51 protein-coding genes and 1 pseudogene (2 of these 52 only partly in view) are annotated in these 55,607 nt (G+C 67.0%); 21 read left to right on the plus strand and 31 right to left on the minus strand.

Going from position 1 to position 55,607, the window contains the following annotated elements; all coding sequences use genetic code 11:
* Positions 1-499: the 5' portion of a substrate-binding domain-containing protein gene (locus ACNFIA_RS18700; RefSeq protein WP_416787542.1), read on the minus strand. It extends 278 nt beyond the left edge of the window; only the first 499 of its 777 coding nucleotides appear in the window; its start codon is at positions 497-499; its stop codon lies off the left edge, out of view.
* Between the two features lie 19 nt (positions 500-518).
* Complete coding sequence (locus ACNFIA_RS18705) at positions 519-1,820, minus strand: MFS transporter (protein WP_416787544.1); 1,302 nt, start codon at positions 1,818-1,820, stop codon at positions 519-521.
* A 493-nt stretch (positions 1,821-2,313) separates the two neighbouring features.
* Here ACNFIA_RS18705 and ACNFIA_RS18710 point away from each other — a divergent pair, with 493 nt between their 5' ends.
* Both ACNFIA_RS18710 and ACNFIA_RS18715 read left to right on the plus strand, forming a co-directional pair.
* A complete protein-coding gene (locus tag ACNFIA_RS18710; protein WP_416787547.1) occupies positions 2,314-3,813 on the plus strand; it encodes a diguanylate cyclase in 1,500 nt (499 codons plus the stop codon).
* Positions 3,814-4,034: 221 nt separating this feature from the next.
* On the plus strand, positions 4,035-4,250 hold the full coding sequence (locus ACNFIA_RS18715) for a hypothetical protein (protein ID WP_259754954.1): 216 nt from the start codon (positions 4,035-4,037) through the stop codon (positions 4,248-4,250).
* A 45-nt stretch (positions 4,251-4,295) separates the two neighbouring features.
* Here the strand turns inward: ACNFIA_RS18715 and ACNFIA_RS18720 are convergent, their stop codons facing one another.
* Together ACNFIA_RS18720 and ACNFIA_RS18725 are read right to left on the minus strand one after the other, a co-directional pair.
* Positions 4,296-4,862: a cytochrome b gene (locus ACNFIA_RS18720; RefSeq protein WP_416787550.1), complete on the minus strand. Its 567-nt coding sequence runs from the start codon at positions 4,860-4,862 to the stop codon at positions 4,296-4,298.
* Positions 4,859-5,923, minus strand: coding sequence for a catalase family peroxidase (locus ACNFIA_RS18725; protein ID WP_416787553.1), 1,065 nt, complete (start codon positions 5,921-5,923; stop codon positions 4,859-4,861). Before ACNFIA_RS18725 ends, ACNFIA_RS18720 begins: the two co-directional genes overlap by 4 nt.
* Positions 5,924-6,211: 288 nt before the next feature.
* On the opposite strand from ACNFIA_RS18725, the gene ACNFIA_RS18730 reads away from it, so the two are divergent.
* The 5 genes from ACNFIA_RS18730 to ACNFIA_RS18750 are packed head-to-tail and all read left to right on the plus strand — an operon-like array spanning position 6,212 to position 9,342.
* Entirely contained in the window at positions 6,212-6,748 is a 537-nt protein-coding gene (locus ACNFIA_RS18730; RefSeq protein ID WP_416787555.1) for a chalcone isomerase family protein, read from the plus strand.
* On the plus strand, positions 6,745-7,299 hold the full coding sequence (locus ACNFIA_RS18735) for a DUF3833 domain-containing protein (protein ID WP_416787558.1): 555 nt from the start codon (positions 6,745-6,747) through the stop codon (positions 7,297-7,299). The genes ACNFIA_RS18730 and ACNFIA_RS18735 overlap by 4 nt, the downstream gene beginning before the upstream one ends.
* Before the next feature lie 47 nt (positions 7,300-7,346).
* The gene (locus ACNFIA_RS18740; RefSeq protein ID WP_416787560.1) at positions 7,347-7,652 is read left to right on the plus strand and encodes a DUF6482 family protein; all 306 of its coding nucleotides are present in this window, start codon (positions 7,347-7,349) and stop codon (positions 7,650-7,652) included.
* Positions 7,649-9,190: a cryptochrome/photolyase family protein gene (locus ACNFIA_RS18745; RefSeq protein WP_416787563.1), complete on the plus strand. Its 1,542-nt coding sequence runs from the start codon at positions 7,649-7,651 to the stop codon at positions 9,188-9,190. Before ACNFIA_RS18740 ends, ACNFIA_RS18745 begins: the two co-directional genes overlap by 4 nt.
* Complete coding sequence (locus tag ACNFIA_RS18750) at positions 9,187-9,342, plus strand: DUF2256 domain-containing protein (protein ID WP_416787566.1); 156 nt, start codon at positions 9,187-9,189, stop codon at positions 9,340-9,342. The genes ACNFIA_RS18745 and ACNFIA_RS18750 overlap by 4 nt, the downstream gene beginning before the upstream one ends.
* Here ACNFIA_RS18750 and ACNFIA_RS18755 read toward each other — a convergent pair.
* From ACNFIA_RS18755 to ACNFIA_RS18785, 7 genes are all read right to left on the minus strand, one after another.
* On the minus strand, positions 9,307-9,798 hold the full coding sequence (locus ACNFIA_RS18755) for a DUF2878 domain-containing protein (protein WP_416787569.1): 492 nt from the start codon (positions 9,796-9,798) through the stop codon (positions 9,307-9,309). The two genes, ACNFIA_RS18750 and ACNFIA_RS18755, sit on opposite strands and share 36 nt — an antisense overlap.
* A complete protein-coding gene (locus ACNFIA_RS18760; RefSeq protein ID WP_416787572.1) occupies positions 9,798-11,066 on the minus strand; it encodes a class I SAM-dependent methyltransferase in 1,269 nt (422 codons plus the stop codon). Before ACNFIA_RS18760 ends, ACNFIA_RS18755 begins: the two co-directional genes overlap by 1 nt.
* Positions 11,038-11,853, minus strand: a complete 816-nt coding sequence (locus ACNFIA_RS18765; RefSeq protein ID WP_416787574.1) for a DUF1365 domain-containing protein — start codon at positions 11,851-11,853, stop codon at positions 11,038-11,040. The genes ACNFIA_RS18760 and ACNFIA_RS18765 overlap by 29 nt, the downstream gene beginning before the upstream one ends.
* A complete protein-coding gene (locus ACNFIA_RS18770) occupies positions 11,850-13,097 on the minus strand; it encodes an NAD(P)/FAD-dependent oxidoreductase (RefSeq protein WP_416787576.1) in 1,248 nt (415 codons plus the stop codon). Before ACNFIA_RS18770 ends, ACNFIA_RS18765 begins: the two co-directional genes overlap by 4 nt.
* A 3-nt stretch (positions 13,098-13,100) precedes the next feature.
* On the minus strand, positions 13,101-13,856 hold the full coding sequence (locus ACNFIA_RS18775; RefSeq protein WP_416787579.1) for an SDR family NAD(P)-dependent oxidoreductase: 756 nt from the start codon (positions 13,854-13,856) through the stop codon (positions 13,101-13,103).
* Positions 13,853-14,275, minus strand: a complete 423-nt coding sequence (locus ACNFIA_RS18780; protein WP_416787582.1) for a nuclear transport factor 2 family protein — start codon at positions 14,273-14,275, stop codon at positions 13,853-13,855. The genes ACNFIA_RS18775 and ACNFIA_RS18780 overlap by 4 nt, the downstream gene beginning before the upstream one ends.
* A gap of 100 nt (positions 14,276-14,375) precedes the next feature.
* Complete coding sequence (locus ACNFIA_RS18785) at positions 14,376-14,840, minus strand: PAS domain-containing protein (protein WP_416787584.1); 465 nt, start codon at positions 14,838-14,840, stop codon at positions 14,376-14,378.
* Between the two features lie 120 nt (positions 14,841-14,960).
* On the opposite strand from ACNFIA_RS18785, the gene ACNFIA_RS18790 reads away from it, so the two are divergent.
* The 3 genes from ACNFIA_RS18790 (at position 14,961) to ACNFIA_RS18800 (ending at position 17,529) form a co-directional block, all read left to right on the plus strand.
* Positions 14,961-15,863: a MerR family transcriptional regulator gene (locus ACNFIA_RS18790; protein ID WP_416787587.1), complete on the plus strand. Its 903-nt coding sequence runs from the start codon at positions 14,961-14,963 to the stop codon at positions 15,861-15,863.
* A 123-nt stretch (positions 15,864-15,986) separates the two neighbouring features.
* Positions 15,987-16,352 (plus strand): response regulator, encoded by a 366-nt coding sequence (locus tag ACNFIA_RS18795; protein WP_259754936.1) that lies wholly within the window; start codon positions 15,987-15,989, stop codon positions 16,350-16,352.
* Positions 16,353-17,124: 772 nt separating this feature from the next.
* Positions 17,125-17,529: a hypothetical protein gene (locus ACNFIA_RS18800; RefSeq protein ID WP_416787591.1), complete on the plus strand. Its 405-nt coding sequence runs from the start codon at positions 17,125-17,127 to the stop codon at positions 17,527-17,529.
* Positions 17,530-17,901: 372 nt separating this feature from the next.
* Here ACNFIA_RS18800 and ACNFIA_RS18805 read toward each other — a convergent pair whose 3' ends face one another.
* The 10 genes from ACNFIA_RS18805 to epsC form a co-directional block, all read right to left on the minus strand.
* Positions 17,902-18,765, minus strand: a complete 864-nt coding sequence (locus ACNFIA_RS18805; RefSeq protein WP_416787594.1) for a hypothetical protein — start codon at positions 18,763-18,765, stop codon at positions 17,902-17,904.
* 3 nt (positions 18,766-18,768) lie between these two features.
* Positions 18,769-19,590 carry an OmpA family protein gene (locus ACNFIA_RS18810; RefSeq protein WP_416787597.1) on the minus strand — a complete coding sequence of 274 codons (822 nt, stop codon included), beginning with the start codon at positions 19,588-19,590 and terminating at the stop codon, positions 18,769-18,771.
* Between the two features lie 50 nt (positions 19,591-19,640).
* A complete protein-coding gene (locus ACNFIA_RS18815) occupies positions 19,641-23,126 on the minus strand; it encodes a YadA-like family protein (protein ID WP_416787600.1) in 3,486 nt (1,161 codons plus the stop codon).
* Between the two features lie 46 nt (positions 23,127-23,172).
* The gene (locus ACNFIA_RS18820; RefSeq protein WP_416787603.1) at positions 23,173-24,003 is read right to left on the minus strand and encodes a hypothetical protein; all 831 of its coding nucleotides are present in this window, start codon (positions 24,001-24,003) and stop codon (positions 23,173-23,175) included.
* A gap of 105 nt (positions 24,004-24,108) precedes the next feature.
* Complete coding sequence (locus tag ACNFIA_RS18825; protein ID WP_416787606.1) at positions 24,109-25,707, minus strand: response regulator; 1,599 nt, start codon at positions 25,705-25,707, stop codon at positions 24,109-24,111.
* 328 nt (positions 25,708-26,035) lie between these two features.
* Complete coding sequence (locus tag ACNFIA_RS18830) at positions 26,036-26,890, minus strand: AraC family transcriptional regulator (protein ID WP_416788004.1); 855 nt, start codon at positions 26,888-26,890, stop codon at positions 26,036-26,038.
* Positions 26,891-27,064: 174 nt separating this feature from the next.
* Complete coding sequence (locus ACNFIA_RS18835; RefSeq protein WP_416787608.1) at positions 27,065-31,462, minus strand: response regulator; 4,398 nt, start codon at positions 31,460-31,462, stop codon at positions 27,065-27,067.
* 41 nt (positions 31,463-31,503) lie between these two features.
* Entirely contained in the window at positions 31,504-32,661 is a 1,158-nt protein-coding gene (locus ACNFIA_RS18840; protein ID WP_416787611.1) for an HD domain-containing phosphohydrolase, read from the minus strand.
* A 335-nt stretch (positions 32,662-32,996) separates the two neighbouring features.
* Positions 32,997-33,863 (minus strand): 4-hydroxy-tetrahydrodipicolinate synthase, encoded by an 867-nt coding sequence (dapA, locus tag ACNFIA_RS18845; protein WP_416787614.1) that lies wholly within the window; start codon positions 33,861-33,863, stop codon positions 32,997-32,999.
* A 327-nt stretch (positions 33,864-34,190) separates the two neighbouring features.
* Positions 34,191-35,144: a serine O-acetyltransferase EpsC gene (gene epsC / locus ACNFIA_RS18850; RefSeq protein WP_259754908.1), complete on the minus strand. Its 954-nt coding sequence runs from the start codon at positions 35,142-35,144 to the stop codon at positions 34,191-34,193.
* Between the two features lie 374 nt (positions 35,145-35,518).
* Between epsC and ssuD the strand changes: the two genes are divergently transcribed.
* The gene (ssuD, locus tag ACNFIA_RS18855; RefSeq protein WP_416787616.1) at positions 35,519-36,655 is read left to right on the plus strand and encodes an FMNH2-dependent alkanesulfonate monooxygenase; all 1,137 of its coding nucleotides are present in this window, start codon (positions 35,519-35,521) and stop codon (positions 36,653-36,655) included.
* Positions 36,656-36,698: 43 nt separating this feature from the next.
* On the opposite strand, the gene ACNFIA_RS18860 is transcribed toward ssuD, so the two are convergent.
* Both ACNFIA_RS18860 and ACNFIA_RS18865 read right to left on the minus strand, forming a co-directional pair.
* Entirely contained in the window at positions 36,699-40,814 is a 4,116-nt protein-coding gene (locus tag ACNFIA_RS18860; protein WP_416787619.1) for a CheR family methyltransferase, read from the minus strand.
* An 18-nt stretch (positions 40,815-40,832) separates the two neighbouring features.
* On the minus strand, positions 40,833-41,213 hold the full coding sequence (locus tag ACNFIA_RS18865; RefSeq protein ID WP_416787622.1) for a hypothetical protein: 381 nt from the start codon (positions 41,211-41,213) through the stop codon (positions 40,833-40,835).
* On the opposite strand from ACNFIA_RS18865, the gene ACNFIA_RS18870 reads away from it, so the two are divergent.
* Positions 41,200-42,120, plus strand: coding sequence for a hypothetical protein (locus ACNFIA_RS18870; protein WP_416787624.1), 921 nt, complete (start codon positions 41,200-41,202; stop codon positions 42,118-42,120). The two genes, ACNFIA_RS18865 and ACNFIA_RS18870, sit on opposite strands and share 14 nt — an antisense overlap.
* A gap of 237 nt (positions 42,121-42,357) precedes the next feature.
* On the plus strand, positions 42,358-43,470 hold the full coding sequence (locus ACNFIA_RS18875; protein WP_416787627.1) for a mechanosensitive ion channel family protein: 1,113 nt from the start codon (positions 42,358-42,360) through the stop codon (positions 43,468-43,470).
* A 6-nt stretch (positions 43,471-43,476) separates the two neighbouring features.
* Here the strand turns inward: ACNFIA_RS18875 and ACNFIA_RS18880 are convergent, their stop codons facing one another.
* The gene (locus tag ACNFIA_RS18880) at positions 43,477-44,547 is read right to left on the minus strand and encodes a DUF748 domain-containing protein (protein ID WP_416787629.1); all 1,071 of its coding nucleotides are present in this window, start codon (positions 44,545-44,547) and stop codon (positions 43,477-43,479) included.
* Positions 44,548-44,710: 163 nt separating this feature from the next.
* Between ACNFIA_RS18880 and ACNFIA_RS18885 the strand changes: the two genes are divergently transcribed.
* The 4 genes from ACNFIA_RS18885 (at position 44,711) to ACNFIA_RS18900 (ending at position 50,939) form a co-directional block, all read left to right on the plus strand.
* Positions 44,711-44,965, plus strand: coding sequence for a hypothetical protein (locus ACNFIA_RS18885; RefSeq protein ID WP_416787631.1), 255 nt, complete (start codon positions 44,711-44,713; stop codon positions 44,963-44,965).
* A gap of 708 nt (positions 44,966-45,673) precedes the next feature.
* Entirely contained in the window at positions 45,674-46,816 is a 1,143-nt protein-coding gene (locus tag ACNFIA_RS18890; RefSeq protein ID WP_416787633.1) for an efflux RND transporter periplasmic adaptor subunit, read from the plus strand.
* Complete coding sequence (locus ACNFIA_RS18895) at positions 46,813-47,886, plus strand: efflux RND transporter periplasmic adaptor subunit (protein ID WP_416787635.1); 1,074 nt, start codon at positions 46,813-46,815, stop codon at positions 47,884-47,886. Before ACNFIA_RS18890 ends, ACNFIA_RS18895 begins: the two co-directional genes overlap by 4 nt.
* Entirely contained in the window at positions 47,883-50,939 is a 3,057-nt protein-coding gene (locus tag ACNFIA_RS18900; RefSeq protein ID WP_416787637.1) for an efflux RND transporter permease subunit, read from the plus strand. The genes ACNFIA_RS18895 and ACNFIA_RS18900 overlap by 4 nt, the downstream gene beginning before the upstream one ends.
* Before the next feature lie 28 nt (positions 50,940-50,967).
* On the opposite strand, the gene ACNFIA_RS18905 is transcribed toward ACNFIA_RS18900, so the two are convergent.
* From ACNFIA_RS18905 to ACNFIA_RS18920, 4 genes and pseudogenes are all read right to left on the minus strand, one after another.
* A complete protein-coding gene (locus ACNFIA_RS18905) occupies positions 50,968-51,198 on the minus strand; it encodes a hypothetical protein (protein ID WP_416787640.1) in 231 nt (76 codons plus the stop codon).
* 32 nt (positions 51,199-51,230) lie between these two features.
* Positions 51,231-51,482, minus strand: coding sequence for a hypothetical protein (locus tag ACNFIA_RS18910; RefSeq protein ID WP_259754895.1), 252 nt, complete (start codon positions 51,480-51,482; stop codon positions 51,231-51,233).
* Between the two features lie 57 nt (positions 51,483-51,539).
* Entirely contained in the window at positions 51,540-51,911 is a 372-nt protein-coding gene (locus ACNFIA_RS18915; protein WP_416787643.1) for a hypothetical protein, read from the minus strand.
* Between the two features lie 118 nt (positions 51,912-52,029).
* Positions 52,030-52,179 (minus strand): annotated as a pseudogene (locus tag ACNFIA_RS18920) (general stress protein); the annotation flags it as partial.
* 323 nt (positions 52,180-52,502) lie between these two features.
* On the opposite strand from ACNFIA_RS18920, the gene ACNFIA_RS18925 reads away from it, so the two are divergent.
* A complete protein-coding gene (locus tag ACNFIA_RS18925) occupies positions 52,503-52,880 on the plus strand; it encodes a DUF3509 domain-containing protein (RefSeq protein ID WP_259754892.1) in 378 nt (125 codons plus the stop codon).
* A gap of 103 nt (positions 52,881-52,983) precedes the next feature.
* Positions 52,984-53,157: a general stress protein gene (locus ACNFIA_RS18930; RefSeq protein WP_259754891.1), complete on the plus strand. Its 174-nt coding sequence runs from the start codon at positions 52,984-52,986 to the stop codon at positions 53,155-53,157.
* Between the two features lie 63 nt (positions 53,158-53,220).
* Here the strand turns inward: ACNFIA_RS18930 and ACNFIA_RS18935 are convergent, their stop codons facing one another.
* From ACNFIA_RS18935 to ACNFIA_RS18945, 3 genes are all read right to left on the minus strand, one after another.
* Positions 53,221-53,691, minus strand: coding sequence for a hemerythrin domain-containing protein (locus tag ACNFIA_RS18935; RefSeq protein WP_259754890.1), 471 nt, complete (start codon positions 53,689-53,691; stop codon positions 53,221-53,223).
* A gap of 103 nt (positions 53,692-53,794) precedes the next feature.
* On the minus strand, positions 53,795-54,313 hold the full coding sequence (locus ACNFIA_RS18940; protein WP_259754889.1) for a CinA family protein: 519 nt from the start codon (positions 54,311-54,313) through the stop codon (positions 53,795-53,797).
* A 2-nt stretch (positions 54,314-54,315) separates the two neighbouring features.
* Positions 54,316-54,708, minus strand: a complete 393-nt coding sequence (locus ACNFIA_RS18945; protein ID WP_259754887.1) for a response regulator — start codon at positions 54,706-54,708, stop codon at positions 54,316-54,318.
* Positions 54,709-54,944: 236 nt separating this feature from the next.
* On the opposite strand from ACNFIA_RS18945, the gene ACNFIA_RS18950 reads away from it, so the two are divergent.
* Complete coding sequence (locus tag ACNFIA_RS18950) at positions 54,945-55,466, plus strand: hypothetical protein (protein ID WP_259754886.1); 522 nt, start codon at positions 54,945-54,947, stop codon at positions 55,464-55,466.
* Positions 55,467-55,477: 11 nt separating this feature from the next.
* Positions 55,478-55,607: the start of a DUF421 domain-containing protein gene (locus ACNFIA_RS18955; protein WP_416787650.1), read on the plus strand. 317 nt of this gene lie beyond the right edge of the window; only the first 130 of its 447 coding nucleotides appear in the window; the start codon lies at positions 55,478-55,480; its stop codon lies beyond the right edge, outside the window.

The following is a 55,607-nucleotide window of genomic DNA, read 5'->3' on the forward strand; positions in this document are numbered from 1 at the left end:
GGGCCACCGCTTGCTCCACGCCCAGTTTGCGGAACAGCTGGTTCTGGATGTACACCCCGCTGGCGCTGTCGGAGTAGGCCAGCGACGTGGCGTTGAGCAGGGTCTTGCGGAATGCTTCTTCGGTAGCGATGTCCGGCTTGGCGGCGCCCTGCTTCACCACCATGCCGATGCGCGAGTCCACCAGTTCCACCTTGGACGCCGGGTCGACCTTGCCCTGGCGGATCAGCTCGTCCAGCGCGTAGCCGACCATGATCACCAGATCGGCGTTCTCGCCCCGCTCCAGCCGCTGGGGAATCGCTTCGCGGGCCTGCCCCATGGACGGGCCGAGCACGGTGTGGATGGTATCGCCGCTACGCTGGGCGAACGCCGGGTTCAACTGCTTGAACGCCGCGGTGAAGCCGCCGGAAGTCATGACGTCCAGCTCTTCGGCAGAGGCCCCGGCGCTCAGCGCGCAGAGGCCGATGGAGAGTGCGGCAAGGTGTTTCGCCAGTGTTTTCATCGGGGAGTCTCTCAGTCAGTCAGGCCGGCACGGCGGCGCGGGAGGAACTGTCGCGGTAGAGCAGCAGGGTCGAACAGAGCGCGCACAGCGCGGCGAACGTCATCCAGTAGCCCGGCGCGCCCTTGTCGCCGCTCAGGTGGATGAGCCAGGTGCAGATGGCCGGCGTGAAGCCGCCGAACACCGCCGTGGCCAGGCTGTAGGCCAGGGAGAAGCCCGCGACGCGCACCTCGACCGGCATGATTTCGGTCAGGGCGGGGATCATGGCGCCGTTATAGAGGCCATAGAGGAAGGACAGCCAGAGCAGCACTTCGAGCATGTGCGCGAAACTGGGCGAAGCGGCCAGGAAGGACAGCGCCGGATACGCCGTGAACACCGCCAGCAGGGTCATGGCGATGAGCATCGGCTTGCGCCCGAAGCGGTCGCTCAGGTGCCCGCCGATGGGCAGCCAGATGAAGTTCGATACGCCCACCAGCAGCGTGACGAGCAAGGCGTCGGTGGTGCTCAGGTTGAGGACGGTCTTGCCGAAGGTCGGGGCGTAGACGGTGATCAGGTAGAACGCGGTGGTGGTCATGGCCACCATCAGCATGCCTGCCACGACGACGCTCCAGTTGCGCCCCAGCGTGGCGAACACCTGCTTCATGGTCGGGCGTTGCGCGCGTTTGGCGAACTCCTCGGTTTCCTCCAGGCTGCGGCGCAGCACGAAGATGAACGGCACGATGATGCAGCCCACCGCGAAGGGAATCCGCCAGCCCCAGTCGGCCACCATGGCCGGCGACAGCTGCTGGTTCAGCACGTAGCCCAACCCCGCGGCCACCACGATCGCCGCCTGCTGGCTCGCCGATTGCCAACTGGTGTAGAAGCCCTTGCGCCCCGGGGTGGCCATTTCCGCCAGGTAGACCGAGACGCCGCCCAGTTCGGCTCCGGCGGAGAACCCCTGGAGCAGCCGCCCCACCAGCACCAGCAACGGCGCCCAGAGCCCGATGCTGGCGTAGCCCGGCACCAGGACGATCAGCTGGGTGCCGCTGGCCATGATCGACAGGGTGACGATCAGGCCTTTCTTGCGCCCCACGTCGTCGATGTACGCGCCCAGGATCACCGCGCCGAGCGGGCGCATCAGGAAGCCCGCGCCGAACACCGCGAAGGTCATCATGAGCGAGGCGAATTCGCTGGAGGACGGGAAGAAGACGGCGGCTATCTGCGTGGCGTAGAAGCCGAAGAGGAAGAAATCGAACTGTTCGAGGAAGTTACCCGAGGTCACGCGGAAGACGGCGCCCGCCTTTGAGCGTGCGGAGGGCGAGCCCTGGGTGTGGGAGGCATGCATAGGTCATTTCTCCAGCGATCTTATTTAGGCTTGTTGACGCTTGCGAAGGCCGGATTCTGCTCGACACAATTTGAAACGATAAGTGCTATGTTTGCATGCATTGATGCAGAAACCTTATCAATACCCGAAAAGTTCGCTGAACCCGGCCCGATATTTCCCGCTTCGCCACGCGGGATGCGTGCCCTTCCCGCCCCTTCCCCGAATGGCTCGTCGCTCACCGGTGAGCACTCTGGGCTAACGTAACCCCATCGCCACGTGCGCTGCTTCGGCCGCTTTTGCGAGATAATTGCCGCTCCGCTCGCCCCCTCACCGGAGGTTCGCTGGAGGGCGCTCGAGGCCGACGCTGGTTGAATCGCATGACGCGCAAGGCGCTCCGGTTAATGCCCAGCGACCTGGGCATCACCCGGGACAGCCCTCCCCGGACCGCTGTTGATAAGGAAATATCTTGCGATTGCCTGCCCTACGGAAAAGCGGGACCCCTGCGGTCACCGCCGTGAAGCGTGACATCCACCTTGTGTTTCTGCTCCTTTTCATCATCGGTCTGTCGCTGGCATCGCTGACGCTGTGGAAGGTGATGGCCTCTCGAAAGCAGATGCTCGATGACATCAATACCCACAGCCTCAACCTCACCCAGGCACTGTCGACCTATTCCGAAGGAATCGTCCGGCAAAGCTCGATGATCCTGCTCGGCCTGGTGGAACGGCTGGAAACCGAGGGCAGCGGGCCGGCGCAGATCGAGCGGCTGCGGCAACTGGTCAGCCGCCAGCAGTCGCTGATGCCGCAGATGAGCGGCGTGACGGTGTACGACAAGGACGGCCGCTGGCTGATGTCGTCGAACCGGCCGATCCCCGCTGGCGCCAACAGCAGCGACCGGGCCTACTTCATCCACCACCGCGACGATCCCTCGCGCGAGCCGTTCATTGGGCTGCCGATCCGCAGCCGCTCGACGCAGGAATGGGTGATCACCGTCAGCCGTCGATTCGACGGCCCGCACGGGGAGTTCGCCGGCGTCGTCGCGGTGACCCTGGGCATCGAGAACTTCCTGCGCCTGTTCGGCCAGCTGGACATCGGCCGCGAAGGCGCCATCGGCCTGTCCTACACCGACGGCGCGTTGCTGGTGCGCTACCCCTTCCGCGAGCAGGACATGGGCCGCAACTTTTCCAAGTCGCCCATCTACGCCAAGTACCTGGTCGACCGGTCCGTCGGCACCGCGTCCTTCACCTCCAGCCTGGACGGCGTGGAGCGTCTCTACGCCTTCCGCAAGAGCGACAAGCTGCCCCTGGTGACGACGGTCGCGCTGGGCAGGAACGAGGCGCTGGCCGCCTGGCGTTTCGAGGCGCTGCTGTCGCTGCTGGTGGTGTCCGGCCTGCTGATGCTCACCGGCTTCGTCGGCTGGATGCTGATTCGCGATATCCGCCGGCGCGTTGCCGTGGAGAGCGAGCTGCGCGTCGCACAGCAACAGCTGCTCGACAGCAACCAGAAGCTCGCGCACCTGGCGCTGAACGACCCGCTGACCGGCCTCGCCAACCGCCGTTGTTTCAACGAGACGCTGGACGTCGAAGTCCGCCGGGCCCAGCGGGAAAAGACCTCGCTGGCCCTGCTGATGATCGATATCGACCACTTCAAGCTGTTCAACGACACCTATGGCCACCCCGCTGGCGACGCCTGCCTGCAGGAGGTCGGCGCGCTGCTGGCGGCCTGCGTGCGCCGCCCGACCGACCTGGTGGCGCGCTACGGCGGCGAGGAAATCGCCGTGGTGCTGCCCCTGACCGACAGTGCCGGGGCGGCCGTCGTGGCGCAGATGATGCTCGACCGGCTGGAGGAGAACGCCATCGACCATCGCGCTAGCCCGTTCGGGCGGGTGACCGTCAGCATTGGCATCGCCTGTGCGGCGGGCGCGGAGCTGGACGGCTGGCAAGCGCTGCTCGACCGCGCCGACGGTGCGCTGTATGCCGCCAAGCGGCTGGGCCGCAACCGGCTCCACGGCGGTTGAGCCCGGCTGCCAGCCGCGCCACTGCACGGCAGCGGCCGGTGCGGTCCGGGGCTGCTTTCGGGCTGCCCTGGGCACGGGGATGGGGGCTTGAAACCGCAACGCTTTTTGGTAAATTTTTCTGCCGTGCGGCGTGGAGAGCAGCCGCCGCACGCCCCAAGGCCGCGTCGACAGATGCGGCCTTTCTTGCTTTTGCGTGCTCAGCTGTCGCTGCGGAGGTCATCATGAATACCCATCCCCTCCCCTCGCTGGTCTGCCGCATCAACCAGAACATCAACGCCACCCGCGCCGCCATCCAGGAACTCGCCGCCTGGGCAGAGGCCAGCGGCGCGCCGGACACCTGCGAAGCCGTGCAGCGCCATCTGCGGGTGCTGGAAGCGAACACCCAACCCATCAGCGAAGCCCTGGCGGAATTGATCGCCCGGCAAGCCGGCGACTAGCGCCGCCGGGCGCTCGGCAGCCGCCGTTGCGCCGACGGGCGCCGCTCAGCGGCGCGGCTGGCCGGGGTGCTCCCGCGCGGGGCGAAGACGCCACATGCTCGACCACACACCGTCGCGGCGGAGCAGGCCATGCACCAGCGCCGCCGCGGCATGCAGGAGGATCAGCGCGAACAGCGCATAGGCGATCCAGGCGTGCGCGCCACGCAGCAGGCCATAGAGGTCAGGATTGGCGCCGACCAGCGCCGGGACGTGCCATCCGCCTAGCCGCAGCGGATAGTCCGCGGCGCCCTGCGTGGCCCAGCCGACCAGGATCTGCCCGAGCAGCAGGCCGTAGAGCGCGACATGCACCGCACCCGCCAGGCGGCGCTGCCAGGGCGTCACCGAGGCCGGCAGCGCCGGGCGCGCCGTGACCGCGCGAACCAGCAGGCGCAGCAGCAGAAGCACGAGCAACACCAATCCCAGCGGCTTGTGCCAGGCGACCAGCTGCGGCTGGAGGCCGTCAACGCTGGCGACCATGGTGACGCCGATGAACAGCATGGCGACCACCAGCACCGCCATCAGGCCGTGCAGCAGGCGCAGCAGCGGATGGAACGAATCGACACGCGCGCTCACGGTTGTACTCCCGGTTGTTGGCTGGAGGGCTGCCCTTCGAGGGTTCGCCGCCGGTAGGACTGCGCATAGGCCGAAGAGCGGGCACGGAGGATGGCGTCGCCGCTGGGCTCGACCCCGTCGGGCAGGATCAACGGGTCGAAGTTGAAGCCGTAGCAGTCGCCGCCCAGTTGCGCGTCGGCCTGCTCCACCACCAGAGTGCCGGCGTCCACCTGCGGGCGCTCGGCCGGCCAGGCGCGGGTCGGGTCTTCCACCGTGTCGCCGGCGCCGGCCAGGGTGAAACGCCAGGTCCAGCGCAGCGGCGCCGCTTGCAGGCGCTGCAGCAGGTCCTGTTGCAGCACATCGTCGGGCACGTTCGCCGAGGCCAGCGGTGTGGCGGGCAGTTGCGGCACCATCGACCAGCGTACTGCCTGGCGCTGGCCCTTGCCGTCAACCAGGACGAAGGCATTGATGCTGTTGTAGGCCGTGCTGGCGAAGCTGTCGCTGGGCCGGTAGGCCGCCGCCCAGGCGCGGAACTCGGCACTTTCCGGGTGTGCGTCGAAGAACGCCTTGGCCCGCGCCGGGTCGCTCTTGCCGGTCGCCGGGTCCGGGCGCATCGCCCCCAACTGCTCGTAGAAGTCCTGCGGGGTGCGCACCGCGAGCACAGGCGGATTGTTCATCGCCATGCGCCACTGCTGCCCGTCCGCCTGACGCAGCAGCAACGCCATGCTGCGCACTGGCACGCTGGTGTCGGCGGCGTGGGGGTTGCCGGCGCCCACCGACAACCGCCCGAGCACCGGCACACGGCCCGCTCCCAGCAGCGCCGCGCGGGAGAGCGGCGCCAGGGTGCCGTTCACCTCCAGGTAGCCGCTGAAGCAGATGCCCCGCGGATGCGCACGGCGATAGCCCGGATGTACGCCGGCATTGGCCTCCATGCGTTCGATGAGTTGAGCGCTGGTGAGCGGATGAGCTCCCAGCCAGCCGGCGCTCCAGGCGAACAGGCCGAGGGCGCCGCACAGCGCGCCGGCAATGGCGGCGCTGCGGAGCGCGCGTTGGGGGCGGGTCAGGGGTGGCGCTGGCGGCATGGTCGGTCCTACCGGTGGGTCAGGGGCAGCAATGCGCTCGGGGCGAACTGCACGAATGCGCCATTATCTATACAAATCATTTTCAATGCACACAATTTAGCCTCAACGTTGTACGCAAGCTCAGTGCCGGAATAGCCGCAAGGCTCCCCACACGGCACGTTCCCAGCTCCCAGGTGCCGCGACCGCCCGTGGTCCAGTCGATGGATTGCGTGGGCCACCATTCGCCCAATACCTATACATAAAGTATTTTTTGTACAACTATTAGGTGACGTACCCGGAGTCGAACTCATGCCAACCACCCTGCGCCCGTTCTCTTTGAGCCTTGCCCTGCTGTGCGGCCTGTGGGGCCAGGTTGCCTGCGCGGACTGGCGAAGCGAGGTCCCCGGCGCGGCGCAGGTTGGCCAGGGGCAGTTCACCTGGTTCGGCTTCGTGGTGTACGAGGCGCATCTGTGGAGCGCCACCGCCGCCCCGGACTGGACGCATGCCTTTGCCCTGGAGCTGGTCTATCGACGCGAACTGTCCCGGGACACCCTGGTACAGGCCAGCCTCGACGAGATGCGCCGCCTGGGCAACGAGGACGACACGCAGCTGGGGCGCTGGGCTGGCGAGATGCGCCAGTCCTTCGTCGATGTGCAGCCGCGGCAGCGCATCACCGGCGTCTATCTGCCCGGCGAGGGCTGCCGCTTCTACGTCGACGGCAAGCTGCACCATAACGTAGCCGACGCGCGCTTTGCCCGGGCGTTCTTTTCCATCTGGCTGGACCCGCGCACGCGCAGCCCCGACCTGCGCCGCGACCTGCTGGGCCTGAACGGAGATGAGCCATGAAGTTGACCTTGCGCCTGTGCCAACTCGCCCTCTGCCTGCTGCTGGGCAGCTGCGGCAACGTCGGCGTCGAGCACTACGCCCACGAGCGCCCGGCCCTGGACCTGCCGGCCTTCTTCGCCGGCCCGGTGAAAGCCTGGGGCATCTTCCAGAAGTCGTCCGGGGAGGTGGTCAAGCGCTTCGAGGTGGACATCACCAGCCGCCGCGACGGGCAACGCCTGATCCTCAACGAGCGCTTCCGCTACAGCGACGGCACCCGCCAGCAACGCATCTGGACCCTCACCCCGGACGGCCCCGGCCGCTGGCGCGGGCGCGCCGCCGATGTGGTTGGCGAGGCCGTGGGTGAAATCGCCGGCAATGCCCTGCGCTGGCGCTACGACCTGAACCTGGAGGTGGACGGCAGCACCTGGCAGGTGAGCTTCGACGACTGGATGTACCTCATGGACGACGACACCCTGATCAACCGCTCCAGCATGCGCAAGTTCGGCGTCGAGCTGGGCGAGGTGACCTTGTTCTTCCGCCGCGAGGCCGCCGCCCACCCCGGCAACAGCTGAGGCCGGCGCTCGCCCCTTTCGCCGGCCGCGCCGGCCAGGAGCCATCGATGACAATGCAGGAACTTGCGCAGGCCGTGGCGGCCGGGCGCGTACGGGGTTTCGAGGCGATTTCGCTGGAGGGCGGCTTCTATGTCGTGCAGGCGCGCCTGGCGGAGGGCTCGCAACCGCTGCGCGATGCCCACGGGGAGATGTTGCACCTGCGCTCCATCGCCCAGGTGCGCGACGTGCTGCGCGAATGGGCGTCGCTGCCCTGCGAGCTGGTGCAGCACTGCGTGCATGACGAGATCGGCGCGACGCATCCGACGGCCGTGCCGCCGCTGCGCGTCGCGCTGTCGCTGGAACCCCGCGAATGACCGACAGACCACGCCGCCTGGGCCTGCTGCTGGGTGACCAGCTGAGTTTCGAGCTGTCGCTGTTCGACGCGCTGGACCCGGCCCGGGATACGATCCTGATGGCCGAGGTGAACGAGGAAGCACGCTACGTGCCCCACCACCCGCAGAAGATCGTGCTCATCTTCAGCGCCATGCGCCACTTCGCCCAGGCACTGCGTGAGCGCGGCTGGCAGGTGATCTACGTGACGCTGGAGGATGCCGACAACAGCGGCAGCCTCCCCGGCGAAGTCGAGCGCTGGCATGCCGCGCTGGGCCAACCCGAGGTGCACGTTACCGAGTGCGGCGATTGGCGGCTCGAACAGGCGCTGCGCGGCGGCGCGGTGCCGCTGGTCTGGCATGACGACCAGCGCTTCCTCTGCAGCCGGGAGGCGTTTGCGCGCTGGGCCGGAGCGCGCCGGCAATTGCGCATGGAGCACTTCTACCGCGAGATGCGTCGGCGCACGGGCTGGCTGATGGAACCCGATGGCCACCCGGTCGGCGGCGCCTGGAACCTCGACGCGGACAACCGCAAGCCCCTGCCGAAGGGGCTGCGCGGCCCCTTCCCGGCGCGCTTAGGGCAGGACCGCATCACCCGCGAGGTCATGCACCTGGTGGGCGCGCGGTTCAGCGATCACTATGGCCGCCTGGACGGCTTCGATTACCCCGTGACTCACGACCAGGCGCAGCAGCTCTGGCAGCACTTCCTGGAGTTCTCCCTGGCGGCGTTCGGCGATTACCAGGACGCCATGGCCGAAGGCGAGCCGTTCCTGTTCCACGCGCGCATCAGCGCCGCACTGAACATCGGCCTGCTGGACGTGCGCCAGCTGGGCAACGACGTGGAGCAGGCCTACCGCCAGGGCCGCGTGCCGTTGAACGCCGCCGAAGGCTTCATCCGCCAGCTGATCGGCTGGCGCGAGTACGTGCGCGGCATCTACTGGCTGCGCATGCCCGAGTACGCGCACCTCAACGCGCTGGGCAATCGCCGGCCGCTGCCTGCGTTCTACTGGACCGGGCAGACCGACATGCGCTGCATGGCCCAGGCGATCGGCCAGACGCTGGAGCTTGGCTACGCCCACCACATCCAGCGGCTGATGGTCACGGGCAACTTCGCCCTGCTGGCAGGCATCGCGCCGCCGGCCATCTGCGACTGGTACCTGGCCGTGTACCTGGATGCCTTCGACTGGGTCGAACTGCCCAATACGCTGGGCATGGTGATGCATGCCGACGGCGGCTATCTGGGCTCCAAGCCCTACTGCGCGAGCGGTCGCTATATCCAGCGCATGTCCGACCACTGCGGCGCGTGCCGCTACCGGGTCGACCAGGCGACCGGCGAGGACGCCTGCCCGTTCAACGCGCTGTACTGGCATTTCCTCATGCGCCACCGCGAACGGCTCGGCGCCAATCCGCGGATGGCCATGGCCTATCGCAACCTGCAACGCATGGACGAGGCGCGCAGCCTCGCCCTGTGGGAGCGGGGCGAGGCGCTGCTGGCACGCCTGGATGCGGGGCTGGCGTTATGAAGAAAGCCCACCTGCCCGAGAAGATCTGCGCGGTCTGCGGTCGCCCGTTCACCTGGCGGCGACGCTGGGCGCGTTGCTGGGAAGAGGTCCGCTATTGTTCGGAACGCTGTCGGCGTTCACCGCCCCAGGGCCAGGCGCAGCATCAGCGGTAGCCAGGCGGCCCACAGCACGGCCAGCAGCAGCGCCGATACCGCCACGCCCAGCGGCAACCCGACGCCCGCCAGCGGCGCGCCGGCGCAGTAGGCCAACGGGCCTCCCACCGCCCCCGCGAGGACGCCGCCCCAGGCCGGTCGCGCGGCCCAGGCCAGGCTATGGCGCAGTCCGCTGGCAAACACCAGCCAGAGCAAGGCCAGCCAGCCCGGCAGCAGCACGCCGTGGAAGTCGAACAGTCCGATCCATCCCAGCACCACGTCCAACAAACAACCGGCGAGGCCGACGCGCAGCAGCGCCCTGCCCTCCTCACCCCGTTGGCGGCACGCGCCCAGGTGCACCAGCAACCCCACCGCCACCGCGCCCAGCAATACCGGGCGCTGCGCCCCGAGTACACAACCCCACCAGCCCACTTGCAGCCAGAGTGCATTGGCCAAGAGTGGCAGGCGCCGGTCCATCAGGCTTCCAGCTGATCCACCAGGCTTGCCTGGCGCGCCGCCGGCCCCGCCCACAGCAGGTGCGCCACGCCAATGGCGCGCTCTTCGAAACCGCCCTGGCAATAGCACAGGTAGAACTCCCACAGTCGCTGGAAGCTCTCGTCGTAGCCCAGCTCCAGCAACTCGGTGCGCGATTGCCGCAGGTTGTCGCGCCAATACCTGAGGGTGCGCGCGTAATCCCCGGCGAAATCCTCCAGGTGGACGAGATTGAGCGCCGTGTGCGCCGTGGCGGTCTGCAGCAGCGTGGTGATCGAGGGCAGCGCGCCGCCGGGGAAGATGTAGCGCTGGATGAAGTCCACCGACCGCCGCGCCTGCTCGTAGCGCTGGTCGCGGATGGTGATGGCCTGCAGCAGCATCAGCCCGTCGTCCTTGAGCAACGCGGCGCAGCGGCGGAAGTACTCGGGCAGGTAACGGTGCCCGACCGCTTCGATCATCTCGATGGACACCAGTTTGTCGTAGTGCCCGCGCAATTCGCGGTAATCCTCCAGCAGCAGGGTCACCCGGTCCTCCAGGCCCTGCTCGCGAATGCGGTACTGGGCGCAGGCGTACTGCTCCTTCGACAGGGTCGTGGTGGTCACCCGGCAGCCGTAATGCGTGGCGGCGTACAACGCCAGGCTGCCCCAGCCAGTGCCGATTTCCAGCAGGTGATCCTCGGGCTGCAGGTCCAGCTTGCGGCAGATGATCTCCAGCTTGTTCAACTGGGCCTGCTCCAGGCTCTGCGAGGGGCTGGCGAACATCGCCGAGGAGTACATCAGCGTGGGGTCGAGCAGGCGTTCGAAGAGGTCGTTGCCCAGGTCATAGTGCGCGCGGATGTTGCGTTGCGAGCCGCTGCGGCTATTGCGGTTGAGCCAGTGCAGCAGGCGCAGCGCGGGCCTTGCCAGCAGTGCCAGGCCCCCCTCCATGGCATCGAGCACCGCCAGGTTGGCGACGAACAGGCGCGTCACCGCTGCCGGATCGGGGCTGCTCCAGTAGCCGTGTATGTAGGCTTCGCCGGCGCCGATCGAGCCGTTGCACGCCACCATGCCCCAGACCGCGTCGTCATGGACCTCGATCACCGCGCGCAGTGGGCTGAGCGGGTCGCCGAAGTCCAGCAGGCTTTCGCCACGGCGCACCTGCAGCCAGCCGTGGCGCAACTGGCGCAGGCGGGCGATCACCGCGTGGCGGAACAGGTTGCCGATCCGCGGCGCGGCGCTGCCGGCCTTATGGGCGCTCAGGGTGGGTTCTGACATGGTCGGGCTCCTCGAGGGCGCTATGACCGACCGCCAGGTGCTGCTCGCTGGCCTGGTGGTCGTGAACGGGAATGCGCTTGAACAGCAGGCGCAGCGCCTGCCAGTAGATGGCCGCCACGGTGCGCAGGCTCAGCCAGGGAAACGCCAGCAGATGCCGGCGCAGGGATGCGCCGTCCAGCTCCTCGCGACGCAGATCGAGGTGGGCGAGGAACACCAGGCGCTCGTCGCGCCAGTTCTCCATGTGCACATGCACGCGTGCCGGGTCGATGAGGAACCGCATGCGGTATTCCATCTCCCGTGGCAGGAACGGCGACACGTGGAAGGCCTTGGCGACCGCCAGTTCCTGGGGCGCCCCGGGCTTCACCGGCAGCACGTAATGGAAGCGCTCCTGCCAGGGCGTATTGCGTACCTCGCAGAGGATGGCGGCCAGCCGGCCGTCGCGGTCGTGGCAGAAATAGAAGCTGACCGGGTTGAACCACAGGCCCCAGTTGCGCAGTTGCGTGAGCAGCAGAATCTGGCCGGCGGGCGCCTCGCCCAGCGCTTCGCGCAGCAGGCAGCGCACCGCGGCGTCCAGCGGCATGCCCCGCTCCGTCCAGGCCGGCAGGTAATCGTTCTGCCGCCAGCTCAGCGGCGCAAAGCGCGAGGACCGCAGGAGGGGCGAAAGGCGCATCAACGCCTGCTGTTCCGCAAGGTCCAGCAGCACCATGCCCACCGGGTAACGGAAGGCGTGCACGCGCGGCAGCAGCCGTCGGTGCATCACCCAACCGCTGCACAGGCTGCTCTTCATAGCCGCTCCCCGAAGTAACCGGCGACTTCCAGCGCGCTGACCACGCCGTCCTCGTGGAAGCCGTTGCCCCAGTAGGCACCGCAGAAGTAACTGTGCTGCCGCCCCTGCAACCGGGCGCGCCGGGCCTGGGCCGCAATGCCCGCCAGGCTGAATTGCGGATGGGCGTACTCGAAGCGCGCCAGGATCTTGGCCGGGTCGATCTGCTCGCCCTGGTTGAGGCTGACGCAGAAGGTGACCGGCGCCTGGATGCCCTGCAGCAGGTTCATGTCGTAGGTGAGCGCGGCGGGTGCCTGTTCCGGGCCACCGAGCCGATAGTTCCAGCTCGCCCAGGCGCGCCGGCGGCTGGGCAGCAGGCGGGTGTCGGTGTGCAGCACGACCTCGTTGGCGGCATACTGCAGCGCGCCGAGCACGGCGTGTTCATCCACGCTGGGCGCGTCCAGCAGGGCCAGGGCCTGGTCGCTGTGGCAGGCGAACACCACCTTGTCGAAACGTTCGCTGCCGGCCGCGCTGAACACCGCCACGCCCTGGGCATCGCGGCGCACACGATGCACCGGGCAGTTCAGGCGGATGCGCTCGCGGTACCGCGCCGTCAGCGGTGCCACGTAGCTGCGCGAGCCGCCCTCCACCACCCGCCACTGCGGCCGCCTGTTCACCGACAGCAGGCCGTGGTTGGCGAAGAAGCGGATGAAGAACTGCACCGGGAAATCCAGCATGCGGGCGCGGGACATCGACCAGATGGCCGACCCCATCGGCACGATGTAATGCTCGATGAAACGCTCGCCATAGCCACCGGCGCGCAGGTAGTCGCCCAGGCTCAGCGCGTGCGGAATGCGCTCCTCGGCGTGGTCGTCGAGGGCTTCGCGATTGAAGCGCAGGATGTCGCGCAGCATGCCCCAGAAGCCGGGCGACAGCAGGTTGCGCCGCTGGGCGAACAGGGTGTTGAGGTCATGGCCGTTGTACTCCAGCCCGCTCGCCGGGTCGTGCACCGAAAAGCTCATCTGGGTGGGTCGGGAGGCGACGCCCAGGCGCGTCAGCAACTGGATAAAACGCGGATAGGTCCAGTCGTTGAAGACGATGAACCCGGTATCCACGGCGTAGCGCTGGCCTTGCCAATCGACGTCCATTGTGTGGGTGTGGCCGCCAATCCAGTCGGAGGCCTCGAACACGGTCACTTCGTGCTGGCGGGCCAGCAGATGCGCGCAGGTAAGGCCGGAGATGCCGCTGCCGATGATCGCGATGCGCATGGCTCAGGCCTCCGCCGGACGACGCGCCAGGCGCCGGCCGAGACCGAGGCGCCAACGGGCCGGCAACAGCCCCATCAGCCGCAGCACCAGCACGAAGCGACGCGGGAAAGCCAGCTCCAGCGGACGGGCCTCCAGGCGCTGGACGATATGCTCGGCGGCGCGCTCAACCGGCCACAGCATCGGCATGGGGAAGTCGTTGCGCCGGGTCAGGGGGGTGTCGACGAAGCCGGGGCTGACCAGGGTCGTGTCGATGGCCTCGGCCGCCAGATCGATACGCAGCGATTCCAGCAGATAGCGCAGGGCCGCCTTGGACGCGCCGTAGGCCCCGGCACGGGGCAATGCCAGCCAGGTCACCGCGCTGCCGATCACCACCAGGTGCGGGCGCAGACCTTGGCGAAGCAGCGGCAGGCACGCCTGGATGCACAGCGCAGCGCCGAACAGATTGGTCTTCATCACCCGCTGCACCAGGGCGGCATCGAACTGCCCTGGCTCCAGGTACTCGCAGGTCCCGGCGTTGAGCACCACGCGATCCAGCGCGCCCCAGGTCTGCTGGATGCGCCGCGCGATGTCGGCGACCTGCCCGGCATCCGTGATGTCGCCGGGCACCACCAGTACACGCTCGCCAAAGCGCTCCGCCAGCGACTGCAGTGGGGCCGCCTGGCGAGCCGTCACTGCCAGGCTGTGGCCGTCGCCGAGCAGCCGCTCGGCCAGCGCGGCGCCGATTCCGCTGCTGGCGCCGGTCAGCCAGATGCGGCTCATGCGAGCCTCCGCTTGAGCCAGCGGATCACGCTGTCCATGAGCGGCAAGTGCTCGTAGAGCAGCGCGCCGGCGTCGAAGTAATCCCGGTGAAACTCCACCCGCTCGCCCCAGCGCAGATGGCTGCAGCCTTCCACCGCAACGAGCGCGCCCCCGGCCAGGCGCGGATGGCGGTAGTGTAGGGTCCAGCGCAGGTAGCCTTGGCCGGGCGCGACTTCATCGAAGCCGTGAAAGTCGTAGCGCAGCTCCTGCACGTTGGCATAGAGCCCGGCGAAGTACCGGCGCAGGTCGGCAAGCCCGTCTACCCGGTGCAACGGGTCCTGGAACCGGATGTTCTGGCTGTACAGCTCATCCAGGCGGTGGAGACTGGTCGCGTCGAGGGCGGCAAAGCGCCTGGCGAAGGATTGCAGAAACGAGGACATGGCAGGCTCCGGCAAATCCTGTACAACTTTTATTTTCTGTACAGGTATAAGCGAAGCCTACGGCATTAATTGTACAAATCAAGTCGCCTTGTACAATTTTTCACGACTTTTCGGCCGCGCCCGGGCTCAGCGCGGCGAGCTGTTCCTTGAGCGCCTCCACTTCGGCCTGCAACGTCTGCACGCGCTCCAGCGCCTCCACTTCGCGGCTGACGTCGCGCTGGATGCCGATGAAATAGGTGAGCTGGTCCGCTTCGTTGCGCACCGGCGTGATCGACAGCTCGTTCCAGAATGGCGTGCCGTCCTTGCGGAAGTTGCGCAATACCTGGCGGCACGGCTGCCCGGCGCGGATCGCCTCGCGCACGGCCGCAAGCCCCGCCTGGTGCCGCTCGGCACCCTGGAGGAAGCGGCAATCCTGATAAAGGATGTCGTCCACGGCATAGCCGGTCAGGCGCTCGAAGGCCGCGTTGGCATAGATCAGGATGCTGTCCTCCCCCTCCTGCTCGGCCACCACGATGCCGTCGTTGGAGGCTTCGACCATCAATTGCAGGAGCTTGGCGTTGATCATGGTTTTCCTTCCGGTTCGCTACGATCTGCGTAGGTTAGTCGCGCGGCCCGGTACTGCCTAGCTCGGCCACAGGCCCGTTGCTGGTTTACAATCCATGCTTCTTTGCCGCCTGGCTGCGCCATGAACGACCTCTCGGATATCGACCCCAGCGAACTGTTGCCCATGCGCGAGGTGGTGCGCCTCACCGGCGTCAACCCGGTGACCCTGCGTGCCTGGGAGCGCCGCTACGGGCTGGTCAGCCCGCTGCGCACCGATGGCGGCCATCGCCTGTACTCCCCCCGCGACCTGCAGACCATCCAGGACATCCTGCTGTGGTCCAGCCGAGGCATGGCGGTGGGCAAGATCGGCGAACTGCTGGCGCAGCGCCAACGCCAGGAACCGGAGAAGTCCAGTGATGAGCGCGACCACTGGCGCGAGGCATTTTCCCGCGCCGCGGCGGAGTTCGACCAGGCCGAGCTCGACCGGCTCTACGGCCAGGCCTACAGCATCTTCCCGACGGCCACGCTGCTGGAAGACATCCTGCTGCCGCTGTGGCGCTCCCTGCTGACGCTCAACGCCTACGGCGCCCGCAGCCAATGGCTGTTTCTCGACGCCTTCCTGCGCGCCCGGGTGCTCCTGCGCCTGCAGATGAGCCGCGAGGAATGCACCCGTGTGCTGCTGGCGGACGCCGCCGGCACCACGCAGGAATTCGAACTCCTCGCCGCCGGCCTGCTGCTGGGTGGCGAGGACGTACGCGTCCAGCCCATCGGCCCGGCCGCGCCGCTGGAGGAACTGCCGCTGATCTGCGCGGCGACCCGGCCGGCCGCGCTGGTGCTGCTGCAGCACGTGGCCCCGCCCGCCGACATCCTCAAGCGCCTGGAGCGCTTGCAGATGGCCATCGAATGCCCCCTGGCGCTGGTCGGCGAAGCCGCCGAGCAGATCGCCGCCGCCGTGCCCGGCGTCCCGCTCGTCGCGCTGGGCAGCAGCCCGGCCAATAGCGCCCAGCGCCTGCGCCTTTTGCTGCGGGGAACGCTGCAGCTCTGATGCGGGAAGCACAGCGCCGACGGGTCAATCTGTACAAAAATGTAAAATCGTACAGAATATTACCCGCGCGCTGCAGCGACCTCGCGGCGCCTTCACTGTCCAACCCGCCAAACGGATCCGAGAATGGCCCGACCCCGCCATGTCGTTCTCGTCGAAGATGACGCCATCATGCAAATGCTGCTGGTCGACCTCCTGCAGGAATTGACCGACGGCTCCGTCCACCCCTTCGCCAAGGGCGAGGACGCCATCGCGTTCCTGCGCCAGCATCCCGAGATCGACCTGCTCATCACGGACGTCAACCTCGCTGGCGAGACCTCCGGCATCGAGGTTGCCCGGTTCGCCACCGAATCGATCCCCGCCCTGCCGGTGGTCGTGACATCCGCCATCCACTGGCACCGCCGCGGCATCCCGCCAAGCGCCACTTTCCTGACCAAGCCCTTCACGGTCGAAGCGTTCGACCGAATGATCCGGGGGCTTATGCAGGGGTAAGTTCTTGCGCAGGGGCTTTGGCCTGAGCTACATAATCTCGGGGCTAGGCCAACGATTTTCTGAAAAATTTCTGGCTGCCGCCCTCAGTGGGCACCGTTGACTGGCCAAGCTGCCCAACGCCCGCTATGGATGACAGCTGCCGCCCCTAAAACCTCAAAGGCAAGACGAATTCAAGATCTTTTCACGTAGAAGGCCACAGTGAAATCATGCAGTCATGAAGAAAAGTGCGCGTCCTGCGGGAGCATTCCAGAACTATTAAGAAGTGGGAGCTCCCAAGGATTGATATGCAAGAAATGCGGCTGGTCCGTAGTGACTACCAATAGATCGCCAATTTTCCTGGACGAGTGCATATATAAAATCATCTGCCTCGGAAATTACAGCAACAGGTCTCACGTCCTGGCCGTGGCGAAAATCACCTCATCCAATCTATTGAATGCTAGAGAAACACTCAAAAAGGGTCATTTCTTGATCTTTTCCGGACAGGCACTCGACGTTCTGAGGATCAGAGCGATTCTAAAAGAAGCATCAATAGAGCACTCCATTTCCCCATATTTTAAATGGGAGGAAGAGATTAAAGATTAAATCAATCAGAGCCCTGGCCCGCGCCGGCCACCTACTGGATTTGCAACTGAACGGGAAGGCATAAAATCAAAGTGCAGTCTGTAGCAATGCACGTTGGGCGAGAGGAGCTATCGGCCAAAATCGGCCGATCGACATCTACGACGAGATTGCACACAATCGGAGATTCGTACCCTCGGATATCCAGTGAACTATGCAACGACACACCCTGTATGCATATGTAGATGGTTCAGACTTAGACGACGTCGTTGCGGGCATAGAAAAGGAACTCGTAGAGCTTGCTGCAGCGCCGGGCTGGGTCCTTTCCCGGCCGCTGGTGGTGAACCAGAAGGCAAAGGGCATTGGCAGCCGCTCGGGTGATTTGCCGGACTGGGACCTTGGAATCAACTTGGCGCTTCCCAGCCCCAGAAACGAGCAGAATGATTGGTTTGCTGACATCGAGCGCGTTGTTGCACGTCTGGTTCATCTGCGCTCGCAGTTCGGGCGCGATTTCGTCATTGGCATTGCTGACAACGCAACAGGTTCAGCCGACGATCTTTTCTACGTCGAATCGGATGCGCCAGACTTAGTCAGACTGCGCGCGGTTATTAGTGCCTAAAGTGTTCAACCCTGCGTAGGCATTGTCCCCAGATTTCTCCACGGCTGAGAGGCCAGGCGAATGGCCGCTCAGGGTCGGTAGCTGCCCCTCGTTACAGGCAAAAATCGGCCAGAAGTGGATGTTCCATCCACCCCACCTTCAACTTGGAAGCGAAAAAGCCGATTCGAGCGACCTAGTCCTTAAGGGCACGCAATATTTCGAAGACTATCGGCCTTGCGTATTGCTCACCGGGGTCAGGTTTCCGGTGAATCACTACTGCGAATCCATTCGCCTTGATCAAACGCTTGATATAGCGTGAAAGCGGGTTGCGGTGGCCGGCACAGGGAACCCAGGGCCGCCGTTTCAGCCGTGAGTTCCCTGCTGGGCCAGCCATTATTCGAGCCTTTGAGTCACAGCTTCGGGGTAGTAGGCGATCTGCAAGGTGCGGCGCTGTCCCATCAGTTGCCCGTCGCCGTACCAGGTGATGTTGTCCTGGCGCAGGGTCATGCCGTCGTTGCTGTACTCGTATTCGCCACCGTTGGACGTGCCGAAGGCGAAGCGTTCGTTGTCCAGGCGCTTCAGGTCGAAGCGGGTGCCGGCCGGAGGCATCTGCTGCTTGACGCGCTTGAGGAAGGCCGGCGCCAGTTCGGAAAACAGCTCGCGCGTGCGAGCCTGGTACTGGGCATCGGTCAGGCCCGGGGTCTGCTGCAGTTTCTCGGCGATCAGCGTGAAGTACTCGGCATCCACGCGAGCCAGGGCCATGCGCACTGCCATGACCTCGCTCAGGCGTGCCTGGTCGACCTGCAGCTTGCCGTCAGCGCCCTTCTGTGCGGCGATGAACTGGGCGCCGTCGACCTGGATGAGCGGCGCGGTGGCCAGGTACGCGGCACAGGCGATTTCCTGCCCGCTGTGGTTGCCGCTGACCAACAGGGCGGTCACCCCGCCCTTCTGCTTCAGGCCGGCGCTCGTCTCGCCGCTGGCGCTGACGAACCGGTCGACCTCCGACTGACTCATCTCGCCGCGTGCCAGGCCGCAGATGTGCTGCATGACGGCCGGGTTGCGCTTGCCATCCACCAGGGGCGACATGCTGAAGATCGCGTTGCGGATCACCGGCAGCGCGGGGTACTCCAGCGTGCGCAATGGTTGTGCAGGAGGCTTGGCAAGCGCACTGGCGGTGGTCTGGTCGGCCTCCTTGCAGCCGGCCAGCAGGCAGATGGGCAGCAGCATTGCAGTCAGCCATTTACGGGAAGTGGTCATGGCTCATTCCTCGCTCTTGATGGGTTGCGCCACGGCGGCGGTGATTTCGACGGTGACCCGGCGGTTGGCTGCCAGGCAGTGGATCAGCTGGGCGCGCGGCGCATGCGGGCAATCCGTGATTGGCTGTGCCGCGCCCACTCCCCGTACCTGCATCAGCGCAGCGGGCACGCCGGCGCCAAGGAGGTAGTCACGCACGGATTCAGCGCGGCGCAGCGAGAGGTCGAGGTTGTACTCGCGCGCACCCAGGCGGTCGGTGTGTCCGGTGATGGCGATGGCTGTGGGATGCTGCCCCTGGAGCTGCGCGGCCAGGCGCTGCAGCCTGGCCTGGCCTTCGGCGCTCAACCGGGCGCTGTCGAAAGCGAAGGCAGCGTCGGCGGCCAGGGTGAGGCGTTGCACCGGCTGCGGTGCGGGCGCCACGACGGGCTTGAGCTGCTCCTGGCAGTCAACCGGGGAGTACAGGAAGCTCTGCGCCTGCATGTCTTTGTCGAACAGAACCTTGTACTGGCAGACCAGGTCGCTCTGGGCCGGGCGGCGGAAGCGCAGGATGTAGTCCCACTCGCGCACACCGAACAGACCTTCGTGGAAGTGCGGCGTGCCGAGCAGTTCGTACAGCTGGGCCTTGCTCATGCCCGGCTGGACCTTGGCCAGGTTCTCCAGGTTCACGTAGCTGCCTTGGGGCCGGTAGGAGTCGCTGATCGACGGGAACTGCGGCGCGGCGCTGTGCCCCTGCTCATCGACGCTGCTGTGGGTGCCACAGGCCGCCAGCAGCAGGCTGGCGCAAGCGATGACGAGCGTGCGGACGGCGAAGGGTTTGAAAGTGTTCATCTCGATCTCCTCGAAGAGGCCCGGCCGGAGCCGGGCCTGGATGGAAAAACTCACCATTGATAACCAACACCGACGGAGACGCCGGTATCGCCCTGACTGGTCGTGCTGCCCTGCAGCTTGGTGACCCATTTGCCGTTGTCGGAGATCTTCGACACGCCGACCGCCAGCGCACCCTGGCCGCGGTAATTGCCCAGGCCCACGGCAGCCATGCTGGCCCCCGGCGAATACGGCTGCGGCAGGGTCGCCATGGCCATGGCGCCGGCGATGCCCGAACTCAGAATGTCATCCTGTTTCTTCAGGTCGTGGCGCAGCGCGTTGTAGCGGGAATCGGTGTAGTCGTAGAACTGGTTGGAGATGTCACCCATGCTCTTCTGGAGCTGACCGACGTTCACGGCATCGGTGGCCGCCGTCCCCGCGGCGACGTTGGTGATCTGCCGTTCCTGACCGGCACTGCCCACCGAGACGCTGTTGTCGCGGTCGGCCACCGAGCCTGCGCCCAGGGCGACGGAGTTGGATGCCGGGGCGTCGGCTCCATTGCCCAGCGCCGTCGCGTTGCGGCCGGCCGCGCGGGCACCGCTGCCGATGGCGGCACTGTTGTCGCCGCTGGCTACAGCGCCTGCGCCGCCGGCCAGCGAGTCGGCACCGGTTGGGCGAGGCTTGGACAGATGACTGGTGTTGTTCACCTGGAACATGCCATCGGTGCCGTTCTGCAGCTGGGTGATGTCGGTCTTCGCCTGGGTGACCCGATTGTCGACGTTGTTGATGGTGCTGTTGATCGCGTTACCGTGGTCGCGCAGTTGCGACACGTTGACGGCATCGGTATCAGCCTCGCCGGCTTTCACGTTGGTGATCTGCCGTTCGTTGCCGGCGCTGCCCACCGAGACGCTGTTGTCACGGTCGGCCACCGAGCCTGCGCCCAGCGCAACGCTGTCATTGGCCTGCGCAACGGATCCGGCCCCCATGGCCATGCTGCGCTCGCCACTGGCTGCAGCGCCCTCGCCCACGGCCACCGCGGAGGTACCACTGGCGTTGGCGCCGCTACCCATCGCGGCTGCACCGCTGCCGCTGGCACTGGCGTTGGCACCGATGGCGCTGGCGTTAGCGGCGCTGGCAGTGGCGCCGTCCCCCACGGCGAGGGACGAGGAACCCGAAGCCTGGGCTGCCGGGCCGACGGCGATGGAGTCGGCGCCGCTGGCGACCGAATCGGCCTTCTCCGAAGTCGCGTGGAAGTACTTGGTGCGCCCCAGGGTGATGTTGCTGATCTGGGTGGTCACTTCATACAGCTGCGAGCCGTTGATGGCGTCCGTGGAGCCAGCGCTGACCTCCCCTGCCGCAACCTGGGTGATCCTGTTCGGCCCGCGCCCGCCGTGGCTGGCGTTGTAGGCACCGGTGCCGCCATTGGCCGCCGGGTCCCAGGCCAGAGCGTCCTGGGCCAGTTGCTCGGTGCGGTCGGCAACACCCTTGAGTTGCGAGACGTTGACCGCGTCGGTTTCATCGGCGCCGGCCGCCACGTTGGTGACACGGCGCTCGGCACCGGCGGCGCCCACGGACACTTCGCCGGTAGCGGTGCCGGCCACCGCGGCTCCGGCAGCGGCATACGCCGGATGGCTGAGGTCGGCAGTGGTGGCGCTGTTGGCGCCCAGCGCCACGCTGTTGTCGGCCGTGGCACTGGCATTGCGGCCCAACGCCAGGGCACTTTCACCGCTGGCTTGCGCCTGGTAGCCCACGGCAGTGGAGCCCTGGCCCTTGGCGAAGGCGTCGTCCACCGGCAAGCCATCGTCGTTGGTGCGCACGTAGCGGATACCGCGGCCATTTTCCTGGACGTTGGTGTGGCTATCGTCACCAAAGACGTCGCCTACCCGGTTGTCGACGATGCTGACGCGGTGATCGACGTTGGCGACCTGCTGGTTGGTCTCGTGCAGTTGCGAGCCGTTGACCGCATCGGTGGAAGTGGCGTTCAGATCGCCAGCGGCGATGTGGGTGATCTTGTTCGGGCCGGACCCATAATGGTTGGCGCTGAACGCGCCCTGCCCGCCATTGGCGTTCGGGTCCCAGACCAGCGCGTCCTGGGCGAGCTTATCGGTACGATCAGTGATGCCGCGCAGTTGCGAGACGTTCACGGCATCGGTGTCGTCGGCGCCCGCGGCCACGTTGGTGATGCGCCGCTCGGCACCTGCCGTGCCCATCGAAACTTCCCCCGAAGGCACTCCAACCGCGTAGCCACCGTAAGGAACATAGGCCGGACGGCTGAGGTCGGCAGTGGTGGCGCTGTTGGCGCCTAGCGCCACACTGTTGCCGGCGGTGGCACTGGCATTGCGGCCCATGGCCAGGGAGTCGTTACCAGCGGCCTGGGCCTGGTAGCCAACCGCAGTGGAACCCTGCCCTTTCGCGTAGGCATCGTCGACCGGCAAGCCGTTGTCATTGGTGCGCACGTAGCGGATACCGCGGCCATTTTCCTGGACGTTGGTTTGGCTATCGTCACCAAAGACGTCGCCTACCCGGTTGTCGACGATGCTGACGCGATGATCGACGTTGGCGACCTGCTGGTTGGTTTCGTGCAGTTGCGAGCCGTTGACCGCATCCATCGAACTGTCGGACAGCTCACCGGGAGCCACGTTGGTGATCTTGCTCGGCATGCCCCAATGGTTGGCGCTGAACGCGCCTTGACCGCCATTGGCGCTCCAGTCCCAGAGCAGCGCATCCTGGGCAAGCTTCTCGGTGCGATCGGCCACGCCGCGCAGCTGCGAGACGTTCACCGCATCGGTGTCTTCGGCGCCCGCGGCCAGGTTGGTAATGCGCCGTTCGGCGCCTGGGGAGCCGACGGAGACCTCGCCGACCGGATTTTGGCCGGCAACCGGCATCCAGTACGGTGCATAGGCCCACAGGCCCAGGTTCGCCGTAGTGGTGCTGCCGGCGCCCAGCGCTACGCTGTTGTCCGTGGTGGCGGCGGCGCCGGTGCCCAGCGCCACGGCGTTGTGCCCGTTGGCGAGTGCATTGTTGCCGATCGCTATCGACTGGACGCCGAGAGCACGCGTCCCCGTCTGGACACCCGAGGAATCCGTGCCGACGTTGCCGATGGCCAGCGAGTTGGTGCCATCGATCTTGTTGTTCAGGCCGAGGCGCCCGCCATTGACGAACAGCTCATTTCCCAGCGTCAGCGAGTTGGTGCCCTCGGCCTGGCTACCGGTGCCATAGAAGAGCACCCGGCCGGTCTGGGTGGATTTGTCGCCAGACTTGCAGTTGCTGTTGTTGCCGTCGTACTTCCAGCCCATGTCGCCGGTCACGCCCGTATCATGGACGAAGACGCAGCCCGAGTCGGTGCTGTCGTTGACGTACAGTCCGGGGTTGCCGGCGATGCCTTTCTCGTAGGCTGAGCCACCTGCCGCAACGGCGTCGCCCAGGCCGAGGCCACTGAGGGCGCCAACGCCCACCACGGCCAGAGTGCGACCGCTCTTGCCCGAGCGGCGGGCAAATTCGCAGGCCACGCACCAGCAGTGCTGGGCCCTGGACCAGACCAGACGATAAATCCTGTTCATGAGAAAACTCCTTCCAGGGGGTTGCCCTGGCGTGGATAGGGGGAATTCAGCGGGAAGACAGTTGCAGGGCGCGGCTGGACTGGATCAGCAGCGGGCGCTCCATGGCCGACGGCCGGGATTGGTCGAGGGCGCGCTGGTAGAGACGCAGCGCGCCTGCAGGGTCCTGGCGGACGTAGTCCAGATAGGCGCCGGCGAACAGGCCTGCCTCGGTGCGCAGGTCACGCTTGACCGCGTCGGGGGCCTGCAGGGCATCGATTTCGGCGAACACCGCCGAGCTGTCGGTCTTGCCCTGGTACAGGGCAACCAGCGCGCGCTGCTGGGGAGTGACGGCCTTGATGCCACGGGCGAGCTTCTGCACCCGCGCCTTGGCGGCATCCGGCTTGAGCCCGGCATCGCTGGCGCCGCGAGCGCCAAGCCACAGCCCCCAAAGGCCGGCATAGGCCTGGATCTGCGGATTCGACGAGTGCTTCTGCAGGTCGGCGAAGGCATTGCGCGCCAGATCGAAGCGAGCCAGGGCGGCCAGGTTCACCGCCGAAGGCACGGCGACGATGGCGCTCTGGTCGCTGCCCTTGAGCGCGTCGTAGAACTGCCGGGCGCGCATATGACGGCCGTTGGCATCTTCGAGGAAGGCCTGCTCCGCCAGGGCACGGGTGCCGCCCTGTCCTTCGGCCGCCGCTTCGCGAAGCAGGGCCTGGGCGGCGGCGAGGTCGCCTTCGAGCAGTTGCTGGTGGGCCAGCAGCACCATGGGCTGGGCAGGCTGCTTCGCGGCGCCGACCGGGTCGGCAAGGGCGACGCCGCTGCCGATCAACAGCGCAATGGCGAGCATGGACAGAGCGCCGGGGCGGCGCGAAAGAGAGGATTTCGAGGTGAGGTTCATGGCGGCAACTCCGCAAATGGACGAGTTGCGCACATGCTAGGAAGGGGGCCGCCCGAGCGAACTCAGAGTCCTTCAGGCGACGCCATCGGAGTTATTCGATATTCGCTATTGGCTGGCCAGAAGCAGCTCAAGTTCGAGGCTCACATTCACGTCATCGTCGATACGCTCACACAGGAATCTGCCCCTCATGAGCTCGGCCAGACGTTCGGCGTGGCTACGATCGATGATGCTGTCCCTGGCCGTCTGGCCGGACATCGCCAGCAACACCCAGACTCGGCCATGCTCGCGCAGCCCCAGTTCCAGGCGCACTTTCACCGGAACCTCGGCATCGGCGCGAAACAGCGCCAGGGTGGTGGTGATCCACTCCGAGAAGACCGCCGTATCGATCCAGACGCGGCCGACAGGGCTGCGAGGGACCCGCAGCATGCTCGCCGAGTGCCCGGTCAGGCTGCGCTGTATCAGCGTGGGCAGGTCGCCCACCACGGGCGAGGTGGCCACCTTCCCCTCCTCCAGCGCGCAGACGCGACGCAAACGCTCCAGGCGCGCCGTGAGGTCGGGCAGGCCGGGCGTGGCGGGATGCAGCTTCAAGTCCTCCAGGCGCCCCGCCAGTTCGGCCAGCGACGAGAGATAGAACGCGGAGCGCTGGCGCAGTCGCGCCTCGGCGACCAGTGCACGGTCGCGCAACTCGAGCAGGTGTTCCTCGCTGGCGGTAATGTCCTGCAGCCCGCCGAGCATGCCGGACAGCCTGCCGTTGAGGTCGCGGTACGGCACCATCCAGTAATGCAGTACCCGTGGCTCCCCGAAAATCTCGACACGGTTGGTCACCGCGATAGGTACGCCGTCATTGACCAGCCGGCGGAATGTCTCCGGGAGGGTTTCGCGCAATGCCGGCGGGAACCAGCGGGCATCGGTGAGGCCGGAATCGAGTGCCTCTTCGGCAGTGATACGGAAGTGGTCGAGGAAACGCTGGTTACAGAACAGCAATCGCCCCTCGATCGATCGCACGAACATCGGATTCGGCGCTGAGTCGACCAGGCTGCGCAGCATGCCCAGTTCCAGCGGCAAGCTGTCCTGCGTGACCGCGCCAGCCGGGGGCTGGTCCCCCACCAGACCATTGCGCCGGGCAATTTCCGCCAGCTCGACACTGGAGCCCACGTGCAGCTTTTCGAGAAGATGTCCCTTGTAGGTGCTGACCGTTTTGAAGCTGATCCGCAGTTGCTCCGCAATGCGGATATTCGAGTTGCCCTCTGCAATCAGCTGTAGAACGGCCAGCTCGCGCGGTGTCAGCCCCTCCAGCTCGTTGCCGGGCCCGGGCTGCATATGCTCGCGGGCAAAATGCGCGCGCCCGGCCAGCACGTCGACTATCGCCCTGCGCAGGTCGCTCAGGTCTTCATCCTTGCTGACAAAGCCGCTGGCGCCTGCCTGAAAACACAGCGGCGCAAAATGCGACGGGTTCTGCCGGCTGTACACCAGCAACTTCTGTTTCGGCTCGCGTGCACGCAGCCTGCGCAGCAGATCGAGTCCGCCAGCCCCGCCCAGGGCAAGTTCCAGTATCACCAGGTCAACCTGCACCCTGCGGGAATGGCTCAACGCGGAGAGCACGTCCTCCGCCTCCGCCGCCACCACGTGCCCCATACCTTCCAACAGATCCCGCAATGCGCTGCGCACAATGGGCGTCGGATCCACCAGCAGAACCGTTGCCATCCCCCGCTCTCCTTAAACTGCGCGTCCCGCGCAGAAGCATAGGCGAGCCGGGAGCGGAGGTTGGGGTGGCAGCGTGGAGCCGACGTCGGTTTCGTTACGGTCTGCCAGGGAGCGGCACGAGCGGCTCGGCAACAGCGTGCACAGTCGAGCAACCTGCCCCGGGCGGGCTTCGCGCAACGCTCCGGGGGAGGCCGGCGTTCTGAGCAGTACTCGCGCGACGGGGCGCACCAGCGCCGGAGCGATGGACGCAGTCGAGTCAAAATCCCATGCTCATTAATGCCGCCAGCCGCCGGCCGGGGTTCGGACGGCGGCAAGGCGGCAGAGCGTGTCATTGCAGCGGGATATAGATATCCGTCTGCCACTGCTCCAGGGGCGTCTCCGGGAAGACGCTCAGGTAGTGGAAGAACAGCGGATGGTCGCGAAGCTCTTCGTTGCTGACGGGTAGCCAGTCGCGATAGATCGGGTAGATGCTTTCGCCGATGTGATCGGGCGAGCCGACGTGGCGCACCACCACGCAGCGGCCGCCGGGAATGACCAGCTCGCGGACGCCCTGGTCGTTCGGCGCCACGGCCTCGCTGATCTCGCCGCAGATATCGAAGCGGAAGTCTTCCGCCGGCGTGGTATCGGGGTTGCCGTAGGGAATGCCGAAGGTGCGGCTCGCGCCGACCGGCGATTGCCCGCTGCCCATGCGCCACTGGATGAACTGGCGCACGCTCGCATCGAGCGATGCCGGCGAGCCGCAGTGTTGGAGGGCGGCAACCCGGACTTCGGGGAAATCGACGATACGTACCTGCATGGTGATGCTCCTGGAAAAATGGGGAATGTCGAAAACCGCATGCCAGGTCTGCCAGTTCGGCTGCTGCCGGAAGGCACTGGGCGCCATGCCGAAGTCCCGTCGAAACGCCCGGGTGAATGCCTCGGGGCTGTCGAAGCCTGCATCGAGGGAGGCGTCCAGCACCGTGTAGGGCGCGCCGGAAGCCAGGCGATGCGCCGCGCGCCGCAGGCGCATCAGTTGCACATAACGCGCAACCGGCACGCCGACATAGCCGGTGAATTGCCGATGGAAGTGAAACACCGAGAAATGCGCCACCTCGCTCAAGGTCCGCACCGAAAGGTCACCCTCCAGGTGGGCGTCGATGTAAGCAAGCACGGCGTCGAAGCGTTTGGCGTAGGCAGTCGAAATAGCAGGCACCGGGTTGGCGCTCCTGGTTATGCGGTCGACGACAGGTTCTCCCACCCCGCGCTGGGCGCGCCTAGCCGGACTTGCTCAGGTCATGTCCGTGGCGGGCCGCAGCCCCTGCCGACAGGCTGCGGCTGCGCATTATCACCGCAACGGCTGCCATGAGGGTGGCGACGATCACGACAACTCGCTGCGCAGCAGCTCCAGGGCTCGGTCAAAGTCGAACTGATCGAGCTGTTGCGCCACCTCGGCCAGGCGCTGGGCCAGGCCCGGCTGGAGGTGGCGTTGGCGCAGCCGTTCGACGGCCTTGATGGCGTCCGAGTCGCTTTCGCTCAGCAATTGCTGCAGACGGGCCAGCTCCCGCTCCAGTTGTTCATCGCCCTGCTGCGCCTGGGCCGGAGCGCTGGGCGCGGCATCGGCAGCAAGTGTGGCGAGGGCGTTCAAGGTGGGGGCCAGGCGCTGCATCAACGCGGCGAGCAGGTCGTCGATAATCGCCTGGGCCTCGCCGGCCTGGCACGCCTGCTCCAGAGCGGCAGCGGCCTGGGCGATGGCCGTGGCGCCGATGTTGCCGGCCGTTCCGCGCAGCGTGTGGGCCATGCGCGCGGCGGCGGTTTCGTCCGCATCGCCCAGGGCGCTGCAAAATCGCTCGGGGAACCCGGCCTGGGCGTCGCGAAACTTGATCAGCAGGCGCCGATACAGCTCGGGCCGGCCCATGCAGGTGGCCAGTCCGGCAGCCATGTCGATGCCTTCCAGGCTATCGGGCAGCACACCGGCCAGCGGCGCTGGCGTTTGCTGCACGGCGTCCTGCCCCCTGCCCCTGGGGACGATCCATCTGGCCAGCGTGGCGAACATCGCATCGACGTTGAGCGGCTTGGAAATATGGTCGTTCATGCCGCTGGCCATCGCCCGCTCGCGGTCCCCCTCCATGGCGTTGGCGGTCATGGCCAGCACCGGCAGCTCGGCGAAGCGCGCCTGCTCGCGGATCTTGCGGGTGGCGGTGTAACCGTCCATGACCGGCATCTGGCAATCCATCAGCACGCCATCGAAGCCGTCGTCGACCGCGAGGATGTCCAGCGCCTGCTGGCCGTTGCCGGCCAGCTCCAGGTGGATGCCGGCGCTCTCCAGCAGCTCGCGTGCAAGCTCCTGGTTCAGCTCGTTGTCTTCCACCAGCAGCAGCCGGGCGCCGTTGAGGCCGGCCAGGTTGCTGGCCGTGTGGCCGGAGCGTTCGGTGGCGCGGGTTTCGCTGGGCGGGACCTGTCCCAGCACCACGGCGATGGCTTCGAGCAACGACGAGGGCGTGACGGGCTTGGTGAGTACCAGCGGCAGCGTAATGCCCTGGCGCTCGGCTTCCTCGTGGGCCTCATCGCGACCGAAGGCGGTCACCATGATCACCGAGGGGGTATGGCGCAGGTCGCCGGCATACATCCGGCTGACCGTCTCCATGCCGTCCATGCCCGGCATCTTCCAATCCATCAGCACCACGTCATAGGGCAACGTGCGGGCTTCGGCATCGGCGAGCAGGCGCAGGGCCATGCCGCCGCTGTCCGCGACGTCCACCTCCAGACCGAAACTGCGCGCCATGCCGGACAGGATTTCCCGCGCGCTGGCGTTGTCGTCCACCACCAGGACGCGCGTGCCCAGCAGCTCGTCGGCCTTGAACATGCGTCGCGGCCGCACGCCCTGCTGCACGCCCAGCCGAACCACGAAGTGGAAGGTCGAGCCCCGCCCCTGCTCGCTCTCCACCCAGATACGGCCGCCCATCAGTTCCACCAGCTTCTTCGAGATGGACAGGCCCAGACCGGTGCCGCCGTATTTGCGGGTGGTGGAGTTGTCGGCCTGGCTGAACGACTGGAACAGGCGCTCGCATTGCTCCTGGGTCATGCCGATGCCGGTGTCGCGCACCCAGAAGTGCAGCTCGGCCTGTTCGTCGGTGGCCTCGACCGCATCGACGCCCGCCACGATCTCCCCCCGCTCGGTGAACTTGGCGGCGTTGTTGCCCAGGTTGATCAGCACCTGCCCCAGTCGAAGCGGATCGCCGATCAGTGCGGTGGGCAGCTCGGGATCGGTCTGGAAGAGCAGCTCCAGCCCCTTGTCCTCGGCCTTGAGGCCGACCATGCCGGCAAAGCTGTCCAGCACGTCCTCCAGGCGGAAGGGAATCTGTTCGAGGCTCATCTTGCCGGCCTCGATCTTCGAGAAGTCGAGGATGTCGTTGATGATGCCCAGCAGGTTCTCGGCGGATCGATGCACCTTCTCGATGTAGTTGCGCTGCTTGTTGTCCAGGCCGCTGCGCAGTGCCAGGTGGCTCATGCCGATGATGGCATTCATGGGCGTGCGGATCTCGTGGCTCATGTTGGCCAGGAACTCGCTCTTGGCCAGGGTGGCCGCCTCCGCCGCCGCGCGAGCGGCGATCAGCTCGGTGACGTCGATGTTCACCCCGGTGGCGCGCAACGGCGTGCCGTCCGGTGCGCGGGTGAAGCGGCTCAGGGACCTGAAGGTCCGCACCTGGCCGTCGTTCTGCCGGATGATGCGGAAGTCGCATTCATAGCGCTCGGCGCCGCTGGCCGCCGCCACGGCATAGGCCTGGTCCGTCGCCTCGGCGTCCTCGGGATGCAGCAGGGCCTTCCAGGCCGCCATCGTGCCGCCGAATCCGCCCGGTTCGAGCCCGAACATTTTCTCCAGCTGCGGCGTCCAGTAATCCTGCCCCGTGGTGAAGTCGACATCGAACACGCCGATATCGCCGGCTTCCTGGGCCAGGCTCAAACGGTCGCTGGCGGTGCGCAGGCTGCTTTCCATGGCCCGCCGTTCGCTCACATCCCGCACCGACGCGCAGACGCAGCGGCCGCGTCCTTCCAGGCTCGGCAGGTGCGACAGGCCGATCTCCACCGAAAACAGGCTGCCGTCCTTGCGCACGCCACGCAGGTCGTCGAGGTTGGCGCCCATCTGCCGTGTGATCCGGGTGGACATGAAGCCGTTGCGCAAGCCCACATGCCGCTCGCGGATGGCCTGCGGTACCAGGCGTTCCACGGTGGAGCCGACCAGTTCGCCGCGCTCGTAGCCGAACAGGGCGTCCAGCTGCGGGTTGGTCATCAGGATGCAGCCGTCCTCCCCCAGCACCAGCATGCCGTCCGGCGAGGCCTCGATGATCCCGCGATACCATGCCTCCGTCGCCTGCAGCGCCGCCTGGCGGGACTCCAGCTCCGTCGCCTGGCTTTCCAGCAGCAGCGTCTGCGCCGCCATGGCGTCGGCCTGCCGGCGTGTTTCCGCCAGCAGCGCCTGGGCCGTTTCACTGCGTTCCATAATGGCCATGGCCCCCGCCAGCCGCGGCAGGACCTCCTGCAGCAGGGCGGACTCCAGCTCCGACGGCTCCCGCAGCCCGGCCAGCTCCAGGACCCCCAGCAAGCGCTCGCCGCGCATCACCGGCTGCACCAGCAGATGGCTGGCGGCGGCCTCGCCCAGCTCGGAGCGGATGTGCCAGAACTTCCCCGGCAGGTCGGTGAACTGGCGGGGCGTGCGGTCCAGCGCGCACTGGCCGAGCAAGCCCTCGCCGAGGGCCACGCGGTCCGCCGGCGGAAACGCCCTGTCCAGCGCATAACCGCCCAGGAGCTGCAGGTGGCTCGCGCCCTCAAAGAGCACGTAGAGCACCGCCTGGCAGGCGCCCATCATCGGCACCAGGCGCTGCAGGAACAGACGGCCCAGCTGCTCGGGCGTTTCGGCCGCCTGGATATCGATCTGCACGAGCGATACCTGGGCCTTGATCCAGCGTTGCCGTTCCAGCTGGCGCGCCTGGATCTGCAACTTGGCGATGGCGCGCGCGAGGTCGCCGGTTTCGTTGTCCAGGTCGGTATGCGGGATGGGCTGGTCCAGGTCGCCGGCGGTGAGCTGATCGACTGCGTTGCGGACGCGCTCCAGCGGCTTGCGAATGGACTGGCTGACCAGCCAGGCCAGCGTGAGCGCCAGGGCCAGGCCGCCCAGGAGCAGCACGTAGGTCAGCAGGCTGCCCTGCTCGGCGTTGCGGGTGATCTCGTTGACCAGGTCATGCAGGGCTGCCTGCTTGTCCTTGGTGATCTGGTCGAGCGCCGCACCGGCGCGCTCGTTGAGCTGCTGGAACTCGTCGCCGCTGATCAGCAGTTGCGCCTGCCCCTGACGCCCCTCGCCGGCCAGTTGCAGCGCCTCGTTGCCGGTCGCGAGCACCCGCTCCAGCAGCAGCTCGAATTCGGCGAGGCGCTCGATGTTGTCGGCGCGGAACACGGTCGGCCGGGCAAGCGCCAGGGACTCCTGCAGGTTCTGCTTGTCCGCCTCCATCTGCCGTAGCGCGGCGATTCGCGTGTCCGCGCTGCTGGTGGCGACGGCCCGTTGCAGGGCGCGGACGATGTTGGGCAATTGGACCCGCACCTCCTGCAGGTGGTTGGCACCGATCAGGTCGCGGTTGTAGAGCTGCTGCAGTTGATGCTGCAGCACCGCCTGCAGGCGCAGGCTGGCCATGCCCAGGACGAGGGACAGCGCCAGTAGCGCGGTAAAGCCCAGGATCAGCTTGCGACGCAGGGACAGCCGCTCGAGCACAGCGAATACGTTCATCGACGAGCACTCCTTGGCTGTCGGCGCGTCATCATGGCCACTCAGGGCTCCTGGGCGATGTGCTCCAGCGCGGCCAGTTGCCTGGCCCTGTCCTGCTCGGTGTCGGCGAAACGCAGGGCGATGTCCCAGAAGCGCTCGGCGTTGGCCAGGAAGGCATCGCAGACATCGGGATCGAAGTGCGAGCCGCGTCCCTCGCGAATGATCGCCACGGCCCTTTCATGGGGCATGCCCGGCTTGTACACGCGGTGGCTGATCAGCGCGTCATACACGTCCGCCACTGCCATGAGGCGGGCACTGATGGGAATGTCGTCGGCGGCCAGGCCCTGCGGATAGCCGCTGCCATCCCATTTTTCCTGGTGGCTGTAGGCGATCTCCTTGGCCAGACGGAGGAAGTCGACCTTCACCGCCAACTGGTTTTCCGCCTGCTGGATGGCGTCCCGCCCCAGGGTGGTGTGGGTCTTCATGATCTCGAACTCTTCGGGGGTAAAACGTCCGGGCTTGAGCAGGATGTGATCCGGAATGCCGACCTTGCCGATGTCGTGCAGCGGCGCGGATTTGTACAGCAGCTCGATGGTCGCCTCATCGAGGAACTGGCTGAAGCGCGGGTGCTCGCGCAGCAGCTCGGCCAGCAGCCTGACGTAGTTCTGGGTGCGACGGATGTGGTTGCCGGTTTCGTTGTCGCGGGTCTCCGCCAGCGAGGCCATGGCCTGGATGGTCACGTCCTGGATCGCCATGACCTCCTGGGTGCGGCGCTTCACCTCGCTTTCCAGATAGTCGTTCTGGTCGCGCAGGAAGTCTTCGGCGGCTTTGACCTTGAGCTGGGTGGCGACACGCGCCAGCACCACCGGCGGGCTGATCGGCTTGGTGATGTAGTCGGCCGCCCCCACCTCCAGCCCGTGGATCTCATCCTCGGCCGAGGCCATCGCGGTGAGAAAGATGATGGGAATGTTGCAGGTGCGGGCGTTGGCCTTGACCTGTTCGGCCACGGCGTAACCGGACAGGCCCGGCATCATCACGTCCAGCAGGATCAGGTCGGGAAGGTGTTCGCCCTCGAGGATGCGCAGCGCCTTCTCCCCGTTGTTCGCCACCTTGATGCGGTAGCGGTCCTTGAGCAGATCGACCATCAACATCAGATTTTCAGGCGTATCGTCGACCACCAGGATGGTCGAGAGGGAAGAAGCGTTCTGCGTGGTGTCCATTGAGTCGGCTCCCTAGCCAGTCGAAGAGAGGCCCTGACCTCGCCGCTCCATTGCAGGAAGCGTAGCTAAAAAACGCACAGCCGCCGTGGCGCCTGGCGCCATGCACGCGTGCCGGGAAGCCTGGCCGGGAGCTTGCCCCGCGGCGCGCGGAATGGCTGCCAATACGGGAAATGATCCCTTACATTCAGTAACGCGTTACCACACCAGGCGCGGCATTTCAGTAACGCGTTACGCACACCGCGAACATCGAATTCCGTCGGGGAACGAGAGCACAGGGCGGCCGCGGAAAAGTGATCGGACAGGCCTGCGATCCGTTTCCCGCGCCACCGCAGCGCCTAGTCGGCCAGATCCGCCAGCACGCGTTCGAGGCGCTCCAGTGTCGCCGGCGTGCATGCCTGCATCGGCTCGCGCAACTCGTTGGCGATGAGCCCCTGCAGGGCCAGTGCACCTTTCACCGGTGCGGGGTTCGCTTCGGCAAAGGCCGCCTGCATCCAGGGCAGCAACCGATAGAAGGTGCGCCGCGCGGCGGTGACGTCGCCCTCCTCCATCTGCCGGAACAGTTGCACATAGAGATCCGCGCGCACATGGGAGGACGCCGAGATCGCCCCGGCCCCGCCCAGGCAGAGGTTGGCGAAGATCTGCAGGTCCTCCCCGGTGAGCACCTCTACTTGGCCGTCGGCGATCAGCGCGAGGGTGGTCTCCACGTCGCCGGCGCAATCCTTGATCGCCCGGATGTTCGGATGGCGCACGATACGGCGCAGCGTCTCGCGCTCGATGCGCACGCCGGTGCGGTAGGGAATGTCGTAGAGCACCACCGGCACGCGGGCGGCATCGGCCACGCTGCGGAAGAAGGCTTCCAGGCCGGCTTGCGAGGGGCGGATGTAATACGGCGCCGGCACCAGCACGCCGGCCACCGGACGGCGCTGGATCGCCTCCAGCAAGCCCAGCAGTTCGCGCTGGTTGTTGCCCGCCAGGCCCATGATCACCTGGTGCGCCGGCACCCATTGCAGCACGGCGTCGAGGACCTCGAGCTGCTCGTCATGGCTGAGCGCTGCGGCCTCGCCCGTGGTGCCGCACACCACCAGGCCGGTGACGCCCTGCTCCAGCAGATGCGCGACCAGCCCCTGCAGGGCCGGGTAATCGACCGCGCCATCACGAAAGGGAGTGACCAGCGCCACCCAGATCCCACGAAAATTCGACATGCAAAAACTCCTGTTGGCTGACCGTGTAGTCGCCGTCAGGGAGGGATGCGGGAATCAAGCGGGGGGAGGTTCGACCTTGCGCCTTGTGTCCTGTCAGCCCATCTGACGGGACAGCGCCCCGGTCAAATGAGCGACTGTTTCTTCGATTTCTTGGCAACGACGACGCACGCGCACGCCTGGGCGAGGAAGCCCGAAGCGGAGAGCGAATGGTCGTGGATGGGGAGCATGTCGTTGCCGATGCGTGAAATGTCTGACGGATACTGCTCAACGCGCGGGGGCGCTGTCAACTCCCCCGCTGCGCTTCGCGGTCCCGCAGGCAATACGCGCTCAGTCCTTGCCGCAGCGGCTCTCGTCGTGCTGCAGGCTGGCCTGGCTCACCTGGCTGCCAGGCGGCACGCTACGGGTCAGCCAGACGTTGCCGCCGATGGTCGAACCCTTGCCGATGGTGACGCGACCGAGAATGGTCGCCCCGGCGTAGATCACCACGTCGTCCTCGACGATGGGGTGGCGCGGCTCGCCCTTGTGCAACTGGCCGGTTTCATCGGACGTGAAGCGTTTCGCCCCCAGGGTCACGGCCTGGTAGATGCGCACCTGCTTGCCGATGATCGCGGTTTCGCCGATCACCACGCCGGTGCCGTGGTCGATGAAGAAACTGCTGCCGATCTGCGCGCCGGGGTGGATGTCGATGCCGGTGGCCGAATGCGCCAGTTCCGAGATGATCCTCGCCAGCAGCGGCAGGCCGGCGTTGTAAAGATGGTGCGCGAGGCGATGATGGATGATCGCCACCACACCCGGGTAGCACAGCAGCACTTCATCCACGCTGCGCGCCGCCGGGTCGCCCTGGTAGGCGGCCAGCACGTCGGCATCCAGCAGGCGGCGCATTTCCGGCAGCGCGCGGGCGAAGTCGCGCACCAGCACCACGGCGTGCTCATCGATGCGGTCGTCCACCACATCGCCACGCTGCCGCGCGCTGTAACGCAACTCCAGGCGGGCTTGCACCAGCAGCGCGTTCAGCGCGGCATCCAGGGTGTGGCCGACGAAGAAGTCCTCGCTCTCCTCGCGCAGATCGTTCGGCCCCAGGCGCATCGGGAACAGCGCACTCGCCAGGCGCTCCACCACTTCCTCGACGGACTGGCGCGACGGCAGTTCGCGACCGCCCTGCTCCGGATGCCGGCCGCTGCGGGTGCGCCAGTCGTTGCGGGCGCTGCGCAAGTCCTCGACGATCTGCGCCAGTTGCCAGTTCACCGGGCCATGTTCGTTCAATCGCTTGGCGTCATTCATCGCTTGCTGTGTTCCTTGGTCTGCGGGGGCTTTCAATCACGATGGCCTATCCTGCTCGGTCCCGCCGCGCAGGACAAATCGCCGGAAGGCATAACCTAATGCCTTTTTTGCAGGTTCAACTGTTCCCCCTGCAACAGCGAATCAACAGCGGTGTTGCCCAGGCAACACTGCAAGGTGCTCGGATACCGCGAAAACCCCGCCTCGCCGCCCTGGCACAGGCCTTGCTGACTCGCTGCACCCACCCAGACGCCTTCCCCATCCCGGAGTCACCGCACGAAACATGCCGGCAGCCGGGGCCGAATTCCAATGAAGACTTGCCACGCGTGCACCGACGGGGCGCCGCCCCACTTCGACGATGGCAACGAGGACAGTCCATGAGTCTCGATATTTTCTGGTTCCTGCCGACTTCCGGCGACACCCGCTACCTGGGCCATTCCAGCAGCGGCCGCCCCGCGACCAACCACTACATGCGGCAGATCGCCGTGGCCGCCGACCAACTCGGTTACGACGGCCTGCTGATTCCCACCGGCAGCAGCTGCCTCGACCCCTGGGTGACCGCCGCCAGCCTGGTGCCGGTCACCCAGCGCATCAAGCTGCTGGTGGCGCTGCGCACCTCGCTGGGCAACCCCACCGCCTCGGCGCGCCAGGCTGCCACACTGGACCAGGCGAGCAACGGCCGCCTGCTGCTCAACGTGGTGCCCGGCGGCGACAGCACCGAACTGGAGGCTGACGGCGTCTTCCTCAGCCATGACGAGCGTTACGCGGCGTCCGACGAGTTCCTGACCATCTGGCGCCGCCTGCTGTCCGGCGAGACCGTCGACCATGACGGCGAGCATCTGAAGGTCAACGGCGCGCAGAACTTCTTCCCGCCGCTGCAGAAGCCCTACCCGCCGCTGTACTTCGGCGGCTCCTCCCCCGCCGCGCACGAACTGGCGGCCAAGCACGTGGACGCCTACCTGACCTGGGGCGAGCCGCCCGCGGCGGTGGCCGAGAAGATCGCCGACGTGCGCGAACGCGCCGCGCGCCAGGGCCGCACGGTGCGTTTCGGCGTGCGCCTGCACGTCATCGTCCGGGAAACCAACGAGAAGGCCTGGGCCGCCGCCGACGAGCTGATCAGCCACCTGGACGACGCCACCATCGCCGCCGCGCAGAGCAACTACGCGAAGATGGATTCGGTCGGCCAGCAACGCATGGCCGCGCTGCATGGCGGGGATCGCAACAAGCTGGAAGTGGCGCCGAACCTGTGGGCCGGCGTGGGCCTGGTGCGCGGCGGCTCCGGCACGGCACTGGTCGGCGACGCGGAAACCGTGGCCGCGCGGCTGCTGGAATATGCCGCGCTGGGCGTCGACAGCTTCGTACTGTCGGGCTATCCGCACTTGGAGGAAGCCTATCGCTTCGCCGAACTGGTGTTCCCCCTGCTGCCCGGCAAGGGCCGCGTGACGGTGGACGGCGTGCTCACCGGTGGCGCCTTCGATGTGCGCGCCGGGCGCGACAAGGACGCCGCCGCCTGAGGCTCGGCCGCCCTGCCCGCGCGCGGCGGGCAGGGCTGGCGGGCTACTCCTGCATGGCGCCGCTGACACCCAGCTCGCGGGCGATCCGCTGCAGGGTGTCGAGCGTCACCGGCTTGCTGACGTGGGCGTTGTAGCCCGCCGCGCGCGCCTGCTCGGCATCCGCCGCCGACCCGTAGCCGGTGAGCGCCACCGCCGGCGTGCCGGCATGGCCGGGCAACTGGCGCACGCGCCGCATCAGCTCGTGTCCGTCCATGCCCGGCATGCCGATGTCCGACAGGATCAGGTCGCAGGTCTCGGCCTCCAGCCAGCGCAAGGCGGCGGGGCCGTCTTCGGCGGTGGCGACCGTGGCGCCTTCCATTTCCAGCAGTTGCTGGAGGATCAGGCGGATATCCGGCGAGTCATCCACCAACAACAGGCGGGCGCCGGCGAGCGGGCCGGTGGACTCCTGCACGGTATCCACCGGCAGGTCGAGCTGGCGATACTGCGGCAGCCACACGCTGAACAGCGCGCCCTGGCCCCTGCCGGCCGAGGTCGCCTCGATGCGCCCCTGCTGCGCCTCCACCAGCTCGCGCACCAGCGCCAGGCCAATGCCCAGGCCTGACTTGGGCAGGTGCGGCTGCTGCTCGGTCTGGCCGAACAGCTCGAAGATCCGCGGCAGGTCTTCCACCGCGATGCCCTGGCCATCGTCGCGCACGCGGATGCGCAGCATGCCTTCGTCCTGATCCAGGCTGACCTGGATATTGCCGTGGGACGGGGTGAACTTCACCGCGTTGCTCAGCAGGTTCCAGACGATCTGCTCGACCCGCACCGGATCGGCCTCCGCCACCAGCGGATCGCTGCCGCGCGGCGGCAGTTGCAGGTCGATCAGCAGGTCCTTGTCGTGGGCCTCGGAGCCCAGCGCGCCGACCACATCCTCGATGACGTTCTGCAGGATCACCGGAGCCAGGTTGAGCTTGAGCTTGCCGGTATTGACCCGCGACAGGTCGAGCAGGTCGTCGATGATCCGCGCCTGGCTGCGCACCGAGCTCTGGATACCCTCGATGGCGCGCGCCGCGACCGCGTGGGAACGCACCGCCGAGAGCCGCGCGATGAGGTCGGCATTGAGCTGGATGAGGTTCAGCGGGTGTTTGAGCTCGTGGGACATCATGGCGAAGAACTCGTCGCGCAGGCGCACCTTCGCCTGGTTCTGCTGCAGGCGGCTCTCCTGCTCGGTTTCGGCGCGCTTGCGGCTGGTCACGTCGCGGCCCATCTTGGCGAAGCCGTGCGGCAGCGCGGTGGTCACGCCACTGCAGAAGAAGCTGCTGCCGTCCTTGCGCAGCTGCCAGCGATCGGTTTCCGCGCGGCCCACCTGGCTGGCCACGCGCAGCTCTTCACGGGGCGCGCCGGCGTGCTGGTCCTCCTCGGTGAAGAGGACGTCCAGGCTGTGGCCGACGATCTCCTGCTCGCGGTATCCATAGGCGCGCTCGGCGCCCTTGTTCCAGCCGGTGATGCGCCCCTCGCGATCGAGGGTGACGATGATGAAGTCCTGGGTGCTCTCCACCGCCAGGCGCAAACGCTCTTCGCTGTCGCGTGCTTTGTCTTCGGCGAGGCGGCGCTCGGTGATGTCGATGAAGGTCAGCACCGCGCCATCGATGACATTGTCGGTGGTGCGGTACGGCAGCATGCGCGCCAGGTAGCGCCGGCCATCCTTGCTGGCGACCTCGCGCTCGATGGTGCGCAGCGTCTCGAAGCTCGCCGTCGCATCGTGGGCCAGGTCCGGGTACTCCAGACGGTGGGTGATGTCCAGCAGCGAGCGCCCGGTGTCGCTGCCGATGATGCTAAAGATCGCCGTGGCGCGCGGCGTGTAGGACTTGATGCGCATGTCGCGGCCGACGAACACCGTGGCGATGTCCGTGGAGGCGATCAGGTTCTGCAGGTCGTCGTTGATCTTGCCGGTTTCCTCGACCTTGGTCTTGAGCTCCTGGTTGACCGTGATCAGCTCTTCGTTGATCGACTGCAATTCTTCCTTGCTGGTCTCCAGCTCCTCGGTGGTGGAACGCAGCTCCTCGTTGATCGCCTGCAATTCCTCGTTGGAGGCCTTGAGCTCCTCGGTGGAGGTTTCCGCCTGCTCGATGGTCGCCTGCAGTTGCTCCTTGTTGCGCTGCAGCTCGCTCTCCAGCTGGGACAACACACTGTCCTTGACGGTCTGCTGGTGGCTGGGGCTGTCGGTGGCCATGCTCTCTTCGACCTCGTCGAAGATCACCAGGGCGAAGTCGGCGTCCTGGTCGCGGAACGGCCGGATGACCATGTTGATGTAGGCCGTGGCGCCGTCACGTTCATGCTTGACCCGTCGCGCCTCGACGCTCTTGCCGGTCTGGAAGGCCTGGAACAGCGCAGTACGCAGCTCCAGGCGCAGCGACGGATGGACCAGCGACAACAGGTGGTGCGAGGGCTCGCCGCCGATGTAGCGCAGGTAGCGCCCGGCCCGGTCGGACATGTGCACGATGCTGGATTCGTGGTTCACCACCACGCTGGGCGGCGCGTATTGCTCCAGCACCCGCTGGTGCAGGTCGGCGAAGGAGATGCGCCGGCGTTCGGCCGGCCGCTCGCTGCTGGCCTGCGGCGTATCCGCCAGGGCGATGAGCGGCAACGGCGATGCCGGCCGGCCCATCACCGCGCCGGGCCTGGCGCGGTAGATGCGATTCTTCTTGTCCACCGGGGTGAACAGTTCCAGGCAGACGTCGGCCGACTCGGCGCTGCCCAGGAACAGGTAGCCGCCCGGCGCCAGGGCAAAGTGGAACATCTGCAGGATGTCTGCCTGCACTTCGCGGTCGAGGTAAATCAGCAGGTTGCGGCAGCTGATCAGGTGCAGCTTGGAGAACGGCGGGTCGCGCAGCAGGTTGTGCATGGCGAACAGCACCCGCTCGCGGATTTCCTTCTTCACCCGGTAGCCGGTCTGCTCCTTGGTCACGTACTGGCGCAGGCGCTGCGGGGTGATGTCGGTGAGGATCGCCTCCGGGTACGCGCCGCTGCGGCCGATGGCGATGGCGTGCTCGTCGATGTCGGTGGCGAACACCTGGAACTGCCGGTCACTCTCGCGGTACTCGACGTACTCGGCCAGCAGGATCGCCAGCGAATAGGCTTCCTCACCCGACGAGCAGCCGGCGCTCCACACCCGCACCGGCGTATCGGCGGACTCGGGCATGTCGAACACGCGCGGGATGATCTCCCGTTCCAGCGCTTCGAAGGCTTCGCGGTCGCGGAAGAAATTGGTCACGCCGATGAGCATGTCGGCCAGCAGGTGGCGGGCTTCCTCCGGTGTGTTCTGCAGGAAGGCGCGGTACGCCGGCAGGTCGCCCAGGCGGTTGACCTGCATGCGCCGCTCGATGCGGCGCAGGACCGTGGCGCGCTTGTAATGCTTGAAGTCGTGGCCGCTGCGGGTGCGCAGCAGCGTGAGAATGTCCTTCAACGCGGTTTCCGCGGCACGCGACTGTTCCGGGTCGTCGATGGAGCGGAACGGCGTCGCCACCTCGGCATCGGCCGGCAACTGCATGGTGCGCATGGTCTGCCACAGGTCGATGAGTTTCTGCGGGATGTCGCCCACCGGCAGGATGAAATCCACCTGCCCGGTGGCGATGGCACTGCGGGGCATCTCGTCGTATTCGGCATCGTCCGGGGCCTGGGCGATGGTCACCCCACCCTGCTCCTTGACGCGCGACAGCCCGGCCGAGCCGTCGCTGCCACTGCCGCTGAGGACGATGGCCACGGCGTGCTCGGCATGGGCGTCGGCCAGGGTCCGCATGAAGATGTCGATGGCGATGTGGCGCGGCTGGGCGGGGTTGAGTTCGGTCACGCGCAGGTAGCCATCGTTCATGGTCAGCTGCATCGCCGGCGAAATCAGGTAGACGCAGTTGCGCTCGATGGGGGTCGGCTCGCTGATCTGCCGCACCTTCATCTTGGTGACTTTCTGCAGGATCTCGTGGGCGCTGCTCTCGTGGTGCGGCGAAAGGTGCATCACCACGACGAAGGCCATGCCGTTGTCGTTGGGCATGTTCTCGAACAACCGCAGCAAGGCCGCCAGTCCGCCCGCCGAGGCACCGATGCCGATCACGGGGAAGTTGAGGTGGCTGGGCTGCACCTTCAGCTTCAGTCCTTCGGCGGCGGGAATCTCTTCACTCATGGCTCTGGTTCCTTGGAGTCATTCGGCCGGGTCGGCGGCAAGCGAAGCGTAGCAGCGTCGGGCGCCGAATCCGACCATCCGCGCGGCATTTTTGCCGCCCAAACGCGACGCCCGCGCAACCTGGAACGCCCGTTCCAGCCGCTGCCGTAGCGACCGGCGTCTTGCTGTAGAAGACCGCGTCGCTACCGTTTGGGTTCGAACGGCATCGGCCGGCGGGCCGTGGTCGTGCAATCTGCCAGTGCCGGTTGGCTTCACCTTGCGTTCTGCATCACCGGATTCTTCGGACAACTTCGTAACCCATTGAATAAAAACGCAATAATATTTTGAAACAGGTGGCACGGGCGCTGCAAAGACAGGTTCAGGTTCAGCCAAAGGAGCACTGACCATGATTGCCAGCACCGACACTTCCCTCACCGCCGTGCAGGACCGCTCCGGCGTTGCCTGGCCGGCGATATTCGCCGGCGCGGCGGCCGCCGCAGCGTTATCGCTGATCCTCATCGTCCTTGGCTTCGGCCTGGGATTCTCCGCCGTGTCGCCCTGGCCCGGCGATGGCGGCACCTTCAAGCAGATGAGCATCTCCACCTTCATCTGGCTGGCGATCACGCAGATCCTCGCCTCCGGCCTGGGCGGCTACCTGGCCGGGCGCCTGCGGGTGAAGTGGGCCAGCCTGCACGGTGACGAGGTGTACTTCCGCGATACCGCCCACGGTTTCCTCGCCTGGGCCATCGCCACGCTGGTCACCGCCACCCTGGTGGTCGGTTCGGTCAGCAGCCTGGTGGGCGGCGGCCTGCAGGCGGGCGCCACCCTCGCCGCCGGCGCAGCGGCCAGCGCCAGCGGCGCCGCCTCAGGCAGCACGAAGACCGCCAGCGACAACACGGACGACGCGGCCTACTTCATCGACACCCTGTTCCGCGACAACCGCCCGGTGGCCGTCAGCGATGACGCCGCCCATGCCGTCGCCACGCGCATCTTCCTGCGCGGCCTGGCCCAGGGGCAGCTCAGCGCGGACGACCGCACCTACCTCGCCCAGGTGATCGCCCAGCGCACGCAGATCAGCCAGGCCGAGGCCGAGCAACGCATCGACGCGGTCTTCGCCCAGGCGCAGCAGGCCAAGCAGCAGGCATTGCAGGCCGCCGACACGGCGCGCAAGGTCGCGGCCGGCTCGGCGCTGTGGATGTTCGCCGCCCTGCTGTGCGGTGCGTTCTTCGCCAGCTTCATGGCCATCGTCGGTGGCCGCCGCCGTGACGCGGAGCTGCTGGTGGTCCACCACGTCCATTCCACCCCCCATACCCAGCCCATCCGCTGACAGGAGACTCACCATGCGCTCGATCCTCCTCTACTTCCTCGGCGTGCCGATCCCGATCATCATCCTGCTCGCGCTGTTCTGGCACTGATCTGCCTGCGGGAGAGCGGGAGGGCCCCTTGCGGCCCTCCCGCCTTGCCGACTCCGCTCCGCTTGCCGGCACCGCTCAGGTGTCGCGACTGAACTTCCTTCCCCCTGCCGCCCCAAACCTACTCCTGTCACCGCCGATAAGGAGACACCATGGCGTCGCTGAATTCCTGGCTGGACCTGACGGTGCTCGGCCGCCTGCTGCTGGTGGTCGTTGCGGCCGCCGCCGGGTTCGTCATCCTGCGCTTTCTCATCGCCACCGCACGCAAACGCCTGGAGGGACGCACCAGCCAGTGGGCGCGCTACGCCTCGGCCATCGCCGGGCGTACCAGCAATGTGCTGATCTTCGTCTTCGCGCTGATGCTCGCCCTCAAGCTCGCCACCCTGCCGGACAACTGGAGCGCCGCGCTGTCGCACGCCTGGTTCGTCGTGCTCGCGCTGCAGGTCGCCTGGTGGCTGGACGCCTGTGTGCGGCTATGGACCCGCGACCTGTCGCGGCTGCGCTTCGGCAGCCTGCACAACCCGGTGATGGCCTCGATCGTCTCGGTGGTGGTGCTGGTGGTGGTCTGGGCGGTGATGCTGCTGTCGATCCTCGCCAACCTGGGCGTGGACATCACCGCGCTGATCGCCAGCCTCGGCGTGGGCGGTATCGCGGTGGCGCTGGCGGTGCAGACCATCCTCAGCGACATCTTCGCCTCGCTGTCCATCGGCTTCGACAAGCCCTTCGAGATCGGCGATTTCGTGGTGTTCGGCGATGTCGCCGGGACCATCGAGCACATCGGCCTGAAGACCACGCGCATCCGCAGCCTGAGCGGCGAACAGATCGTCTGCTCCAACGCCGAGCTGCTCAAGCAGACGCTGCACAACTACAAGCGCATGAACACCCGGCGCATCGTCTTCCAGTTCGGCATCAGCTACCGCACCCCGGCCGACAAGGCCAAGGCAGTGGCCGATCTGGTGAAGGAGATCATCGACGAGGTGAGCGTGGCGAAGTTCGACCGCGCCCACTTCCTCTCCTTCGACGAGAGCCGGCTGCTGTACGAGGTCGTCTACATCATGCAAACCGCCGACTACAACCGCTACATGGACGTGCAGCAGCGCATCAACCTGCGCCTGCTGGCGGGCATGCAGGCGCTGGGCGTGGACTTCGCCTTCCCGGTGCGCGAGCTGCGCAACCCACAGGCCCTCGTCGATGCCGGCGAACCGGCGCGCGAAGACTTCGACGAGCGGCGCATGGATGCCGCGCGCCCTGGCACCAGCCACTGACGCGGCTCAGTCCTCGGGTGCGGAACGCTCGTAACGGGCGTTGAACGCCTGGACGAAGGCATTGCGCAGGATGCCGAGGAAGGCCTGGAAGGCGCTGATGTCCTGGCGATGGATATTGCCGCTGAGGTCCACGCGGGTGGCGAACTGGTCCCGGGGCTGGTTCTTCAGGACCGTTTCGCCGCCGCCGACCAGCGCCTCCCAGATGGAGCGGAACAGGCTCTTGTCCTTCTCTTCCACGTCCTGCTGCCAGTTGAACACGTCCACGTCGCGCAGCAGCGGCTTGATGTAGCCGCTCAGACGGCCCTTCTGCGCCTTCGCCTCGATCACCAGGGTGCCGCGGCCGCGGTTGAAGTCGAACTTGCCGTAGGCCGAGGCGAAGTCGTTCACCCGGCGCAGCTCCACATCGCTGGCGCGCAGGCGCAACTGGAAGTCCTCGAAGTCGGTAAAGGGGTCGAAGCTGGCCTTCACTTCCAGCGGCGCCTGGTCGAACAGCCGGGCACGCCCTTCGAAGCGCGCAACCCGTTCGCCGTTTTCGTCGGCCACGTTGGTCAGGTTGTACAGGCTGGCGTTCACCGCGCTGGCGGACAGGTGTACCGGCGGGCTGGACTGATAGTTGTGGAAGCGGATGAGGCCGTCGTCGATGCGCAGCTCATCCAGGGTGATCGGCAGCAGCTTTTCCAGCTGCTCGTGCCAGTTGGTGCCGGCGCCGCTCTGGGAGGCCTGGCGGCTGCCACCGTCGACGAAGTTCAGCTCCGGCCGCAGGAACGCCACCCGCGCCACCACACTATGCTTGTGCCAGAGCGCATGCCAGCTCACGGCGAGGTCGATCACCGGGGCGTCCAGCAGCGGCACCGGCACCTTGCCGCTGACCTTGACGATCTTCAGCCCGTTGATCCGGTAGGCGCCGCGCCACAGAGCGAGGTCCACGTCGGTGATCTGCCCGTGGTACTCGCCCATGCGATCGAGCTTGCCGTTGAGGTAGTCGCGGATCACATAGGGCAACGCGATATGCACGACCAGCAGCACCAGCAGTATCGCCAGGATGGTCGCCGTGGGCACGCTGTAGCGTCGTTTCATCCCTGCCTCCGAAGGTTCTCTGGCTGTGGACTGGCGGGGCGCCACGGGAGTTCAGGGGAAACGCCGAGCGCATCGGTGCGACAACGCTGCGGCGGCAAATGATATTCAAATGCCATCATTTTGTGCTTTAGTCAGGCCCTGGCATCACATCCACGGAGGTCACGTGGCCCCGCTTTTCAGCAAAGGCACCTACGAGCTGTTCACCCCTGGCGGCGTCGGCCGGCGCATCGGCGTGCTGCACAATGGCCGGGTCGAATTGCTCAGCAGCCCGGATCGCTTTCGCGTCTATGCCAACCACCTGTTCATCGAACTCAACGGCCAGGACCTGGGCGAATGCATCGGCGAGATCGACGCCCGCGGCCATGCCCAATGGCTGGACGGCCGCGCCCTGTTCCGCCTGGTGAGTGTCCCTTCCTGACGTGCCCCGCTGTGCCAGGCCAACCCTGGCGCCCCGCGTTGCCTGGATGAATCCGCCCCCCTGTAGGAGCGGGCCACGCCCGCGACCCGCCCCGGCATCACCTCCCGGCACTGACCGAGCCGATGGATTTCGCGGACAGCGTCCGCTCTGACCTGAAACATCGAGCCGCGGCCAGCCCTCTCCCCCCGCCCTCTCCCTGAAGGGAGAGGGAGCCATCCGAGCCAGCTGACGCCACAGTTTCAGCCGGAACCGACCAATTCCCTCTCAGGGAGAGGGCTAGGGAGAGGGAAATACCGGCACGGACTTTCAGAAGAAGACAGTTGCTCCAACGACACAACAATCGACGGAGCAGACCTGTAGGAGCGGGCCACGCCCGCGATGGCGCCCGGCAGACGCTCCTGTCAATCAGCGGCCCATGTGGGTGTCAGCCGGTGAAATCCCCTTCCGCCGCGCGGGATTTCGCGGGCATGGCCCGCTCCTACAACATGCAGAGCCGCTCCCTTCAGGGAGGAAATCCCACACACGGAGCATCCGTTGCCCCTCCACAGGAGCGAGCAACCGCAAGCGCTAGAACCGCCGCGTTCGCAGCAGATCGCCCCCGAATCACCCTCGCCTGCCCCACATTGAGTTGAACGTTCCCGCCGTCGCCCTACTCACAGTTCGTATCGCTGCGCTTGCCCGCGCGCGATCTGCACCAGGGGGAAATGGATGACGACGAGAACGCCGGGGCTGGCTTTCTTTCTGATGGCGCTCACGCTGGCCGGTTGCGGCCAGGACAAGCCGGCCGAGCACCTGCCGCGCGTCCTGGTACGCGAGGTGAGCACCCGCGACTACGCCGCGCGCCCCAGCGTGGTGGGCGATATCCAGGCGCGGGTCGAAGCACAGCAGGCCTTCCGCGTCGGCGGCAAGATCGTCGAACGCCGCGCTGACGTGGGCGATGCCGTGAAGGCCGGCCAGGTGCTGGCCCGCCTCGACCCGCAGGACCTGCGCACCCAGGTGGAGAACGCCCGCGCCGCAGTGGCTGCCGAACAGGCGCGGTTGCGCCTGGCCCAGGTGGGCTTCCAGCGTCAGGAAAAGCTGCTGCCCAAGGGCTACACCAGCCGCAGCGAATACGACCGCGCCCAGGCCGAACTGCGCGCCGCGCAGAGTTCGCTGGCGGCGGCTCGTGCGCAGTTGGCGTCGGCCAACGACCAGCTCTCCTACACCGAACTCAAGGCGTCGGCCGATGGCGTGATCACCCAGCGCAGCGGCGAGGTCGGCCAGGTGGTGCAGGCGACCATGCCGATCTTCACCCTCGCCCGCGACGGCGAGCGCGACGCGGTGTTCAACGTCTACGAATCGCTGTTCCAGGACCCGCAGGCCGACCAGCCGGTGGCCGTGTACCTGCTGTCCGACCCGAAGGTAAAGGTCACCGGCCGCGTGCGCGAAGTCACCCCGACCGTGGATGCGCGCAGCGGCACGCTGAAGGTCAAGGTCGGCCTCGACCCGGTGCCCGCCGCCATGGGCCTGGGCGCGGTGGTGGGCGCCGAGCTGCCGCAGACACCCCAGCCCCGCGTGGTGCTGCCCTGGTCCGCCCTGTTCAAGCAAGGCAAGTCGCCCGCCGTGTGGGTGCTGGACGATCAGGATCGCGCGCAGCTTGCGCCCGTCGGCCAGGTCAGCTTCGCCCGCGAGCAGGTCATGATCGGCGAAGGGCTGCACGCCGGGCAGCGGGTGATCGTGGCGGGCGGCCAACTGCTGCATCCGAACCAGAAAGTCGAGGTCGCCCGGCCGGAAGAAGCCGCCGAGCCGGTGGACGGCAGCGCCCAGGCCGAGCCTCGCACCCAGGCTCGACGGGCGGAGGTGCGCCCATGAAGCGCGCGCTGCTCGTCGTGCTGGCCATCACCCTCGCCGCCTGTTCGAAGGAACCGGAGGCACCGCCGCCGCGACCGGTGCTCTATGTCACCGTGAAGGCCGACGAAGTGCGCCAGGTCGGCCGCTTCGCCGGCAGCATCCAGGCGCGCTACGAGACCACCCTCGGCTTTCGCACCAACGGCCGCATCGCCGCGCGCAACCAGGACGTCGGCGACCGCGTGGAGAAAGGCACGCTGCTCGCCACCCTCGATCCCACCGACCAGCAGAACACCCTGCTCAGCGCCCAGGGCGACGCCTCCCGCGCCGAGGCCGAGTGGCTTGACGCCCAGGCCGACGAACGCCGGCAAAGCGAACTGCTCGCCCGAGGCGTGGGCGCCCAGGCCAATCTCGACCGCGCCCGCACGCGGCTGAAAACCAGCCGCGCCACCCTCGACCAGGCGCGCTCCGCCACCGACCGCGCCAAAGACCAGTTGGGCTACACCCAGCTGCGCAGCGACTTCGCCGGCGTCATCACCCAGTGGCACGCGGAGGCCGGGCAGGTGGTGCAGGCCGGCCAGGAGGTGGTGACGCTGGTGCGCCCGGAGGTGAAGGAAGCGGTGGTCGACCTGCCGGACGAACTGGTGCAGCGCCTACCCGCTGACGCGCGCTTCGAGGTCAGCGCCCAGCTCGCCCCAGAGGACCGCACCACCGGCACGGTGCGCGAACTGGCGCCCCAGGCCGACGCCGCCACCCGCACCCGGCGCTTGCGCCTGAGCCTGGCCGATGCGCCGCCCAGCTTCCACCTCGGCACCACGGTCAGCGTGCTGCTCACCAGCCAGGTGGCGCCGCGCAGCCGCCTGCCGGCCACCGCCCTGATCGGCGATACCGCCGCCACCGGAGCCGCCCGCGTGTGGGTCATCGACCCGCAGAGTCGCCAGGTGCATCGCCGCGAGATCCAGGTGCTGCGCAATCGCGACGGCCAGGTGATCGTCGGCGGCGGCCTGGCTGACGGTGAGCGGGTGGTCAGCGCCGGCGTGAACAGTCTTGAGGAGGGCCAGGTGGTCCGGATCGACGAGGGGACGCAACCGTGAGTGAACAGGGCAAGCCAAACAGCGGGTTCAACCTGTCCGAATGGGCGCTGCGGCACCAGTCCTTCGTCTGGTACCTGATGGCCGTGTCGCTGCTGATGGGGGTGTTCTCCTACTTCAACCTCGGCCGCGAGGAAGACCCGTCCTTCACCATCAAGACCATGGTGATCCAGGCGCGCTGGCCGGGCGCCACGGTGGACGACACGCTGCTGCAGGTCACCGACCGCATCGAGAAGAAGCTGGAGGAACTGGACAGCCTCGACTACGTGAAAAGCTACACCCGGCCCGGCGAGGCGACCGTCTACGTCTACCTGAAGGACACCACCAGCGGCAAGGCGATCCCGGACATCTGGTACCAGGTGCGCAAGAAGATCACCGACATCAAGGGCGACTTCCCCCAGGGCCTGCAAGGGCCGGCGTTCAATGACGAGTTCGGTGACGTGTTCGGCAGCGTCTATGCCTTCACCGCCGACGGCCTGAGCTTCCGCCAGCTGCGCGACTACGTGGAAAAGGCGCGGCTGGACATCCGCAGCGTGGAGAACCTGGGCAAGGTCGAGCTGATCGGCGCCCAGGACGAAGTCATCTACCTGAACTTCTCCACCCGCAAGCTGGCGGCCCTGGGCATCGACCAGCGCCAGGTGCTGGAGAGCCTGCAGCAGCAGAACGCGGTAACGCCCTCGGGCGTGGTCGAGGCCGGCCCCGAGCGCATCTCGGTGCGCACCAGCAGCGAGTTCCGCTCCGAGGCGGACCTGGCGGCGGTCAACCTGCGGGTCAACGACCGCTTCTACCGTCTCTCCGACCTGGCGGACATCCAGCGCACCTACGTCGACCCGCCCAGCACCCAGTTCCGCTACAACGGCCAGCCGGCCATCGGCCTCGCCGTGGCCATGCGCAAGGGCGGCAACATCCAGCAGTTCGGCGAAGCGCTGCGCCAGCGCATGGAGCAGATCACCAGCGAGCTGCCGGTGGGCGTCGGCGTGCACACGGTGTCGAACCAGGCCGAGGTGGTGGAGAAAGCCGTCGGCGGTTTCACCAGCGCGCTGTTCGAGGCCATCGTCATCGTGCTGGTGGTCAGCTTCATCAGCCTCGGCGTGCGCGCCGGCCTGGTGGTCGCCTGCTCGATCCCGCTGGTGCTGGCGATGGTCTTCGTGTTCATGGAATACACCGACATCACCATGCAGCGCATTTCCCTCGGCGCGCTGATCATCGCCCTGGGCCTGCTGGTGGACGACGCCATGATCACCGTGGAGATGATGGTCACCCGCCTGGAGCTGGGCGACTCGCTGCACGAGGCGGCGACCTTCGCCTACACCTCCACCGCCTTCCCGATGCTCACCGGCACCCTGGTGACCATCGCCGGCTTCGTGCCCATCGGCCTCAACGCCAGCTCGGCCGGCGAATACACCTTCACCCTGTTCGCGGTGATCGCCGTGGCGCTGATCCTCTCCTGGATCGTCGCCGTGCTGTTCGCCCCGGTGATCGCCCTGCACGTACTGCCCAAGACGCTCAAGCGGCACGAGGAGAAGCAGAGCCGGCTGTTCGACTTCTTCGATACCTGGCTGCAGCGCGCCATGCGCCGCAACGTGCTGACCATCGTCTTCACCGTGGCGCTGCTGGGCGTCTCGCTGTACCTGCTGCAGTACGTCCAGCAGCAGTTCTTCCCCTCCTCCGACCGCCCCGAGCTGCTGGTGGACCTCAACCTGCCGCAGAACAGCAGCATCGACGAAACCCGCCGGGTGATGGACAAGGTCGAAGCGCAGCTCAAGGACGACGAGGACGTCGCCCGCTGGAGTTCCTACATCGGCCAGGGCGCCATCCGCTTCTACCTGCCGCTGGACCAGCAACTGCAGAACCCCTTCTACGGCCAGCTGGTGATCGTCGCCAAGGACCTGGAAGCCCGCGAGCGCCTCGCCGGCCGCCTCCGGGAGCACCTGCGCCGCGACTTCGTCGGCATCAGCACCTACGTGCAGCCGCTGGAGATGGGCCCGCCGGTGGGCCGGCCGATCCAGTACCGCATCAGCGGTCCGGACGTGGACAAGGTGCGCGACTACGCCATGCAGCTGGCCGGGGTGCTGGACGGCAACGCGCACATCGGCGAGATCATCTACGACTGGAACGAGCCGGGTAAGGTGCTGCGCATCGAGATCGCCCAGGACAAGCTGCGCCAGCTGGGGCTGGGCTCCGAAGACGTGGCGCAGATGCTCAACAGCGTGGTGACCGGCACCACCGTGACCCAGGTGCGCGACAACATCTTCCTGATCAACGTGGTCGGCCGCTCGGAACGCGCCGAGCGCAGCTCGCCGGAAACCCTCGAGAACCTGCAGATGGTCAATGCCAGCGGCACCTCGATTCCGCTGAAAGCCTTCGCCCGCGTCGGCTACGAGCTGGAGCAGCCGCTGGTGTGGCGGCGCGACCGCAAGCCGACCATCACCCTCAAGGCAAGCATCACCGACGACATCCAGCCGCCGGACCTGGTCAAGGTGCTGAAACCCGAGATCGAGAAATTCGCCAGCCAGCTGCCGCCCAACTACAAGCTCGCCACCGGAGGCACGGTGGAGGAAAGCGGCAAGGCCCAGGGGCCGATCGGCCAGGTGGTGCCGCTGATGCTGTTCCTCATGGCGACCTTCCTGATGATTCAGCTGCAGAGCGTGCAGAAGACCCTGCTGGTGGCCAGCGTGGCGCCGCTGGGGCTGATCGGCGTGGTCGCCGCCCTGCTGCCCACCGGCACGCCGATGGGCTTCGTGGCGATCCTCGGCATCCTCGCGCTGATCGGCATCATCATCCGCAATTCGGTGATCCTGGTGACCCAGATCGACGCCTTCGAGGCCGAGGGCCGCTCGCCGTGGAAGGCGGTGATCGAGGCGACCCACCACCGCACCCGGCCGATCCTGCTCACTGCCGCGGCGGCCAGCCTGGGGATGATCCCCATCGCGCGGGAGGTCTTCTGGGGGCCGATGGCCTTCGCCATGATCGGCGGGATCGTCGCCGCGACCCTGCTGACGCTGTTCTTCCTGCCGGCGCTGTACGTCACCTGGTACCGCATCCGCGAGGACTGAGCGGCGCCGATGCCTCAGCGGCGGCGCGTCACTTTTCCGCGATGCCGCTGAGAGTCACGCCGTAACGGCGCAGCAGTTCGCCGCTGGCGGCATCGCCGTGCTGGTCGCGCGCGGCGCCGTACTCGCCCGCCGGCAGGTGCTGCCGGGCCCACTCCAGCAGGAAGGTCGTCGCCTCCTCGATGGTGGGCCGCGTGGTGTGGCTCATGTCCAGGGTGCTGGTGTTGTTGTCCTTCTGGTAGCTGATTACCCATTCGGTCATCGGTCTCTCCTTTGGCTGCGGCGGGCACACACTCAGAAGCGCGGCTGCCGGTGCATCCCGGCGCGCACCAGGGCGAATTCGTCGCTCAGCGTCTGGCTGAGCAGGTGGATGGCGCGCTCGTCGGCGACGCGTTCCAGGCTGATGCCGCGCAGGGTGAATTGCGTGCCGCGGGTGACGCGGCTGTCGAACTGCAGGGTGATGAACCCCTGCGCCGCGGACGTGGCGCGGCATGCGTAGCTGGGAATGAAGTTCTCGAACAGCCCGGCGATCTGCATCATGTTCATCTGCGTGTTCCTCGTGGTGTGGGTGGGGCCTTCACTGGCGCGCCGGCGCTGCGGCCGCTAGGGCTCGGTGCTGCCGGGATCGCTGGAAGGGTCGCTGGCACCACCGGGGTGGGAATGCTCCGGGGAGTCATCCCGCTGCTGGCGGTTGTTGCTGTCGCCATTGTCCGGGCGGACCTTCCTGCCATCCTCGGTGCGCACGTCGCCGTGCGGGTCGCGGTGGGTCTTCAGGTTCTGCGGGTTGGCGCTGCCGGAGGATTGGCCGCGCGGCATGTCCTGGGTGGGTTCGTTGCTCTTGGGGTGCGGCGACTCGGCCAGGGCCAGGTTGGCCGATAGCAGCCCGAGACTGGCGGCCACCCCCAGCACCTGCATGGCCGCGACCAGGCGCTTGGGCCGGGCAGCGCCCGGCCTGCACAGTATTCGATGGGTCATGGGCATTCTCCCGTTCTGCGAGCGCGGCCCCCCGGGGTGGTCGGGCGCGTGGCTCCCGCCAGGCGCAAGCCCGGCGGGAGCACGGTCCTGGCAGTCATGGACTGCTCACCGAGCTGGCTCAGCTGCGACCGCCGCCATGGCTGTGCTGGCCGCCCTTGCGCCCGGCTTCAGAGGCTTTTTCGCGGTCATTGGCGAAGTTGCCGCCGCTGTTCTGGCCGCCCTTCTTCCCTGCTTCGCTGGCCTTCTCCTTGTCGTTGGCGAAGTTGCCGGGGTTCTTGTTGGTAGTCATGGTGATTACCTCGCTAGGCAGTTGATGACGATGCAAGGTCGAGAAATCGATGCCTTACACCGGGTCTGAAAAATGGCTGCCCTCGACGTTCAACTTGTTTCGCCGCCAACGATGAATGGAGCCCGCAAACCCGCGTGCTAGCCGCTTCGCTTAGCATTTCGCCAGTAGCAGAATGCACGGTCAGAACGGCCCTTCGCGTGCATTTTTCAAACGCCTCGAACGACAGATCAATGACTTAGCGCGCATTTGCGCTGGCCCGCCGGTTGCTCCCTTAAAAGGTACCAACAAGGAGGACCCCGCCCATGCCACGCGACTTCGAGACCACCCGTGAACTGATCTGCCAGTCCCTGCCCGAGTACGCGATCAGCTTCTCCCAGCGCCCGGACAAGGCCCTGCTCTGTTCCTTCCGCAACCAGGCCGGCGAGCATCTGTTCGACCGCGTCATTACCCGTCAGGACCTGCAGCACCAGCAGTTGCTGGACGACCTGATCGGCCGCATCAAGCGCGACCTGATCCTCGAGTGCGGCCCGCTGCCGGAAGAACAGGTGGACGTGTTCACCAAGCGCATCCCGCTGCCGACCTTCCAGCCCGGCCACGGCAAGCATCGCCAGCGCAAGATCGTGGTCGCTGGCGACCGCCTGCGCCGCCTGGCCGGCGTGCGCCAGGAACTGCGCGCCTGACGCGTCGTTCCCCGGCGCCTTTTTCGTCGCCACGCCTGGCGGGGCGACGGACTCCAGGGCGGGCCCCGTGCCCGCCAACCCATCCCGTAGCAGGAGAACCACCATGGCCGAACACCGAGGCGGAAAAGGCAACTTCGCCGAAGACCCCCAACGCGCAGCCGAAGCCGGCAAGAAAGGCGGCAGCAACAGCGGCGGCAATTTCAGGAACGATCCGCAACGCGCGTCCGAAGCCGGACGCAAGGGCGGGCAACGCAGCCGCAGCGCCAACCAGGACTGAACGGCGCCCGTAAAAAAAGCGAAGCCAGGTCACCCTGGCTTCGCTTTTTTCTGCCCGCTGCAATCAGGCCGCGCGCGTATCCCACTGCGCCTTGATGTCCTTCTTCAGCTGCGCCATGGCGGCGCCCAGGCGCTCCAGGGTCGGATGGTCCAGCAGCTCTTCGGCGCGCGGGAACATCTCCTGCTCCTCTTCCTCGATGTGGTGCTCCAGCAGTTCCTTGAGCACCTTGACCCGGCCGGCGAATTCGACGCTGTCCGGCTTGGTCTTCTTCAGGTCCGGCAGGACCAGCGCGTCCACGGTGCGGTGCTCTTCCTTGGCTTCGTAGTACATCTGCGCGTCGTCCTTCTCGCCGGCCTGCTTGAGCGCCGGGTAGAAAATCTCCTCCTCGATGGACGTGTGCTGGGTCAGCTCCAGCTCGATGCGGCGCAACAGTTCGGTCCGCTTCTTCACCGCGCGCTCGGTGGTTTCGCTCAACTCGCCGAGCAGCTTCTTCACCAGCTCGTGGTCGTTCTTCAGCAGTTCGATGGCATTCATCGCAAGTCTCCTCTCAGGTCACGCTTGTTGTCATGGATCAGGCTGTCAGGCCGGGCTTTCACAGTGCAGCGACGGCGGCGCCGTCTTCGTCATCGCGGGCGCGTCAGCGGCGTTCGCCGGCCAGCGCCCTGCGATGAAATTCGGGGATCAGTTCCAGGGCATGGCGCACGGTCTGGTGACGCATCCACGCGGCGTCTCCGGTGAAGTGCACGCGCCGGGTGAACAGCGCCAGGCCATCGGGCATGCGATAGCCCCAGGCCAGGCAGACGGTGCCGGGCGGGATGCCGTCCTTGCCCTTCTCGTCCAGCAGGCCGGTCACCGCCAGCACGGCGGTGGCCGGCTCGTAGCGCAGCGCCGCCTCGGCCATCGCCCGCGCCACCTCCACGCTGGTGAGGTTGAAGTCCTCCAGCCACATGGCCTCCACGCCGAGCAGCTCGCGCTTGGCGGTGGGCGAATAGACCACCAGGCCGCCCTCCATCACCTGCCCGCTGCCGGGAATGGCGGAGAGCAGCGCGGCGATGTGCCCGCCCGTGCAGGACTCGGCGGTGAGCAGGCGCAGGCGCTGGCGCTCCAGGTAATCCACGACCCGTTGGGCCGCTTCACGCAGGTCGGCTTCGAACATGATCAGCACTCCAGCCAGGGCGTGACGGCTGGCGAGCGCAGGGTGAACTCGATGGCCCGCTCCAGTTCGTCCAGGCGAATAGGTTTGAGTAACGCCGGGTACGGCGCGCTGTCGTCCAGCACGCGCGGCTTGGAGGAAGACAGGCCGAGCACGCGCATGCGCGGGCGCACCGGCAGGCAGGCTTCCACCAACATGGCGGCGCTATGCGGGCCGGCGAGCTGTTCATCGAGCAGGAACAGGTCGATCACCACGGCGGAGTTCAAATGGTCCAGCGCCGCCTCCAGGGACGAGGCGCTGAGCACCGCATGGCCTTGCTCCAGCAGGTAGTGCTCCAGGCGCTGCAGGTCAGCGGCCTGTTCTTCGAGGATGAGGATCGAGGCGTCGCGCAGGTTCATCACGGTCTCCCTTGGTCAGGGAGGAAGCGAGCAACTTTCGCGCCCGTTGCGGCCAATCGGTGCAAGCCGCGCCGCAGACGGCCCGGCGCGAAACCGGCGGCGCCGCGCAGGCTGCATTGCGCACGATGGGCAGCGGCGAAGGCTGCAAATCGCCCGAGCGCAACGGCAGGAAAAATCCTCGGCACCAATGGCCCAGCGCAGCGGTCGCAAGGAATAACCCAGCGAGGACCGCGAGCATGGCCAGACCACCGGGCAGCGACACCGACGACGACTTCAGCGCACGGGAATACCCCATCCCTGAACGCATCGAGGGCCAGCGTCGCGCCTGGCGGCTGGAACGGGCGTCGCTATTCGTCCTGCTGGCGATCCTGCTGCTGGCCCTGGCGGGCCTGTTCTCGAGCGGGCCGCTGAGCAGCGCGCGCCTGGCCGGCCCCGCCGGCAAACTCAGCGTGGAGTACGAACGCTTCGAACGCCTGGGCGCCAGCAGCCGCCTGCACATCACCCTGCGCGGCGGCGCCGGCGAGGCGGCGCGCCTGCACATTGCCGGCGACCTGCTCGCCAGCCACGACGTGCAGAGCCTGCAGCCGGCACTGCCGGGGCGCAGCTGGCACGGCGGGCTGGAGCTGACCGGGCAGCTGGACGAGCGCGGCGAACTGCACCTCTACCTGGCCTTGCTGGCCACCCGGGCCGGGGTGCTCGCGCACCGCCTGGAGTATGCCGGCGAAACGCTGGAGTTCCGCCAACTGGTCTATCCCTGAGGAGCCTGCCGATGGATTCCGTCCTGCGCGCGGTCAGCATCTACCTGTTCCTGGTGATCCTCTTCCGCCTGGTGGGCAAGCGCGCCCTGGCGGATGTCAGCACCTTCGACCTGCTGTTGCTGATGATCATCAGCGAGGCGA

Origin of the sequence: Pseudomonas sp. NY15437 (assembly GCF_048068435.1) — a bacterium.
GTDB lineage: Bacteria > Pseudomonadota > Gammaproteobacteria > Pseudomonadales > Pseudomonadaceae > Pseudomonas > Pseudomonas nitroreducens_B.

Excerpts from the sequence above, each read along its gene's own strand:
- ACNFIA_RS18705 (WP_416787544.1), bottom strand. The coding sequence starts at position 1,820 with ATGCATGCCTCCCACACCCAGGGCTCGCCCTCCGCACGCTCAAAGGCG.
- ACNFIA_RS18715 (WP_259754954.1), top strand. The coding sequence starts at position 4,035 with ATGAATACCCATCCCCTCCCCTCGCTGGTCTGCCGCATCAACCAGAAC.
- ACNFIA_RS18725 (WP_416787553.1), bottom strand. The coding sequence starts at position 5,923 with ATGCCGCCAGCGCCACCCCTGACCCGCCCCCAACGCGCGCTCCGCAGC.
- ACNFIA_RS18730 (WP_416787555.1), top strand. The coding sequence starts at position 6,212 with ATGCCAACCACCCTGCGCCCGTTCTCTTTGAGCCTTGCCCTGCTGTGC.
- ACNFIA_RS18735 (WP_416787558.1), top strand. The coding sequence starts at position 6,745 with ATGAAGTTGACCTTGCGCCTGTGCCAACTCGCCCTCTGCCTGCTGCTG.
- ACNFIA_RS18740 (WP_416787560.1), top strand. The coding sequence starts at position 7,347 with ATGACAATGCAGGAACTTGCGCAGGCCGTGGCGGCCGGGCGCGTACGG.
- ACNFIA_RS18745 (WP_416787563.1), top strand. The coding sequence starts at position 7,649 with ATGACCGACAGACCACGCCGCCTGGGCCTGCTGCTGGGTGACCAGCTG.
- ACNFIA_RS18750 (WP_416787566.1), top strand. The coding sequence starts at position 9,187 with ATGAAGAAAGCCCACCTGCCCGAGAAGATCTGCGCGGTCTGCGGTCGC.
- ACNFIA_RS18755 (WP_416787569.1), bottom strand. The coding sequence starts at position 9,798 with ATGGACCGGCGCCTGCCACTCTTGGCCAATGCACTCTGGCTGCAAGTG.
- ACNFIA_RS18760 (WP_416787572.1), bottom strand. The coding sequence starts at position 11,066 with ATGTCAGAACCCACCCTGAGCGCCCATAAGGCCGGCAGCGCCGCGCCG.
- ACNFIA_RS18765 (WP_416787574.1), bottom strand. The coding sequence starts at position 11,853 with ATGAAGAGCAGCCTGTGCAGCGGTTGGGTGATGCACCGACGGCTGCTG.
- ACNFIA_RS18770 (WP_416787576.1), bottom strand. The coding sequence starts at position 13,097 with ATGCGCATCGCGATCATCGGCAGCGGCATCTCCGGCCTTACCTGCGCG.
- ACNFIA_RS18775 (WP_416787579.1), bottom strand. The coding sequence starts at position 13,856 with ATGAGCCGCATCTGGCTGACCGGCGCCAGCAGCGGAATCGGCGCCGCG.
- ACNFIA_RS18780 (WP_416787582.1), bottom strand. The coding sequence starts at position 14,275 with ATGTCCTCGTTTCTGCAATCCTTCGCCAGGCGCTTTGCCGCCCTCGAC.
- ACNFIA_RS18785 (WP_416787584.1), bottom strand. The coding sequence starts at position 14,840 with ATGATCAACGCCAAGCTCCTGCAATTGATGGTCGAAGCCTCCAACGAC.
- ACNFIA_RS18790 (WP_416787587.1), top strand. The coding sequence starts at position 14,961 with ATGAACGACCTCTCGGATATCGACCCCAGCGAACTGTTGCCCATGCGC.
- ACNFIA_RS18795 (WP_259754936.1), top strand. The coding sequence starts at position 15,987 with ATGGCCCGACCCCGCCATGTCGTTCTCGTCGAAGATGACGCCATCATG.
- ACNFIA_RS18800 (WP_416787591.1), top strand. The coding sequence starts at position 17,125 with ATGCAACGACACACCCTGTATGCATATGTAGATGGTTCAGACTTAGAC.
- ACNFIA_RS18805 (WP_416787594.1), bottom strand. The coding sequence starts at position 18,765 with ATGACCACTTCCCGTAAATGGCTGACTGCAATGCTGCTGCCCATCTGC.
- ACNFIA_RS18810 (WP_416787597.1), bottom strand. The coding sequence starts at position 19,590 with ATGAACACTTTCAAACCCTTCGCCGTCCGCACGCTCGTCATCGCTTGC.
- ACNFIA_RS18815 (WP_416787600.1), bottom strand. The coding sequence starts at position 23,126 with ATGAACAGGATTTATCGTCTGGTCTGGTCCAGGGCCCAGCACTGCTGG.
- ACNFIA_RS18820 (WP_416787603.1), bottom strand. The coding sequence starts at position 24,003 with ATGAACCTCACCTCGAAATCCTCTCTTTCGCGCCGCCCCGGCGCTCTG.
- ACNFIA_RS18825 (WP_416787606.1), bottom strand. The coding sequence starts at position 25,707 with ATGGCAACGGTTCTGCTGGTGGATCCGACGCCCATTGTGCGCAGCGCA.
- ACNFIA_RS18835 (WP_416787608.1), bottom strand. The coding sequence starts at position 31,462 with ATGAACGTATTCGCTGTGCTCGAGCGGCTGTCCCTGCGTCGCAAGCTG.
- ACNFIA_RS18840 (WP_416787611.1), bottom strand. The coding sequence starts at position 32,661 with ATGGACACCACGCAGAACGCTTCTTCCCTCTCGACCATCCTGGTGGTC.
- dapA (WP_416787614.1), bottom strand. The coding sequence starts at position 33,863 with ATGTCGAATTTTCGTGGGATCTGGGTGGCGCTGGTCACTCCCTTTCGT.
- epsC (WP_259754908.1), bottom strand. The coding sequence starts at position 35,144 with ATGAATGACGCCAAGCGATTGAACGAACATGGCCCGGTGAACTGGCAA.
- ssuD (WP_416787616.1), top strand. The coding sequence starts at position 35,519 with ATGAGTCTCGATATTTTCTGGTTCCTGCCGACTTCCGGCGACACCCGC.
- ACNFIA_RS18860 (WP_416787619.1), bottom strand. The coding sequence starts at position 40,814 with ATGAGTGAAGAGATTCCCGCCGCCGAAGGACTGAAGCTGAAGGTGCAG.
- ACNFIA_RS18870 (WP_416787624.1), top strand. The coding sequence starts at position 41,200 with ATGATTGCCAGCACCGACACTTCCCTCACCGCCGTGCAGGACCGCTCC.
- ACNFIA_RS18875 (WP_416787627.1), top strand. The coding sequence starts at position 42,358 with ATGGCGTCGCTGAATTCCTGGCTGGACCTGACGGTGCTCGGCCGCCTG.
- ACNFIA_RS18880 (WP_416787629.1), bottom strand. The coding sequence starts at position 44,547 with ATGAAACGACGCTACAGCGTGCCCACGGCGACCATCCTGGCGATACTG.
- ACNFIA_RS18890 (WP_416787633.1), top strand. The coding sequence starts at position 45,674 with ATGACGACGAGAACGCCGGGGCTGGCTTTCTTTCTGATGGCGCTCACG.
- ACNFIA_RS18895 (WP_416787635.1), top strand. The coding sequence starts at position 46,813 with ATGAAGCGCGCGCTGCTCGTCGTGCTGGCCATCACCCTCGCCGCCTGT.
- ACNFIA_RS18905 (WP_416787640.1), bottom strand. The coding sequence starts at position 51,198 with ATGACCGAATGGGTAATCAGCTACCAGAAGGACAACAACACCAGCACC.
- ACNFIA_RS18910 (WP_259754895.1), bottom strand. The coding sequence starts at position 51,482 with ATGAACATGATGCAGATCGCCGGGCTGTTCGAGAACTTCATTCCCAGC.
- ACNFIA_RS18915 (WP_416787643.1), bottom strand. The coding sequence starts at position 51,911 with ATGACCCATCGAATACTGTGCAGGCCGGGCGCTGCCCGGCCCAAGCGC.
- ACNFIA_RS18925 (WP_259754892.1), top strand. The coding sequence starts at position 52,503 with ATGCCACGCGACTTCGAGACCACCCGTGAACTGATCTGCCAGTCCCTG.
- ACNFIA_RS18930 (WP_259754891.1), top strand. The coding sequence starts at position 52,984 with ATGGCCGAACACCGAGGCGGAAAAGGCAACTTCGCCGAAGACCCCCAA.
- ACNFIA_RS18935 (WP_259754890.1), bottom strand. The coding sequence starts at position 53,691 with ATGAATGCCATCGAACTGCTGAAGAACGACCACGAGCTGGTGAAGAAG.
- ACNFIA_RS18940 (WP_259754889.1), bottom strand. The coding sequence starts at position 54,313 with ATGTTCGAAGCCGACCTGCGTGAAGCGGCCCAACGGGTCGTGGATTAC.
- ACNFIA_RS18945 (WP_259754887.1), bottom strand. The coding sequence starts at position 54,708 with ATGAACCTGCGCGACGCCTCGATCCTCATCCTCGAAGAACAGGCCGCT.
- ACNFIA_RS18950 (WP_259754886.1), top strand. The coding sequence starts at position 54,945 with ATGGCCAGACCACCGGGCAGCGACACCGACGACGACTTCAGCGCACGG.